Raw genomic sequence first — 57,671 nt, 5'->3', positions numbered from 1 at the left:
TGCCGGTATCCAGGGTGACGCCGTCGCCGGCTACCACGCCCTGCAGCGCGGCTCCGCCGAAGCCGAGCAAGTCGATGGTGGTCGCGTCGTAGTTGCGACTGGTCGCGGTCACGCCGGCGATGGTCAGCGCCTTGGGCGTGATGCTGGCCGTCAGGCTGCCCGGCAGCACCAGGTTGTAATCATTGGCCTTGCCGCCGACCAGCGAGAAGCCGGTGAGCGATACCGCCATGTTGTTGCCGACATTGGCCGACCCGAAGCTGCCGGTGCCTTGTGTCAGCGATACATTGCCGATGTCGCCGGCGATGATGCCGAAGAGGTTCTGGTTGCTGGTGTCAAGGCCTGCCAGCGTGTTGCCGTCATACACCTTGCTGTCGGCCAGGATGCCCGACAGCACCACGTTGGCTTTGTTGATCATGCCGTTGCCGGTGGCGGCGGTCGGCAGGATGTAGTTGGACAGCAGCGTGCCGATGCCGGCGATGAAGTTGGTGTCCTTGAAGCCGGCGTTGACCGTCTCAGCGCCCGCTTCGGCGCTGACATAGCCGACCGTATTGGGCTGGTTGACGGTAATCGTCTGCCCGCCGACCAGGCCGTCGATCTGGTAATTGCCGCTACCAAGCGTGGCGGTGGTGGTGCCGTCGTAGGTCTTGGTCGGTGTGCCGGTAATGCTGGCGGTCAGCTGTGCCGGCGTGATCTGGCCGACAGCCGCAGTCACCGGCCCGGTACCCAGCGTATAGCCCAACACCGGAATGTTGCCGCTGCTGTCGGTGAGGACGAAGTTGCCGATGGCACCGGGCGAGGTCACCGAAATACCGTTGGCCGCATTGACCGAGGCATAGGTGCCGCCGGTGGCCGAAGCGATCTTGTCGCCGTTGAGCAGGCCGCCAGCGACGAAATTGCCGCCGGCGAAACTGGCCGCGTTGGTATTGTCGTAGACCTTGCTCACCGTACCGGTGAGGCCGCTGATCTGCAGCGAGGCAGCGGTGCTGTAGATCAGGCCGTTGCCGGTGCCCAGCAGGCTGCCGCCCAGGCTGGTGCCGTACTGGATGAAGTTCGGGGTGACGCCGCCGAGTACATTGCCCGACGGATTGGCGGTGTACAGGCTCCACTTCGCGCCCAGCGCATTCACGCCGGCATTGTTGGTGAACTTGCTGGCGTTGAGGGTAGCGCCGGTGCCGGCCGACAGGCCCCCGGCATTGCCGATGGTCAAGGTGCCGCCGGTGGCGTTCATCACGATGCCACCGGTACCGCTGATGGCCTTGTTGACGTTGATGTCGTGGAACGCGTCCAGTTCCAGCGTGGCGACGGCATTGTTCCAGGTGATCGCCGCATTGACGTTGATGTCGCCGTTACCCGTCGACTGCACGCCAGTGCCACTGGCGCCACCCGCCGTGGTCTGCTCCACGACACTGGTGCCGCCATTGAGCGTGCTGGAGATCGTCGTGGCCGCCGCGTCGTCGATGGTCAGGTCGGTCGGGTCGACCAGCCAGGTGCCAGCCTTGCCGGCCGGCGCCGACGCGGTGATCTTCGCGTCCTTGGCCAGGTTGAAATGAGCCGCCGAGGTTTCGATCTGGCCGCCGTTGCCGCCGTTCGGGGCGCTGGCATCGAGCGTGCCGCCGACGTTGACGGTGCCGGCTTCCATGCCGCCGAGCAGGGTGATCACGCCGTCGTGATCCTCCACGCTGCGCGCCTGTACCGTGCCGGTGTTGTTGACGGCACTAGCCAGCAGCGAATCACGTGCGCCGGCGGACATCAGTACCTGGCCGCCATCGGCGACGATCAGCTGGCGGTTCTCCGCCAGGTTATTGAGCGTGCTCTTGTCCACCTGCAAGTGCAGCAGGTGATTGTCGCTGAAGGTCAGGGTGACGGCGCTGCCGCCACCGAGCGCCACCGTGCCCAGTTGGGCGCGGATCGTGCCCTGGTTGGACACCTGGTTGCCGACCAGGGCCACATAGCCACCCTTGGCGGCATTGATGCTGCCCTGGTTGACCACCTTACCCTTGCCGTCACCGGCAAAGCGAACGCTACCCGAGCCGAGCGTGCCGTCGTCGAGGTCCAGGGTAGAGGCGACGATGCCGCCGACATTCACTTGCGCGCCCTGGCCGAACAGCACGCCGTTCGGGTTGATCAGCCACACCTGGCCGTTGGCGTTGAGGTTACCGAGGATGTCGCTGGCGGTATTGCCCAGCACGCGGTTGACCGCGATGGAGCTGGCGCCCGGCTGCACGAAGTTGACGGTCTGGTTGGCGCCGATGTCGAAGTTCTGCCAGTTCAGCGACAGCACCTGGCTGTTCTGCTGGATGGTGGTGGTATTGGCCGATTGTTGAATCTGTCCCGAGCCGCCGACGATCTGGCCGCCGGTCGGTGCGTTGCCCGCGTGCGCGAGGCCCGTCATGCCCAGTGATGCCGACAGCAGTGAAAGCATCATCACCCGGTGGCCAACCACATGCCGGCGCGTTGGGCCGCCGTGCTTGCTATGGGCCAGTTCCGAGGCAGGAACCCACTGGGAGAGAGTGCGGTTCCAGCACAAGCGATAGATGTGATTCATGGCTCAACCCGTCCGTAAATTTTAAAAGTCGATAGCGGCACGCATGGGTGCACCGCTCGTTCCGTTCGACATGAGCAGATGGATGGCCTTGGAGGGTTGAACAGCACGCGCGAAGCGCGAGCAAAAACACCGTGTACTTATTTCGGCATCGCCGGACCGCACTCAAACCCGCACTTTGCGTGCGCGCATGCCTATCCGGTGATCATCTGTTCTGATGCGCTGATGCGCATCCCCCCATAAAAGCTTCCTGTCAACAGCCCCTGTCGCTGTGATTCAGCACAAATTGACGCATTAACCTCGCTGCGTAGGCACAACGAGATCACTAAAAATGATAACTGCTTCTCGCTTAAGAATCGATTCTTTAAAAAAAAATTCATGTTCGGTCCGCTAGGGACCCGTGATTGCGATCGCCGAAGTTGCATGCCAGTTGCATGCCAGCTTGGAGTGGGATGAGCATGCCCGGCGATGTAAACGAAGTAACTCACTGATTCAACAAAGTCCTGCTTTGCGAAAACACGCGCAAGACAACTCGCCCGACGACACGGCGAGCGAAGTTGACTTGCGAATCGTCAAAATATTGACGGCTCTGTCGGCGTACGAGTGACCAAAGTTGCCTGGCGGCACTTCGTGCGGCGCCGGCTTCCTATCCCGGGGAATTTTTAGCCGCGCACTGCCAGATGGAGTTGCCGGTAGGCATCGACGAGCTGGTTAAGCGTAAAGGCACGATTCCGTCCGCTCGGGTTGGGCAGTACCCAAATGGCGGAGCCCTCGATCGTTGCCGTTTGCAATCCCCAGGCGACACGTCGCTGCCCCGATAGCCCGGAGTAGGCCATCTTGCCGAGGAAGGCGACGAAACGAGGCGAGTAGCGCCTGATCTTCTGCTTGAATCGGGTAGCGGCAGAAGTGAAATCCTCGAGCAACAGCTCGTCGGCCCCGGCGGTCGGCCGCTCAACCACCGTGGTCAGGCCGAAATCGTATTGAAGTATCCGCTGGTCATCTTCAGGCCGGATCTCCTCCGGGGTGAAGCCGGCCAGGTGGACAACGCGCCAGAAACGATTTGCCCGACCAGCAAAATGATGTCCCGTAGCCGCTGCCAGCAATCCGGGGTTGATGCCGCAGAACAGTACCGAAAGCTTCGGGGCAATGATGTCATCCACAGATCACGCCCACGGCCTTCTTCGCGAGCTTCCGCAGGTCCTTCCGGGACGCACCGGCGCGGGCGCGCATGGCTATGGTGTGCATGGTCGCCGTGCAGAGCAACGCGAGCGCGGCAATGTCGGCGTCCTTCTTCAGTTCCCCTGCGTCGCGCGCCACTCGCAGGCGCGCTTCGAAATCCGCGTCCAGCGTATGGAAGCCGTCGATGATGATGCGTTGGATCTCAGGATCTTCGACAGCCTCGGTGATGGCCGTCCCCACCACGAAACATCCGCGTGCGGGGCCATCGCCTGAAAAATAGATCGACAGCGATGCGTCATAGACACGGACAAGAGAGTCTTTCAGGCGCAGGTCACCGGCGAGAGCCTTGCGCATCGCGGTGAACTGGAGATCCCAATAATCGGCCAGTGCCTTGAGGTAAATCGTGTGCTTGTCACCGAATGCCGCGCGCAGGCTCGGTCGGTTCATGCCCGTCGCCGCCGTGATGTCATCAAGCGACGTCCCTGAATAACCGGCCTTCCAGAAGGCATCGCCCGCCCGTCGCAGGGCGATCCCGGGCTCATAGGCGCGTGGGCGTCCTCGCGGTTTACTGGCCGCCTTGTCTTCTTTCGTGCCATCGCGCATAAAAACTTGACCCCGCGTTTTTGCCAGAATATTATCCGAACCGGTACAAAATCAAGTGCCGTGAAGGCCGCCTGCAGCGCTTGATAAATAGCCGTCCAATGCCCGGCAAGCGTCGACTTGTCGCCCGGAGTACATTCGGTGGTTGACTCTGGCCCCCACGGAGTACTTCCGATGAATCCTTCCCGCGCGCTCAATGACACCACCATTCCGCTTGCCGGAGGGAAGGGAAGCATTCCGGCGGTTGGCTTCGGCACGTTGATTGCCGATCCCGTCGCCGCCAGGAGGGCCATCAAGGTGGCCTTGGAGGTGGGCTACCGGCACATCGATGCGGCCGAAGCCTATCGCAATGAAGAGGTGGTCGGGGCCGCGTTGCAGGAGTCCTTTGCCGAAGGCATTGTGCGGCGTGAAGAGATGTTCGTGACCACGAAGTTGTGGAACAACAACCATCGTCCGGAGCGGGTCGGGCCGGCGCTTGAGGCGAGCCTCCGCCGCTTGCAACTCGATGACGTCGATGGCTACCTGATCCATACACCCTTTGCCTTCCAGCCTGGCGACGAACAGTATCCGCGGGGCGAAGACGGCCAGCCGCTCTACGACCCGGGGGTAACCTTGCTGCAGACATGGCAGGCGATGGAGCGCTTGGTCGATGAGGGGAAGTGCAGGTACATCGGCCTTTCCGATGTGCGCCTTGACAGGGTGAAGGAAATCTATGCGGCGGCGCGCATCAAGCCGGCCGTGGTGCAGGTGGAATGCCATCCGTACCTGCCCGAGTGGGATTTGCTGGACTTCTGTGCCCAGCATGACATTGTGTTTTTGGCGTTTGCGCCACTGGGCCACGGCATGCAACCGAGCGTATTGAACGACCCGGTGATCACCGATATTGCGCAGCGCGTGGGCAAGACACCGGCACAGGTTGCACTTGCCTGGGCCCTGCAGCGGGGCTCGGCCTTCCTGACCACGTCCACCAACCCTGGACGCATCCGGGAAAACTTCGACATAACCGACCTTCCCGCCGACGCCTTGCAGGACATACGGCACGCGATTACCACCCGGGTCCGCTTCAACGACGTGGTCGAAACCGGCCTGCCCGGATTCATCCTGCGGGCCTAGGGCCCGTGGGCCGATGGCGCCTTCACGCCGCGTGGGATTTCATCCCCAGCCCGCCGATACACAGGTACTTGGTGTCGAGATAGTCCTCGATACCCTGGTGGGAGCCTTCGCGGCCCAGGCCCGACTCCTTCACACCGCCGAACGGCGCGACTTCGGTCGTGATCAGTCCCTCGTTGATACCGACCATGCCGTATTCGAGCGCGGACGACACTCGGAAGATGCGACCCAGGTCCTGGGTATAGAGATAGCTGGCGAGGCCAGACTCCGTGCTATTGGCCATCTGGATCGCCTGTGCTTCGTCTTTGAATCGAAACAGGGGTGCGATCGGTCCAAACGTTTCCTCGCGGGCCACCGCCATCTCCGGAGTGACGTCGAGCAACACCGTGGGTTCGAAGAATGTACCGCCCAGAGCGTGCCGCTTCCCACCCGCGATAACCCTTGCACCCCGGGACGAGGCATCACGAAGATGTTCCTCGACCTTGTCGATGGCGGCTGTATCGATCAACGGGCCATTGTCGACATCCGCTTCAAAGCCATCGCCCACTTTGAGCTCGCCGACCACTTCAGCCAGCCGGCGGGCGAATGCGTCGTAAATTCCTTCCTGCACGAGAAATCGATTGGTGCAAACGCAGGTCTGGCCCGAGTTGCGGTACTTCGAAGCCACCGCACCCTGCACCGCGCTTTCCAGGTCCGCATCATCAAAGACGATAAAAGGCGCATTCCCTCCCAGTTCCATCGATACCTTCTTTACCGTGCGGGCCGCCTGGGCGAGCAGGAGCTTGCCGACGGCGGTTGAGCCGGTGAAGGTAATCTTCCTGACCTTGGGGCTGCCGGTAAGCTCGCCGCCGATGGCGATGGCATCACCGGTGATGATATTGACCACGCCCGCGGGAATGCCCGCCTCTTCGCATAGCACACCCCATGCGAGCGCCGACAGCGGCGTTTGCGGTGCGGGCTTGATCACCAGGGTGCATCCGGCCGCCAGTGCTGGCCCAAGCTTCCGGGCAATCATCGACGAAGGGAAGTTCCAGGGCGTGATGGCCGCCACCACGCCCACCGGCTCTTTGGTGACCAGTATCCGGTGGTCTTTCCATGGCGAGGGAATGATGTCGCCGTAAGTGCGGCGCCCTTCTTCAGCAAACCACAGGATGTAGGCTGCCGACATGCCGATTTCGCCTCGGGCTTCGCGCAGCGACTTGCCCTGTTCGCTGGTGAGGATGCGCGCCAGGTCTTCGGTGTTTTCGGTGATCAGGGCAGCCAGGCGGCGCAGGAGCGTTGAGCGCTCGCTCGCCGTCGTGGCGCGCCAGGCAGGAAAAGCATCATGCGCGGCGTCAATGGCGGCGCGAGCTTCGTCGGCACCGGCGTAAGGGACCTTGCCGATGACCTGGCCAGTGGACGGATCGGTGACTTCCGTTCCCGTGGGCCCGGCAGCTATCCACCGGCCGCCGATGTAGTTGGCCTGGGCCAGGAGGGCCGGGTTTTGCAGCGACAGCCGCTGGTTCATGATGGTGCTCGATGTGGATGTTGGGGACGGCATGCCGTCAATGCGATTCGATGTGCCGTGGCTGGTTGCCCAGTTCCTCAATGAATACGCGGGTGTTTTCGCGGTAGTCCACCGGCACCGTGATCAGGTGCACGCCGCCGGCGTCGAGCGCGGACTTGAGCGTCGGCAACAGCGCATCGACAGACTCAATGCGATGTCCGTGCGCACCATAGGCCCTGGCATACAGTTCGAAGTCGGGATTGCCGAAGGCCATGCCGAAGTCCGGGAAACTATCCACCGCCTGCTTCCAGCGAATCATGCCGTAGGCGTGGTCTTCAATGATGAGAACCACCAGGTCGAGACCCAGGCGCACGGCTGTCTCCAGTTCCTGGCTGTTCATCATGAAGCCGCCGTCGCCGCAGACCGCCATGACCTTTCGATGCGGATTGAGTATCTTCGCCGCCATGGCCGAGGGAAGGCCCGCACCCATCGTGGCCAGTGCGTTGTCCAGCAGCAGGGTATTGGCGACATGCGTGCGATAGCTTCGCGCGAACCAGATCTTGTACATGCCGTTATCCAGGCAGACGATGCCATCTTCGGGCATCGCCTGGCGGACATCGCGCACGATGCGCTGCGGAACGACCGGAAACGAGGCAATGTCGCCCCCTTCGTTGATGCGTTCGAGGATGCGCTTGCGCAGGGCGAGCATGTCTGGTTCGGCTTTCACCTGGCCGGCAAGGCGATCGGCCAGTGCGGTGACATTGGCGCCGATATCGCCGATGAGCTCGGCATCGGGATAGAACACCTGCTCCACATGGGCGGGTTGGTAGCCGATATGGATGACTTTCGGGCCGCCGGTAATTCTGCCCATCAGGAACGGCGGCTTCTCCACGGTGTCGTGCCCGATGGCGATCACCAGGTCCGCCCGCTCGATCGCGTCGTGGATGTAATCGTGCTCGGAAAGCGCCGCCGTACCCAGGTAGAGGTTCGACCCGCCGGTGACGGCGCCCTTGCCCATTTGTGTATTGAAGAACGGGATCTGCAAGCGACCCACGAAATCCGAGAGCGGCTCCACAAGCCGCGGCCGGTTACCCGCGGCGCCGATCATGATGATGGGGCAGGCGGCCTTCGCGATCATCGCGGCGGCCCGCTCCATGGCAGCCGGGCCCGCGATGGGGTTATCCACCGGATGCGGCGGCACCAGCGGTGCCTCGGCTTCTTCCACGGCAATGTCTTCGGGCAGCTCCAGATGCACCGGCCCGGGCCGTTCTTCGCTTGCCACGCGGAAGGCATCCCGGACCAGCGCAGGGATCGACGCTGCCGATACGATCTGCCGCGTCATCTTGGTCAGCGGGCGCATGGCCGCCACGACATCGACGATCTGGAAGCGGGCCTGCCGCGCGCTCTTGATCGGTTTTTGCCCCGTGATGATCAGCATGGGCATCGCGCCCAGATGCGCGTAGGCCGCACCGGTGGTGAAATTCAGCGCGCCCGGTCCAAGCGTGGAAAGGCACACGCCGGGATGACCGGTAAGCCGGCCTTCCGTGGCAGCCATGAAAGCCGCGGCTTGCTCATGGCGGGTGAGCACCAGCTCGATCTTCGACGCCCGCAGCGACTCGACGAAGTCCAGGTTCTCCTCACCGGGAATTCCATAGATGCGCTCGACACCTTCGTTCTCGAGCGCGGCAACCAGTAAGTCGGAACCTTTTGCCATGACGGGCTACCTCAAGTGGCATCGGCCACTGCAGTTGAATGTGGTCGGGCCAATGCGCTCAGTAGCGCAGGTTCAGTTCCGGCACCTGGGGCCGGCTGACCTCGTAGAGATGCTGGAATTCTTCTTCGGATAGTTCGTCCGGCGCGTACACCGCGATGCAGTCCCAGACGCGGTCGGTCGCCTTCGGCTGCCGTGGCCCGCCGCGAAGGGAGAACGCCACGCCCTTGCGCTCAAGGAACTCCGGCGCTTCCTCTACCTGCTCTATCGTTACAACACGGGGCGCGATCAGGAAAATGGCAGAAATCATGGCTGACACCTCATCCGGCACATGGCTCAACCCATCCGTTGGAGACTACTCATTCCGTGTCTGCGGCGCACGCCGGTTCAGTCGCAGGTTTTGTACCGAGTCGGATATTATTCTCGAAGGAGAGGGTCGTCAAGGTTTTTGTTCGAATCAGTACAAAAATGGTAACGCCTCAGAACCTGTCCACGTCGATCACGGCTTTGGCGAATGCCTCGGGAGCTTCCTGCGGCAGGTTGTGGCCGATGCCACCCGGGATCAAGCGATGTTCATACCTTCCGGTAAACCGCTTGGCGTAGCTTGCCGGTTCCGGGTGCGGCGCACCGTTGGCGTCGCCTTCCATGGTGATCGTTGGCACGCCGATGGAGGGGAGCGCGGCCAATTTCTTTTCCAGTTCGTCGTATTTCGACTCTCCCTTGGCCAGGCCCAGCCGCCATCGATAGTTGTGGATCGCCACGGCCACGTGGTCGGGGTTGTCCAGGGATACCGCGGAACGGTCGAAGGTGGCGTCGTCGAACGCCCATTTGGGTGATGCAAGCTGCCAGATCAGGCGGGCGAAATCGTGCGTGTACTTCGCATAGCCGGCCTCGCCGCGCTCAGTGGCGAAATAGAACTGGTACCACCACTGCAGCTCGGCCTTCGGTGGCAGCGGGGCACGGTTAAGTTCCTGGCTGCCGATCAGGTAGCCGCTGACCGAAACCAGCGCCTTGCATCGTTCCGGCCATACCGCGGCCATGATGTCGGCGGTACGGGCGCCCCAGTCGTAACCGGCGATCACGGCCTTCTTGATCTTCAGCGCGTCCAGCAGGGCCAGTCCGTCCGCGGCCAGCGCGGCCTGCTGGCCATTGCGGAGCGTGTCGGCCGACAGGAAACGCGTCTTGCCGTAGCCGCGCAACGAGGGAACGATTACCCGGTACCCCGCCGCAGCCAGGATGGGAGCGACGTCGACATAGCTGTGGATGTCGTAAGGCCAGCCGTGCAGCAACAACACAGGCGGCCCGTCCGGAGGACCGTCCTCGGCATAGGACACATCAAGCTCGCCAGCCTGGATCTGTTTTTCCCTGGCAAAGGATGTGTGTGTACCAGCGCCCGTGTGCTTGCCTGGCGCGGGTGGCGTCTTGGCCGGTTGCGCCTGGGCGAGGGTTTCCCATCCCAGGTTTGCCGCCGCCATTCCCAAGGCTGTCGCCCCAAGGACCTTCCGCCGCTGCCGGTCGACTTGATCGGACATGTCTACTCTCCGTAAAGGCCCCCGCCGCGCAGGAAACTTTACACCTTTCATTGCCTCGTCGGACGGCCGGATCGGCCGCCGGTTCAACCGGCGGCTCCGGCAGCGCCTACTTGCCGACGACGCGCAACAACGAGGCAACATCCACCTTCATCCCGCCGCGGGCTGTGAGTTTCTGTTTACTCTCATCCCAGTGCAGGTGGGTGCTTATGCCGGCGCCGTGCTCATAGGCGTTGCTGACGCCGTCGTCGTCATAAAGGGTGAAGTCGGCATCCTTGCCGGGGAAGACACGGATCTGGGCCAGGTCCTGCTTTGTGGCGGTGCTGGGGATGGGCTTGCCCAGCGGCACGATGGAGCCGGCGCGCACAAACACCGGGATGGTGTCGATCGGCGCGGGCACGTCGATGGTCTGGCCGCCTGCGAATTTCTCGTTCGTCCACCAGTTGTACCAGTCGCCCCCCGCGGGCAGGTACACCGGGCGATGTTCCACGCCCTGTTCGGTGACCGGCGCCACCAGGAAGGCCGGGCCGAACATGTATTCGTCACCCAGGTTCGCCACGTTCGGATCGGCGGGAAAATCCATGAACAGCGCGCGCATGAACGGCGCACCCGTCTCAAAGGTATGCCGGCCCATGGCATAGAGGTAGGGCATCAGCGCATAACGCAGCTTCAGGTATTTCACCATCACGCTTTCCGCGCCCTTGCCGTATTCCCACACTTCCACCTTCTTGCGCAGCCCGTGCACGCGAAGGGTGGGGGTGAAGGCGCCGTACTGGAACCAGCGGGCCAGGAGCTCGGGATAATCATCGTAACCACCGACCACCTCGCGTGCATCGGAGGGATCGAGCAGCGGTTTGCGTTCGGGTACATGCCGGGCCGGCAGTGACTGCCAACCGCCGATGTCGTTGCCCCAGAAGGCCAGGCCCGAGGCCGTGAAATCCAGGCCCGTAGGTATCTGTCGCTTGAGCGCCTCCCAGGTGGGCTGGATATCGGACGACCAGAACAAGGCGCCGTTCCGCTGCGCACCAATGTACGCCGCCCGCGACAGGATCAAATTCCTCTTGTTGGGACGGTCGCGCCTCGAACCATCGGCTACGCCTTGCGTGTGCAACAGCGGAAACACATTGTGGAAGCGATCCCCCGAGCCGATGGAGTAGAAATAACCATCGGGCACCAGGTCGGGCTCGGTTTCGTCCAGCCAGAACCAGTCGAAGCCCTTCGATGCGATGTTGTCGCGGATCTTGCCCCAGAACCACGCCCGGGCATCGGGATTGGTGCTGTCGATCAGGGCGCCTGCGCGGTCGCTGCGAAAGGGCAGGCCGTCCACCGGCGTGCCGTCGGCATGTTTGAGCAGCCAGCCCCTGGTAGCCAGTTCATTGAAGTAGCGCGAGGTTTTCTCGAACCGCGGCCACACGCTGATGATGCTTTGCATGCCCATGGCATGGAGCTTGGCGTTCATCGCGGCGGGATCGGGAAAGGCCACCGGGTCGAAGTCGAGCTGGCCCATCTTCGTCCAGTAGAACCAGTCGAGCACCATGATGTCGATGGGGTAGCCGCGCTGGCGATAGCCCTCGGCGGCCGTGAGCAACTGCTGCTGCGACTCGTAGCGAGCCTTGCTCTGGATAAAGCCGAAGGCGGCCTTGGGCGGCAAGGGGGTGACGCCGGTAAGCGTGCGGTAGCCAGCGTAGATGTCGTCCACGCGCGCACCGGTGATGATGAAGAAAGACACCCGTTCACCCACGTTCGACTGCCACAAGGTTCGGCCGTTGATGCCGGCAGAAATGCGCGTGGCCGATGGGTTATCCCATAGGACGGCATAGCCCTTGTTGGTGACCAGCATCGGCACGCACACGCTTTCGCCGGTCGGCGCGTCGTAGTCGTGCTTGCAGTCGATCGTACGGCCGCGGTAGTCGAGGATGCCTTCCTGGTTCTGGCCCAGGCCGTAGTAATGCTCATCCCCAGGCGCGGTGAAGCTGGCGCCCACGCGAAAAGTCTTCTCGCCAGCCACCACGTGCGGAGACATTTCCCAGCCGGTCATCTGAAGAAGCACGTCGCCGTTCGGACCGAGGACTTTCAACGCGACGGGAGGAAGCTCAGGCGCGAAGTAGCGCGCCATGGTGTCCATCGCGCCCGGTTTCGGCTGGGCAGGAATATCCAGCGTGAGCGCGGCCGAGGTGAACTCATCTCCCCGGGCCGTGGCCGTGTGCTTCCAGCCATGGTCGTCGGCCTTGCCATTGATGCCGTATCCGGGTGCGGCGAGGGCGCGGGATGCGTCCGTGCTGATGGTGACCCGCACCACATTTGGCGCGTAGGTCTCCAGTGCCACGTGGGCGCCGTTGCGGTCCAGTTGGGTGAGCGGTGCGGCATGGCAGGCTGCTACGGCCAGGGCCATCGCCATGAAGGCCATGGCTTGCCGCCGTCGGTGATGGGGCGGTTGACCCTCATGGCCTGCCCGCAAGAATTCCAATCCGTCGATGTCTTTTGAACCAGCCATACGTTGTGTTCCCCCACGAGGACGCCGAAGTATCGCCGAGGCGTGGGGTCGCGAAAGCCGGGTGGTAAAAATGACAAACGGCGGCGGTCGATTTCTTAGCAGGCAAGAATTTGGCCATCAGATGGCGCTTCCGGGCATCGCGGCAGAGACCCCCCAATCTCACGGGCGGTTTAGATCGAGGCATGAATTTGGGATGAAAGGTTCGTTTCCGGGCTTTTCGCAAAGTCGCGCCGGGGAAGAATGAGCGACGCGGCCCTGGCTGTCGGTAAGGCGCCCCTCGCGCAAAATATATGCTGCAACGCAGCGTAGAACAAATGTAGGTCGTAAAGCAGGTTACGTTAAAGAACAGAGAATATTGCTGCGGTACGGTTGATGACAAAATCTTTAGTTTGGCCGCCCAGACGGCCACTGACTCGGCCATGAAGCACGCTGGACATCAGCTTGTAACTTGTGTAAACCTCTGCCAGGTACGATTTAGATCGAAATAAATCGACGAGTCTTTTACTTGGCAGCCGCACGTGGCGAAGGGACGACCACGTGCATCGGCATGCCGTTCTGGGGCGCTCACGAAGATGGGGAAGGCACAGGCATGAACACAAAGATCCACACGCGCAGGAAAGTACTTGCGCTGGCGCTGCTTGCAGGTATGGGAGCCACGTCGGGGGCATTCGCACAGTCCACCGTTGGCACGATTTACGGCTCGGCACCCATCGGCGGCAACGAAACGGTGCTGCTGGAAAGCAATAGCGGCATTCGTCGCGAGATCGCCGTCGACGCAAAAGGTCGCTATGTCGCTTCCCAGTTGCCGGTGGGCACCTATGCGGTGACCCTGCGCCGAGACGGCGCGGCGATCGACTCGCGCAAGAATATCCAGCTTACTGTCGGTGGCTCAGCCGACGTTTCGTTCGCCGCTGCTGCCGCGGCATCTGCCGAGAACGCGCAGAACCTCAGTGCAGTCTCGGTCACCGCCGCGGCACTGCCGGCGATCGATGTCACCACGGTGGATTCGCGCACGGTCATTACCTCCGAGCAGCTGGCCAAGTTGCCGCTGGGCCGCAATGCCGAGGCCATCGCCAAGCTGGCACCGGGTGTCAATACCAATACCGGTAACTTCACCGGCCCGACCGGCAAGCAGCTTGTCTCCTTCGGAGGCGCGTCGGCCACCGAGAATGCTTATTACATCAACGGTTTCAACACCACCGATCCGCTGTTCGGTGCCGGTGGCCTGACGCTGCCGTACGGTGCGATCGACCAGCAGGAGGTCTATACGGGTGGCTATAGCGCCCAGTACGGCCGTTCCGACGGTGGCGTGATCAACCAGGTGGGCAAGCGCGGCACCAATGAATGGCATTTCGGTGCCCAGGTGTTGTGGGAGCCCCAGTTCGCCAGGGCCGACCAACGCAACGTCTATTATGGCAACGGCTATCCCGGCCTGTACGACACGGTGCCCAAGGCGCCGCCTCCCTCCGGCACGCTTTATATTCCTCGTGCAGAGGACAACTCCTGGGTCGAGACCGTCAGCGCCTATGCCGGCGGCCCGCTGATCAAGGACAAGTTGTACCTGTTCATCGCCGCCGAATACGAGCGCGATCAGGCCCGTTCAGTGACCCAGATCGGCGCAACAAATCCGGCGCAGACCCAGCAGTACAACAATCCGCGCTGGTACGCCAAGGTCGACTGGAATATCACCGACAACAACATCATCGAGGTCACCGGCGCCTCGGACAAGCGGGAGGGTTCGGGTACGTACTACGCGTTCGACTACGTCAACCGCCAGCGTGGCGCGGCGACGGGCCCGATGGATACCACCAAGCAAGGCGGCACGCTCGGTATCATCAAGTACACCGGCTATATCACCGATGACCTGACCATCGATGCCTTGTACGGCAAGTACAAGACGCACGATTACGACGTTCCCGGTGCATATAATCCTGACCTGGTCTACATCACCAATCCACTGAAGCAGAACCCGGCTCTGAACGGCGGTGTCCCGCGCTTCACCAACCAGTTATCGTCGCTGGCTGATCCCGGTCGTGGCAACGAGATGAACAATCTCCGCGTCAACATTACTTATCACTGGGGCGACCACACCATCGTGGCGGGTATCGACAACCAGAATTCCCGCGCGAACAACATCGGTACGGTCAACACAGGACCAGGTTACAGCTACAACTACGGGTCCGTGTCGGATCCGTCGCTTTCACCGGCCGGCGGCGTACCGCCGCTGGCAGGCTTCCCGGATGGCCAGAGCGGCTACTACGTGTCGCGCAACGTTGCCAACAGTACCGTCAGCGTTCGTTCCACGCAGCGCGCCCAGTACCTGGAAGACACCTGGCAGGTCAGCGACCGCTGGATGGTCAAGGCGGGCATCCGTAACGACCAGTTCACCATCTACAACCCGTCGGGTGATGCGTTCATTACCGAGACCAAGCCTCAGTGGTCCCCCCGCCTGGGCTTCAGCTGGGACGTCAATGGCGACTCCAGCTTCAAGGTGTTCGGCAATGCAGGTCGTTATTACCTGTCACTGCCGTTGAATCCGGCGACCGGCGCTGCGGCGGGTTACATTGCTACGCAGACGTACTTCACCTACAGCGGCATCGATGCGCAAGGTGTGCCGACTGGCCTGACCCAGATGGCCCCCGCCGTCTCGGCCAACAACAGCTTCGGCCAGCAGCCTGATCCGCGTACCGTCACGGGCAAGAACATTGGTGCGGAAAACCAGGATGAGTACATCCTGGGCTTCAACAAGCAGTTGACCGACAAGTACGTTTGGGGCGTGAAGGCAACCTACCGCAAGCTCAACAATGCGATCGACGACTTCTGTGATGTCAACCTGGTCACTGCCAAGGCTGCGGCCCAGGGTATCGATGTCGGTTCCACGAACAGCTGCTACCTGATCAATCCCGGTCGAGCCAATACCTTCGTGCTGATTGATACCGCCGGCAACCCACAGGATGTGAAGCTGAGCAACAAGGAGATGGGCTTCCAGGGTCTGAAGCGCCGTTATTACGGCCTGGATTTCTTCATGGAGCATCCGTTCGACGGCACCTGGTACGGCAAGATCAATTACACCTTCTCGCGCAGCTATGGCAACACGGAGGGCCAGGTGCGTTCGGACCTCCTGCAGCTCGGCGGTTCGGCGTCGGAAGACTGGGACAACGGTACGATCATGGAGTATGCCAATGGTCGCCAGAACAACGATCACACGCATGTACTGAAGTTCTTCGGGTACTACCAGGTGAGCCCTGAGTGGCAGGTTTCGGGCAATATCTCGATGAGCACTGGCCAGCCGAAGATCTGCCTTGGTGCTTATGGTCCCGATTACACCGATCCGGTGGACTACGGCAACGCCTATCACTGGTGCAACGGTCAGCCGTCACCTCCGGGTAGCCACGGGAGCCTGCCCTGGACCCACCCGTTGGACCTTGGTGTGACCTACCGTCCGGCATGGGGTGATAGCAAGCTCGCGTTCGCTGCCAATGTGTTCAACGTGTTCAACGAACAGAGGCCGACCTTCCTGAGCGTGAACAGCACCGACGGCGGTAACAGCACGCCGTTGTACACATACAACTCGAAGTACCTGAGCGAAACTCCGCGTTACGCGCGCTTCAGCGTTAGCTACGACTTCTGATCCCCTCCAGATAAGTCGTGCGGCCGAAGGGCCTGTCCTCCCCGACAGGCCCTTCTTTTTTGCCACGAAAAAAACGACATGGCCTGAATTGTCTGGGCTGCAATAAGACTAGGGTGCGGTTTATTCGTTATGCATAGAAATTATGAGTGCGCAGTTTCGGCAAATTAAATGGTAAAACCTGCTTCAACTCTCAAAATTAAAACCACGCCTATCTTTCGGGTTCCTCGGAAACATAATAAATATTATTGTGACCGTGGCAATCCCGCCACCAGGATGAGCGCCATGAAAATCTTGCAATTGTTTCGACTAGCTAAGCTATTGCAGATGGCTCCCGCGGCTGCGGTCGCGATTTTGATCATGTTTTTTGCGACGCCCGTGTGTGCGACCACCGCAAATGCCCAAAGCTTTATTTATTTCGATAGCCAGAACAACATTATCGGTCAACAAATAATCGACTGCCATAATTGGACGGCCCACGCTGGAAATACTGATCCATCAAATCCGTACAAAATTGAGGAGATTTGGCATTGCTACACAGCATTGGATGTTCAATGCACGAGCGGAGCTGGGCCCGCTCCCCCAACGTGTACAGTTCTTGGGGACCCTGGCCCTTCACATGAAGCATATTATTTTTTAAGCGCTACTGGAGCGACATATTCTGATTACTGCGCCGCAGGTCCTGGCGATGGATTTAATGGTCACCCCACGTGTGGCGAGTTGCAGCCCGTCTACTTCTTGGGAACGTTTCTACCCGGGTGGAATTGACGGTATTCTAGCTCCTTCAGAAGGGGCCTGCTTAGCAGGCCCTTCTTTTTTGCCCGGAGGAAATAGTCCGGAAAAATTCTTGCGACACCGTGTCGATTTCCGCTAGCGTCCTTCGACGCAAGGACGAAGAGGGCCCATAACGCGCCCCCAAGGAGAGAGCGACATGCGTTTCATGATCCTGGTGAAGGCCAATGAGGAAACCGAGGCGGGGGTCATGCCCAGCCACGAGCTGCTCGAGGCCATGGGCAAGTTCAACGATGAAATGATCAAGGCTGGGGTGATGCTTGCCGGCGACGGCCTGCATCCAAGCTCCCGGGGTGCGCGGGTGCGCTTCGATGGCAGCAAGCGCAGCGTGATCGACGGCCCCTTTGCCGAGACCAAGGAATTGCTGGCCGGTTTCTGGTTGATCCAGGTGCGCTCGCTCGACGAAGCCATCGAGTGGGTGAAGCGGGCGCCGATGGGGAACGGCACGGAACTGGAAATCCGCCGGGTGTTCGAGATGGAAGATTTTGGCGAGGCCATGACCGACGGGCAGCGCCAGCAGGAAGATCGCCAGCGCGCCGAACTTGCCGCGCGCCACTGATTCCCACTCCCTTCTATCAAGGACCAAACCATGAAGCTTGATCCGTACGTCTTCTTCAGCGGCACCTGCGAAGCCGCCATCAACGACTACCAGCGCATCCTCGGTGGCGACATCGTGATGATGTCGCGCTACTCCGAAGCCCCGGACGCCGGGGAGATGGCTCCGGAAGCGAAGAATTTGATCATGCATGCGCGCCTGGTGGTAGACGGCCAGACGTTGATGGCCTCCGATGCGCATCCGTCGATGCCGAACAATGGTAACCACGGGTTTTCGCTTGCGCTCACCTTCGCCGAGATCGACAAGGCCGAGCGCGTCTTCAATGCCCTGGCCGACGGCGGCAATGTCATCATGCCGCTTCAGAAAACCTTTTGGTCCGAGCGTTTCGGCATGTTGACCGACCGCTATGGCATCGAATGGATGATCAACGGCGGCGAGGCACCTTGACCGATGAAGATCCTTCTCTTCCGGCGTGGCGATGCCGACTCCGAAACCGGTGTCAAACCATGGCCTGAGTTGGTCCAGGCCATGGGCGACCACTTCGCCGCGTTGGAGGCGGAGGGCAGGGTGTATGCCGGCGAGGGCTTGAAGCCCAGCAGCCAGGGTGTGCGGGTGGCCTTCAAGGACGGCAAGACGGTGGTTACCGACGGGCCGTTCGCCGAGGCGCGCGAGGTGATCGCCGGCATCAGCCTGATCGACATGCCGGACATCGAAGCGGCTACCGAATGGCTTAAGCAGTGGCCCACCGAAGACGCCCATGGCAACGCCGAGATCGAAGTGCGTGACCTCGGCTGCCCGGGCGGCCTGCCTGGTTTCGGCGATCCGGCAGCGCCGGGTGAGGGACGGCGCTACGCGGTGATGCTTCTTTCCACCGAAGCCGCCGAGGCGGACTTCGTGCCGCCTGGGGAGGTGCTGGCGAAGATGGCCGAGGCCAACCGCCGCGGCCAGGAAGCAGGGCATCTGATGGCAGGCGAAGGGCTGAAATCCAGCCGGAGCGGCAAACGCGTGAAGTTCACCGGCGGGAAGCCGCAGGTGATCGACGGGCCGTTCGCTGAAGTGAAGGAACTGGTGGCCGGCTTCTGGATTGTCCGCGCAGCATCCATCGCCGGCGCGATCGCCTGGGCCGAAAGCTACCCGTTCCCGGGCAAGGAACAAGCCGTCGTGGAAATCCGCCAGCTGTACGAGCCGGAAGAACTTTTTGGCCCGTGATGTCCACGCCACGATCGATGCCGTATGGCGCATGGAAGCGCCACGCATCATCGCGGCGTTGGCGCGTGTATTGCGCGATGTCGGAACCGCCGAGGAACTGGCCCAGGACGCCCTGGTAGCGGCGCTTGAGCAGTGGCCGCGCGACGGCGTACCGGATAAACCCGGCGCATGGCTGATGACCACCGCGCGGAACCGCGCCATCGACCGTATTCGTCACCGTGTACTGGCGGAGAAAAAGCACGAGGCCATCAGCCACGACCTGGAAGACGTTTACGACGAGCAACAGGCGCGCATGTTTGCGGCGCTCGACGACGACATCGGCGACGACCTGCTGCGGCTGGTCTTCACCGCCTGCCATCCTGTGCTCTCACCCGAGGCCCAGGTGGCGCTGACCTTGCGGCTGCTGGGCGGGCTTTCCACCGACGAGATCGCCCGCGCTTTCCTGGTGCCCGAGGCCACCATCGCGCAGCGCATCGTGCGCGCCAAACGAGCGCTGGCGGATCCTGAGATCATCTACGAAGTACCTCGCGGTGAGGCCTTGCAGTCGCGCCTGGCCGCGGTACTGCGTGTGGTCTACCTGGTGTTCAACGAAGGCTACGCGGCCACCGCCGGCGGTGACTGGATGCGGCCGGCGTTGTGCGACGAGGCCTTGCGCCTGGGCCGTGTGCTGGCCGGCCTGATGCCGCTGGAAAGCGAAGTCCATGGTCTGGTCGCGTTGATGGAGTTGCAGGCGTCCCGCGTGTCGGCGCGCACGGCGGCCGATGGCACGCCGATCCTGCTGCTCGACCAGGATCGCTCGCGCTGGGACCGTCTGCTGATCCAGCGCGGGTTGTCGGCCCTGGGCATGGCCGAGCGCCTGGGTGGCGCCGCTGGCCCTTACGCCTTGCAGGCTGCACTGGCCGCTTGCCACGCCCGCGCCGTGCGTCCGGAAGACACCGACTGGAACCGTATCCACGCGCTCTACCAGGTGCTGTTGCGGCAGACACCCTCACCGGTGATCGAGTTGAACCGTGCCGTGGCGCTGTCGATGGCGCAGGGACCGGCGGCGGCGCTTGAAGTGGTCGATCGTCTGAAGGACGACCCGGCTCTCAGCGGTTATCACTTGCTGCCCAGCGTCCGTGGTGATCTTTTGTCCAAGCTTGGCCGCCATGCCGAGGCGGCAGCGGAGTTCCATCGTGCCGCGGCGATGACGCGTAATGATCGCGAACGGGACTTGCTGAATGAGCGCGCGGTGGCGGCGGAAAGTCAATCGTAGATCCCACCCGGTGAAACACGGACGGACCGGGCGAATGAACCACCCAGGCATTGCTGCCTGTCGACCCCAGTCACGTCATGGTGTTCATGACCGGTTAGCCAGCCGTGGATCACATCCATGCGATCCGATGGTTCATCCGTCCTGCGCTGACTCGAGGCGGACTCCGTCACTCCACTTTTCGAGACTGGGGTGGCGGGCGAGCCAGGGTAGAAAACCGCACGACGTCGGCCGGACCGAAGTCCGCCTGGCTGCCCACCAAAAGAGACGGGAAAGCCCCGGGTACCGCAGGAATGCGCCTGCGGTACCCGGTGTCGTGACGGGTTTCTACACCCGACCGCCAAGGTTGCCCCGGCGGCAAACGAATGATCCCGGATACCGCACGCCACATCCATAGTAAGCGTCGCAAAGTTCCCGCTGACATCACATCGGACAAAACTCAAACCGTCACGTCACCGTGGCAGGTCGTGTCCAACTAGCTGCAAGCGTTGCGGGAGTCCGGAAGAAGCGACGTCTTCATCCCGCTGCTGCTTCCATGCTTAGTACCCGGACTTACTGGTCGGCAGGGCCGACTTCGTCTGTTGTTGCTGTTGCTGCTGTTGCTGCGAACTGTTCTGGCGCATCTGCTGTTGCTGCAGCTGCAGATCCTGCGCGGTCTGCGACTTCTGTTGCTGTTGGCGAAGGATCTGCTGGTTTTCCAGCTGCGCTCGCTGCTGCATCTGCTGTTGCTGGGCAATGGACGCTGCCTGCGGGTTCACGGTGCGCACCGGGGCCGGGCGTGGAGCCGGGGCCGGTGTCGACGTCGATTTCGTGGTGGTCTGGGCGGGAACGCCGACACCCAGGCCAAGCAATACCAGGCCGGCGGCAAGGGGAATGAGCTTCTTCATGGGGTTCTCCTTCTTGATGGGCCTAGATTCGCGCTTCGATGGCGGATAAAGAGTGAAATTCCCGCTAAGTGGGAACTTGCGTTCAGGCACATGCACAACGTCCACGCCGGGCGCGGCAGGCTAGGCTTCCTTCTGCCCGCGAGCGCAACGCCATGGCCCGTCCCATCTGGAGTGGCACCCTGTCCTTCGGCCTGCTCAATGTACCGATCCGCCTGATGTCCGGCGAACGGCACAACGATCTGCATTTCCGCCTGCTCGACCAGCGTGACAACAAGCCGGTGCGTTACGAGCGGGTGAATGCCGAATCCGGCGAGGAAGTGCCGTGGAAAGATATCGTCAAGGCGTTCGAGTACCGCAAGGGAAGCTACGTGGTGCTGGAAGAATCCGATATCCGCGGCGCCGCCAGCGAAGCCCATGAGGTGGTGGAGATCGATACGTTCATCGATGCCGGCGAGATCGGCCCGTCGTACTTCGAAAAGCCCTACATCCTGGTGCCGGCGAAGAAGGCCGAGAAAGGCTACGTGCTGTTGCGCGAAACGCTGAAAAAAACCAATCGCGTAGGCATCGCCCGCGTGGTGATCCGCACCCGGGAATACCTCGCCGCTGTGATGGCCCAGGACAACGCACTGGTGATGAACCTGCTGCGCTACCCGGCCGACATCATCGACCCGGAGGACTACGGCCTGCCCGGTAAGGCTGCGAAGGATTACCGCATCACGCCGAAAGAGATGGAGATGGCAAAATCGCTGATTGACTCCATGGCCGGCACGTGGAAACCCTCCGACTACCGCGATGAGTTCCGCGAAAAGCTGCGCAAGGTGATCGAAAAGCGCCTGGCGAAGAAAGGCGTTACCGCGGACATCGAGGAGGAACACGAAGCTCCGGAGGACGCCACCACCAATGTGGTGGATTTCATGGCGCTGCTGAAGAAGAGCATTGCCGGCAACAAGCGCACGCCGGCGGCAAAACGCGGCGGCACGAAATCAGCGTCGAAGTCGGCCAGAAAGACGGCGAAGTCCGCGGGCAAGAAAGCGACAGCGAAGAAGGCAACTCGCAAGACGGCAGCCAAGAAGGTCGCCAAGAACGCGACAAAGAAGGCCCCCGCGAAACGCGCGCGCGCCTGATCCGATGCCGCCGCTGCGATCTGTGGGCATCGGAGTCGACTCCGATGCCCACATGGCTTACTTCCAGCCGCGGCGCATCGCCGCGATCACTTCGTAAGCTGCGCCCATGGTGTGGTAGTCGGTCTTGCCGGCGGGGCTTTTCTCGTCGTCGTACTTGCGGTTGTCGCGGGTGAGGATGCGGAACCACGCGCCGTATTCGTGATCGACCAGGTGCTCCCACGAGTAGGCCCAGATCTTGTCGTACCACATGGCATACGAAGGATCGCCGCTGCGCTCGGACAAGAGCGCCGCGGCAGCGAGCGATTCGGCCTGCACCCAGAAATACTTGTCGTCATCGCATACCGGGCCATCGGGTGCGAACCCGTAGGCGATGCCGCCGAACTCAGGGTCCCAGGCATGCTTGAGGGCTTCGTCGAACAGGTGGCGTGCGGTCGGCAACAACCACGCCGGCGCCTTGCCTTCGCCGCCCAGGAACCGGTCCAGGATCATCAGCAGCTTGGCCCACTCCGTCTGGTGGCCAGGCTGGAAACCCCAGGGGCGGAACAGATGCTTGGGGTTGTCCTTGTTGTATTCCCAGTCGACATTCCAGTGGATGTCGTAGTGTTCCCATACCAGGCCATTGGCCTTGGTTGCCTGGCGTCGGGTCATGTGGTCGGCCAGCAACAGCGCGCGGTCGAGGTAGCGGCGGTCCTGGCTGGCCTCGTACGCGGCCAGCATCGCCTCGCACATGTGCATGTTGGCGTTCTGGCCACGGTAGCTGGAGAAGTTCCAGTTCGCGTCGGCTTCGTCGCGGTACAGGCCGGGACCTGCTTCGAAGAAGTGTTTCTCCAGGAGGTCCCAGGTTTCGTCCATCCATGGCAGCGCTTCGACGATGCCGGCCTTCACCGCCGTGGAATATGCCAGCAGCACGAAGGCCACGCCATAGCAGTGGTTGGTGGTGTCGTCGGGCTTGCCGTCGCTCAAGGTCCACGCGTAGCCGCCGGTCTGCGGGTTGCGGTGCACGTCGCGCAGGTACGAAAGGCCATGTCGGGCAGCCTCGATGTACTGCGGGTCGTCGAACTCGATGGCCGCCATCGCGTTGTTGAAGACGAAGCGCGTGCTGCTTACCAGATGGCGGTGGCTGCGGTCGTAAACCGTGCCGTCGTCCTTGTAATAGTGGTAGAAGCCGCCGGCCGGATCGAGCGAGCGCGGATCGTAGAACGCCATGGTGGTGGCGATGTGTTCGCGCAACACGGTTTCGTCGTGGAAGTCGGGCAGGGTGGTCACGGGTTGTTCTCCAGGAAGGCTTCGACTTCACCGGCGTCGGGGATCGCGGTGAAGGAGCCCTTGCGGGTGACGGTGATGGCGCCGCAGGCGGCCGCGTAGCGCAGCAATCCCTGCAGGCGGGGAATATCGGCGACAAGCGCAGGCAGGGTAGCGGCGGTGACGCCTTCAACGCTTAGTTTCGACAGCAGGCCGCCGACGAAGGCATCGCCTGCAGCGGTGGTGTCCACTGCGCGTACGGCGAAGCCGGCGAACACGCCCTGGCGATCTTTCGAGAACCAGCGCATCGGGGCATCGCCGTCGGTCACCACCACCAGCTGCGCGGTACCGGTCCAGATTCGCGCCAATACGGATGCTTCGCTGTCGTCCTGGCACAGGAAGGTGAGTTCCTCGGCGCTCAGCTTCACCACGTCGGCCGCCAGCAGGGCATCCCACATCCGCGGCCGTGGGTCGAACCCGCGCGGCCACAGCGCCGGCCGCAGGTTCATGTCGAAGCTCACCAGAGCACCCTCGTCGCGCGCACGGCGCATGAGGGCCACGGTGGTGGCGGCGATCGCGCCCTCGGTCATCGAATTGGAGCACACGTGGAACACGGCAACGTCGCTGAAGCCATCGGCCTGGAAATGCTCCGGCCGGAACAACAGGTCCGCCGACGGCGGCCGGTAGAAACTGAAGCTGCGCTCGCCATTGGAGGCCAAAGACACGAAGGCAAGCGCGGTATGCGCCTCGTCGGTGCGCACCACGCTACGCGTGTCCACACCGGCGTCGTGCAGGCTCTTCAGCAGGAAATCGCCGAACATGTCCTTGCCTAGCATGCCGGCAAAACGAGCCGGCTGGCCCAGGCGCGCGACGGCCACCGCGACGTTCGCCGGCGCGCCGCCGGCGAAGGGAATATAGGCGTCCGGCGCACCGGGCGTGGCTTGCGGCTGGGGATGGAAATCGATCAGCGCTTCGCCGAAACAGAGGATGAAAGGCATGGGAAACCGTGGGGAAACAAAAAGGGAAAGCGGTGTGGCGGGTCAGGCGATATTGCGCACCTTCGACCCGGACACGCCGTAGAACACGATGTAGGCGTAGCAGATCAGTGGCAGGAAGAACGCATGCTGCAGGCCGATATGGTCGGCCAGCACGCCTTGAAGCCAGGGAATCAGCGCGCCGCCCACGATCGCCATGATCAGCAGGCTCGAGGCTTTGCTGGTGAGTGGGCCCAGGCGTTCGATGCCCAGGGCGAAGATGGTGGGGAACATGATCGAATTGAACAGGCCGATGGCAACGATGCTGTACACCGCTACGCTGCCAGAGGTGCTCATGGTGGTGATCACCAGCAGCATGTTGACGCCGGCGAAGGCCGCCAGGAGTTTCCGCGGCGACATGATCGCCAGCAGCGTTGAACCAATGAACCGGCCGATCATCGCACCCAGCCAGTAGAACGACACAAAATGACTGGCACGCTGTTCGCTCATGTTGCCGATGTCCGGCAGCGACAGGTAGTTCACCATGAAACTGCCGATCGACACCTCGCCGCCGACATAGAAGAAGATCGCCAGCACGCCGAAGAACACGTGCGGCGTACGCAGCGCGTCCATCAGGGTGTGATGCGACGTGTCGGCCTGCTCGGTGGTTTCCTGAAGCTTCGGCAGGTTGAACAGATAGACAAACACCGCCAGCAGCACCAGCACCACGGCCAGGCCGATGTATGGGCCCTGCACGGCATGGGCTTCGTGCGTGCGATAAGCCAGCTGCTCGGCCGCCGGCATGGCATTGATGTCGGCCGCCGTGCGCACCTGGTTGGACAGGATCAGGAAGCCGCCGAACAACGGGGCCAGCGCGGTACCGAACGAGTTCAGCGCCTGGGCCAGGGTAAGGCGGCTGGAACTGGTTTTTTCAGGGCCCAGCAGCGCCACGTACGGGTTGGCGGCCACCTGGAGCACCGTGATGCCCGTGGCCAACACAAACAACGCCCCCAGGAACGCCGGGTACGAATGGGCCGCGGCCGCCGGCCAGAAGATCGCAGCACCGATGCCGGCGATCACAAGGCCGGCGACGATGCCAAGCTTGTAACCCAGGTGCGCCACCAGGCGTCCTGCCGGGAGGGACATCACGAAGTACGCGCCGAAGAAGGTGAACTGGACCAGCAGCGCCTGGGCGTAGCTCAGTTCGAACACGGCCTTCAGATGCGGAATCAGGATGTCATTCAGGCAGGTAAGAAAACCCCACATGAAGAAGATGGTCGTCATCACCCCGAGCGCGAGGGGAAAATAGGTATAGCGGTGGTCCTCACCCGAAGACGGGGTGGAACCGGGGCGCGGGGATGAGGCAAAGGCCATCGTGTACTCCTTGGCTTGTTGTTCTTAGGGCGACGCGGGACGGCAGGATGAATCGCGCACCACCAGGCGCACGGGCGCGGTGGTGTGGGTGGCTTCCATGTCGGGATGGCCGATGCGGGCCAGCACGAGCTCGGCGGCCTGGCGGCCCCTGTCGCGCGGGTCCACGGCGATGGTGGTGAGCGGGGGAACGCTCACGCTGGATTCGGCAATGTCGTCGAAGCCGACGATGGCGAAGTCTTCACCAGGACGGCGGCCGCGCGAGGTAAGGCCAAGCATCAAGCCCAGGGCCACCGCGTCGTTGTAGCAAACCGCGGCCGTGGGCGCGGGATCCCGGTTGAACAGCGCACCGGCCTGGCGTGCCGCTTCAAGGCGGGTGGGCGCGCTTTCCACCAGCCAGCCCGGGGCCACGGCAAGATTCGCCGCCTTCATGGCGTCGAGATAACCCTGTCGGCGCTGCCGGCATGAGCTGGAATCGCGGTGGCCGCCAAAAAAGGCGATGCGCTTGTGGCCCAGTGCAATCAGATGCTCGGTGGCAAGGTGGGTGCCGCGTTCGTTGTCCAGCACCAGGGTGTCCCAGGGCGCGTCGTCCGCCGAGGCTTCGCCAAGGGAACGGTTGAATACCAAAAGCGGGGTGTGCCGCCCCACCGCGGCAATCACCCGGGCATCGTCGCTACCTTCGGCCGGCGACAGGATGATGCCCGCCGGGCCGTGCTCGATCAGCGAGGACAGCACCGCCTGCTGGCGCTCGGGGGATTCGCCGGTATTGCCCAGCAGGGTGACGTAGCTGGCCGACCCCAGGGCTTCGTCCACACCCGCTGCGAATTCGGCGAAGAACGGATTGCCCAGGTCGTTGATCACCAGCGCGATGGAACTGGACGTGCGGCGGCGCAGGTTCGCCGCGGCGCGGTTGTATACGTAGCCCTGGCGTTTGAGCTCCGCCTCGACCTTGGCGCGGGTACGCTTGTTCACCAGCGGGCTGCCGCGCAGCACCAGCGAGACGGTGGCGCGCGACACATCGCAGCCGGCGGCGATATCGGCAAGGGTGACCTTGCGTCGTGTAGGCGGCTTGCTATGCATGGGCATCGCGGACGGTCCTTTTCGCAGCGGTGTCAGGCATGCCGAGGGTCCCCTGGCGCAAAGTGAACAGACAGGCGGCCAAAAAAATCGCGGCAACCGAGGCGGAAGCATACTTGTAACGATCTAAACAAGGCCATCATCGCCTGTTCAGGGAGCGAATTGCATCACGCGGCGCAGCATGCACGAAAGTCCCGAAAGTGATAGTTTTTTCAACTTTAGAACGATCCAAGCCGGTTTTTCCACTACCAACCCGCCCCTGGCGGCCCCCGGAGCCCGCATGACCGCACGATCCCCGCTTCCCCTTGTCGCTTCCCTTGCCATGGCGCTGGGGCTGGTCTCGCCGCTGGCCCATGCGGCCGACACCGGGGCCCATTCGGCCTGGGCGGCCGTCGATCCGATGATCGGCACCGGCGGTGACGGCCACACCTTCCCCGGTGCCACCGTACCCTTCGGCATGATCCAGCTAAGCCCGGATACGGCCATGCCGGACTTCAAGCATTCCTATAAATACGCCGCGGGTTACCAGTTCGCCGATACTAGCCTTCTGGGTTTTTCGCATACGCACTTCTCCGGCAGCGGCCACTCGGACCTGGGCGACTTCCTGGTAATGCCGATCGCGGGTGACGTAAAGCTTGACCCGGGCTCGCCGGAGCAGCCAGGTTCGGGCTATCGCTCGCGTTTCTCACACGACACTGAGAAAGCGCAGGCAGGGTACTACGCGGTCACGCTCAGCGACTACGGCATACGCGCCGAGCTCACCGCCAACCAGCGCGTGGGTTTCCACCGCTATACCTTTCCCAAGGGCAAGCCTGCGCATGTGCTGCTTGACCTTCGCCCGAGCATCTACGACTACGACGGCAAGGTGCTGTGGGCATCGTTGCGCGTGCGGTCCGATGGCACCGTCACCGGCGGCCGCACCACCCGCGGCTGGGCACCGGGGCGCCAGCTGTTTTTCGCCATGCGCTTCTCCCAGCCGATGGCCTCGCGCGAGCTGTACGACAAGGAAACGGACGTGCCCTACAAGGGCTTCGCCGGGCCCGGCCAGAAGGGCTACAACACCGACGCTGAAACCGGTCGTGGCCTGCTGGGCGTCTTCGACTTCGGCGAACTGAAAGCGCCGCTTACGGTGAAGATGGCGATCTCCTCGGTGAGCGAGGACAACGCCGTGGCCAACCTCGATGCCGATGGCAAGAACATCGACTTCGACGCTGCCCGCGCCGATGCGCGTCAGGCCTGGGAGAAGGCCCTCTCCACCGTGGACGTCACCGCACCCGACGCCACCCGTCGCATGTTCTATACCGCGCTGTACCACGCGATGATCGCGCCGAGCCTGGCCCAGGATGTCAACGGTGAATACCGTGGCCCGGACAACCAGGTGCACAAGGCAGACAAGTTCACCTTCTACTCCACGTGGTCGTTGTGGGATGTCTACCGCGCTCAACAGCCACTGATGACCTTGCTCGAGCCCGACCGCAGCAACGATTTCGTCAGTTCGCTCATCGCCGCCCAGCAGTCCAGTCCCTTCGGCATCCTGCCCGTATGGGCGTACCAGGGCCTGGAAACCTGGTGCATGATCGGCTACCACGCGGTGCCTGTGATCGCCGATGCCTACGTCAAGGGTATCCGCGGCTACGACGCGAATGCAGCCCTGAAGGCGATGGTGGCCAGCGCTACCTACGGCCCTTATGGCGGCCTGGACGGCTACATGAAGAACGGTTACGTGGCGATCGACAAGAGCCCGGAAGCTGCCTCCAAGACGGTCGAGTATGCGTTCGACGACTGGACTCTGGCCCAGGCGGCCAAGGCCATGGGCAAGGACGACATCGCTGCCACCTTCTACAAGCGCGCTGCCAACTGGCGTAATACCTATGACGAAAAAACCGGCTTTGCCCGTGCCCGCAAGTCAGATGGCTCTTTCCGGGAGCCGTTCGACCCGGCATCGGCCGGTTACGGCAGCGACTACACCGAAGGCAACGCCTATCAGTATTCCTGGTACGTCCCGCAGGACGTGGCCGGCTTGATCACCTTCCTGGGCGGCGATGCAAAGTTCATCGACCGCCTGGACCAGGTGTTCGAGGCGAAGGTGAATCCTAAATCCTTCGCCCATGTGGAGGACATCACCGGCCTGATCGGCTGGTACGCGCACGGTAACGAACCCAGCCACCACCTTGCCTACCTCTACGACTTCGCAGGTGCACCCTGGAAAACCCAGGGGCGGCTGAAGCAGATCATGGACACCCAGTACAAGCCCACACCCGAAGGCCTCGTGGGCAATGACGACCTGGGCCAGATGTCCGCCTGGTATGTGTTTACCTCGCTGGGCTTCTACCCGGTGGCCCCGGCCAGCAACCAGTACGTGATCGGCCGGCCGTTCGTGTCCAAAGCCACCGTGAACCTGCCTTCGGGCAAGCACTTCACCGTGACTGCCGATCATCTGGACGACGCCCATCCGTACGTGGCCAGTGTCACCCTCGACGGCAAGCCGCTGGAACGCACCTGGATCAGCCACGAGCAGATTCTTGCTGGCGGGGAATTGCATTTCGTGATGTCGGCCACCCCGCAGAAGGCATGGGGCAGTTCCATCGCCTCCCGGCCCCTTGCGATGAGCCCGTACGGTGGTGCCCCGTAAGCAGTCGTCACGTCCGGTTCACGGCTTGACGGGCATTTAGAGCAACCAAAAATGCGCCCCGGTGCTTAGGCACCGGGGCGCTGGCGTACAACCATGCAAGAATAGACAGGATTCGGCGCGACGCCGACGACGGATGAGCGGGGGGACATGAAAGAACGTATGGTCTTGCGCTGGCGGCTGGCGGGGCTTTTGATCGCCGTGCTGGTCATCGTGGCGCTGCCTTATGTACTCACCCGTAGCAGCGCCGCCGATGCCACGCGCGCCCGCGATTGGGTCACCCATACCGCCGAGGTGCGCGCACGCGCGTTCGGCCTGGAGGCGACGCTTCGCGACAGCGAGGCGGCGATCTACACCATGCTGGCAGGGTCCAGCAGCCCGGCGCTCGATGAACGTGCCCAAAGCGCTCACAACCGGGCCCCGGAGCTGGTACGCCAGCTGCGAGAGCTTACCGCCGACAACAACACGCAACAGGTGCGCGTGGGCTCGCTCGAATCCACGACCATTGGCCGCATCACCCTGATGGATCAGGCCGTGGGGCGCATGGCGGCGGGCGACAAGGCCGGCGCCTACGCCTCGATGGCCGATGCCGCCCGGCTGTTTGCCTTCCGCGACGCCCTGGGCGCGATCATTGCCGACGAAGACAAGCTGCTTGCCGAGCGCCGGGTCGAAGCCCGGCGCCTGGACCGCGACAACCAGTGGATCCTGTTCGGCACGTCGGCGGCGCAGATCATCCTGCTGGTGACCCTGGTGGTGCTGTCCGAGCGGCAGATCGCCCAGCGCCTGCAGGCGGAGACCGTGGCGCGGTTTGCCGTACAGCGCTCCGGACTGATCGTCCAGGCCGTGCGCGAACCCATCGCCATGCTCGACGCCAAACTCAATACCCTCCTGGTGAACGAAGCTTTTGCCGAGCTCTACGGGGTGGAAGACCTCACCGTATCGGTGGGGCTGGCTTCCGTGGGAAATGGTGCATGGAGCGCCCCGGCGTTGCTGCAGCGCCTGTCCGATGTCGTGGCCCGCGATCGCGAGCTTTGGGATTTCGAGATGAACCAGCGCACCGTCGACGGCATGGACCGCACGGTGGTGATCAATGCCCGGCGGCTGGAGGAACCGGGCACCGAGCATCCGGCGGTGCTGCTGACGGTCAGCGATATCACCGCTCGCGCGCTGGTGGAGCAGCGCGTCAACGAACTGAACCGCCAGCTCGAGGGCAAGGTGGAACAGGTGTCCGACGTCAACCGTGAACTGGAAGCTTTCAGTTATTCGGTGTCCCACGACTTGCGCGCGCCATTGCGCCACATCTCCGGCTTCTCCAGCAAGCTGGAATCCCATCTGGCTGAACTTGCCGATGAGCGCACACGTCACTACATCGAAGTGATCGGCACTTCGGCGCGGCGCATGGCGCAGCTGATCGACGACCTGCTGGTGTTCTCGCGCCTGGGCCGCGGCGCGCTGCGACTGCAGCCGGTGGACATGCAGTCGCTGGTCGAGCAGGCCCGTGCGTTGGTTGAAACCGAGGCGGACGACCGCAAGATCGAATGGGTCATCGCGCCATTGCCGATCGTGGTGGGCGATGAAAACATGCTGCGCACGGTGTGGCAGAACCTGCTCGGCAATGCCGTCAAGTACACCGCCCACCATGAGCGCGCGCGCATCGAAGTCAAGGGCGAGCGCGGCCGTTCGGGCGACTGGGAATTTACCGTGGCCGACAATGGCGCGGGGTTCGATATGCAATATGCAGCCAAATTGTTCGGCGTATTCCAGCGGCTGCACCGCGCGTCGGAATTCCCGGGCAACGGCATCGGGCTTGCCAACGTCCGGCGCATCGTCGCCCGGCATGGTGGGCGTACCTGGGCCGAGGGCGAGGTCGACCACGGTGCCACATTCCATTTTTCCCTGCCTGCCAGCGACTTGGGCAAGGCTTCCAGCACAGGTGAGGCAGCATGAACCAACGTGATCTCCGTACCATTCTCCTCGTCGAGGACAGCGCCGCCGATGCTGAAATGGCCATCGACGCCTTGCGCGAGGCGAAACTTGCCAACCCCATCGTGCACGTGGAAGACGGCGTGGATTGCATGGATTTCCTGTACTCACGCGGTCGGTTCGCCAATCGGTCACCGGAGGCTCCCGCGGTAGTGCTGCTGGACATCAAGATGCCGCGGATGGACGGTCTGGAAGTGCTCACGCAGATGCGCGCGGACGACGCGTTCAAACGGACCCCGGTGGTGATACTGTCCTCGTCACGGGAAGAAAGCGACCTGGCGCGCAGTTGGGACCTCGGGGTCAATGCCTATGTCCTGAAACCCGTCGACGTGCAGCAGTTCTTCACCGCGGTGCAGACCCTTGGCCATTTCTGGGCAGTGCTGAACCAGCGCCCGGAAAGCGAATAGGCCAGGGGCATCGATGGACTGGAGGGGCGATCCCATGGCACCGCTGCGCGAAGCCGCACATGGCGTAGTGCGCATCCTGCAAGTTGAGGACAATTCCCTCGACGCAGAGCTCATATTGGCTGAACTCGAGGCGGACGGCATGGCCTACGAAGCGCGGCTGGTGGAAGAGGAAGAAGCCTTCGTCACGTGCCTGGATGAGTTCCGTCCGGACATCGTGCTTTCGGACCTGAGCCTTCCCGGTTTCAGTGGCCAGCGCGCACTGGAGATTTTGCGGGCGCGCAGCTCGGACATACCGTTCATTTTCGTCTCCGCCACCCTGGGCGAGGAAGCGGCCATCGAGGCGCTGCGCAATGGCGCCACCGATTACATCCTCAAGCAACACCAGGCACGGCTGGCCAGCGCCGTGCGCCGCGCGCTGCGCGAGGCCGACGAGCAGCGTGCCCGCGTCCGTGCGGAAATGGAACTGATCCGCGCACAGCGCTTCGAGAGCCTGGCGCTGTTGGCGGGGGGATTGAGCCACGACCTGCGCAACCTGCTGCAGCCGTTGTTGCTGGCCGGCGATACGCTTGAAGACTACGCCGACGACCCACGCCTGGCCCGCCTTGGCGCACTCGTGCGTGATTGCGGCAGGCGCGGCCTTGAGATGGTGTCCTCGATGCTTTCCTTCGCGCGAGGCGCGCGCCGCGCCGAGCAGGTCCGCCTGGGCGCGTTGCTCGATGCACTGGGATTGCTGCTGCAAGGCAGCGTGCCGCGAAGCATCGACATGAGCGTGGATGTCTTCGACGCGGATGTCACCTTCGAGGGCAACCACACCGAGTTGCAGCAGTGCCTGTTGAACCTGTGCCTGAATGCCATACAGGCCATGCCTGATGGCGGCACGCTGAAGGTGGAGACCGCCGGTGAAGTGCTCGATGCCGATTTCCTTGAAGCGGGAGAATCCGCGGCTTCCGGCCGTTACCTGCGCCTGTCGGTGATCGACGACGGGCAGGGCATGGCGCCGGAAGTGTTGCGCCGGCTGTTCGAACCGTTCTTCACCACCAAGGAGACCGGCACCGGCCTGGGCCTGCTTTCGTGCAAGCGCATCGTGGCCAGCCACGGCGGCGTGATGCGCGTGCACAGCGTCGCCGGCGAAGGCACCGCCTTCCACCTGTACCTGCCGCTCACCGAAAGCGGGGATACGGAAGATGCTTCCCACGAGGAAACCCTGCAGGGCGAGGCCGAGCGCGTATTGGTGGTGGTGGAGGAAGCCATGCAGCTGTCGCTTCTTACCGACACGCTCAATGCCTATGGCTACCAGGCCGGCGCCAGCCAGAGCGGTACGGCGGCGTTGCAGTGGATCGAGGCCCACGGCATCCCCGACCTCGTCGTGCTCGATGCCGACATGAACCTTTTCACCGGTGTGCGCACCCTGGCCGCCCTGCTCGAGCACGGCTACGACGGCGCCGTGTTGCTGCTCTCACGGCCAGGCTCGCCGCCCGACCTGGAAGGCCTGCCGCCGCTCGAGCGCCTTTACGTGCTGGACAAGCCGATCGAGGTGAGGGCGCTATTGCGGGTGGTGCGCGAGGCCCTGGGCAAAGCCTGATCCAGGGCCCGCGGCATCAGTCGATGCCGAGCTTCTTGAGTTTGTAGCGCAGGGCGCGGAAGGTGATGCCTAGCTTCTTCGCCGCGGCTGTCTTGTTGTAGCGGGACTCTTCCAGTGCCTTGACGATGGCGTCGCGCTCGATGTTCGAGATGTAATCTTCCAGGCCGCCCGGATTCTGCGCCGCGGCCACGGGCACCGCTTCCACGGCGGGCGCGGGTGCACCGCCGGGCGCTGCGCGCGCCAGCCGCTGGGGCAACATGAGGTCGGCCGCCTCGATGGTCTCGCCATCGCTCATGGCCATGGCTCGCTCCAGGATGTTCTCAAGCTCGCGCACATTACCGGGGAATTCGTATTCCTCCAGTGCTGCCAGTGCGGCCGGCTGCAGGCGCCCGACGATACCGCCGCTTTCCGCAGCCAGCTGGGCCAGGATGAATTGTGCCAGCGCCGGGACATCGCCGCGGCGCTCGCGCAGGGGCGGTACGCGCAGCTCGATCACGTTGATGCGGTAGAACAGATCCTGCCGGAACTGGCCTTCGTCGACCAGGGCGGCCAGGTTCTTGTGCGTGGCGGAGAGCAAACGCACGTCGACCGGGATCTCATCGCGGCCACCGATCGGGCGAACAGCTTTTTCCTGGATGGCGCGGAGCAGTTTCACTTGCATGTGCAAGGGCAGTTCCGCCACTTCGTCCAGGAAAAGCGTGCCGCCCTGGGCGGCCTGGAACAGGCCCTCCTTGTCGGCGTGGGCGCCGGTGAAGCTGCCTTTGCGGTGGCCGAAGAATTCACTTTCCATCAGTTCGGACGGGATGGCGCCGCAGTTGACCGGCACGAACGGACCGGTGGCGCGGGGACCTAAGTCGTGGATAAGGCGGGCCACCAGTTCCTTGCCCACGCCCGATTCGCCGCCGATATACACCGGTGCCTGGTTGCGCGCGAGCTTGGCGATGGTGGCGCGCACCTGCTGCATCGCGGGCGACGCACCGATCAGCCGGTTTGAAGGATCACCTGCGGCGGCGCTGGCGCTGGCGCCGGCCTTTCGCTCTTCGGACAGCTTCAGCGCCGTGCGCACCAGGCGCCGTAGCAGCTGGATGTCCACCGGTTTGGAGACAAAGTCGAAGGCGCCGGCCTTGAGTGCGTTGACCGCCGCGTCCACGTTGCCGTAGGCGGTGATCATGGCCACCGGGGTCTCCGGGAAGCGCTCGGCGATCAGCTCGATCAGCTCCTGGCCGCTGCCGTCGGGCAGGCGCATGTCGGTGAAGCAGAGGTCGTAGCGGCGCCCGTCGAGGGCGGCGCGGGCTTCCCCGACGCTTCCCACCGCGTCCACCTCAAGTTCCATGCGGCCCAGCGTGATCGTCAACAGTTCACGGATATCCCGTTCGTCATCGACGACCAGTACGGTCTGTTTGCTCATGAGTACGTCAGCATGCCGGTAGCTATCCCCCCCGGCAAAGATACCCGTGCCGGGAGATAACGCAAGGCTTCCCTCACGTGCGGGCGGCCACCGCAGCCGGTACCGGGTGCCGCGCAGGCGGGGTCAGGGTGATGCGAAAACAGCTGCCACCACCGGCCACGCGTACGTATTCCAGTGCTGCCTGGTTCGCTTCGCTCATCTGCCGGGCCAGGTACAAACCCAGCCCCGTGCCGTATTCGTGCGTGGTGAAGAACGGTTCGAAGATCTGTGCGGCCACTTTGGGCGGTATGCCCGGCCCACGGTCGATCACCTCGATGATCGGCAATCCGTGTTCGGCGTTGCGCGCTACCAGCATCACTCGCGCCGGTTCGTTGGGCATCCGGCCGTAGCGCAGGGCGTTCTGCACCAGGTTCCAGATCACCTGCTGCAGGTGTTGCGGGTCGGCCACGGCGGTGACGGGGTCGGCGGACGTGACCGCGCGCAATACGTCGTTGCCCAGGTCGTTGCCCTGGCGGTACTCCACCACGAAATTCTGCGCCCATTGTCCCAGGTCGAGGGTTTCCGGTCGCGAGCGCTCGCGGCGGGACAACTGCAGGATGTTCTCGATGATCTCGTTCAACCGCACGCAGTGATTGTTGATGATCTCCACCATGCGCAGGTCCGTGTCATTCAGATCCGTCGACTCGGCCAGGAGCTGCGCCGAATAACGGATGGCCGCCAGCGGGTTGCGGATCTCGTGCGCGATCGAGGCAGACAACCGGCCCAGTGATGAGAGCGTGAGTTCCTCGGCGCGCCGCGATAGCAACGAAGTGTCGTCCAGGAAGATCAGTACGTGCGAGTCATCGTGCGGGGCAAGGCGTGTGAAGCGCGGAACGACCTCCGGTACGCCGTCAGCCAGCGCCGTGGCCGATTCATCGAGTTTGCCCGAAGTGCGCCAGTGGTACAGGCGCCGTGACAACTCCGGCGCCACCGTCCCCAGGTCTCGCTGTTCGGCCGTGGGGTTGCCCATCAACATCCAGGCCGACTCGTTCAACTGGTGGATGCGGTTGGCCTCGTCCACCACCAGCACGCCGGTTTTCATCCGGCGGATGATCAACTCGTTCACCTGGGAGAGGTTGGCAAGGTCAATGCCGCGCTGTTCGGCCAGGGCCTCGGAGGCCCGCATCTGCCGGCCGAGTACATAACACAGGGACGCAGTGGCGAAGTAGGCCAGCCCGAACAGCCCCGATTCGAGCAGTTCCCGGTCGGATTCCACCGTGGTCGACAGGGCCACGAAGGTCTGGCCGAGCATGCCGATGGTGGCCAGGGCTGCGAAGAACATCGACAACCGCAGGGGCAGCATCAAGGCGCTGACGGCGATATTGACCACCAGCATCATGGCGATGCCGATGCGCACATCGTGCATGGCGGCCACCTGCACCACGGCAGCCAGGATGTCCACGGTGACGGCCAGCGCCACATTCAGGGTCAACCGGTGCATCCAGGCCCGCGTTCGCCACAGGGCGAACAGGGCGAAGGTCAGGAAGGCCAGGGCGACGAAGCGGCTGAGCGTGGGCTGGGGCAGGGCCGGCCAGTCCATCGATCCGGGGCGGAAGGCAAGTCCCGTGTAGACCAGGGCCTGCGCGACGCGGAAAACATGGGCAAACCACAGTTCGTGGCGGGTGCTGTCCGGGCGATTAATCGGCCCGGCCGCGGGGTGGGCGGCGGTGCTGGACACAGGCGTTCGGCTTCCGGCGGCATGCCCCCCCAGTGGGGCCGTGGCAAGTATAGGCTACCCCGGCCCTTTCCATTGGGGCCCCATTGAAGGAAAATAGCTGGCTGTATGGCGTGGATCGCGGCCGATTCGTCGTTGCGGGCCATCGCACTGCATCTGGGCGACACAATCCCGCCCTAAGCTCCCCCCGTCATGGCGTCGGGCCAGCCCCCTTCGGGCTCGTCGCACCTGCACGCTTCCTTTTGTTCGCTCGAGGTATCGAATGAATTTCCACGAGTACCAGGCCAAAGAACTCTTTGCCAAGTACGGTATCGCCGTGCCCCCGGGCAAGGTCGCCAACTCTCCCGACGCCGCTGTTGACGCCGCCAAGCACCTTGGTGGTTCGCAGTGGATGGTCAAGGCCCAGATCCACGCCGGCGGCCGCGGCAAGGCCGGTGGCGTCAAGTTCTGCAAATCCTTCGACGACGTCCGCGCCGCCGCCAAGGGCATGCTGGGCACCAACATGGAAACCTACCAGTCCGCCGGCCGTGCGCTGCCGGTGAACCTGGTGCTGGTCACCGATGCCACGGACATCGCCAGGGAACTGTACCTGTCGATCCTCACCGACCGCGATTCCAAATCCATCAGCTTCATCGCCTCCAAGCACGGCGGCGTGGACATCGAGCAGGTGGCCAAGGACACCCCGGAAGACATCCACACCATCGTGGTCGACTTCGTCGAAGGCCTGCAGCCCTACCAGTGCCGCCAGCTCGGCTTCGCGATGGATCTGAACGCCAAGCAGGTAGGTCAGCTCACCAAGGTCATGCTGGGCCTGTACAAGCTGTTCAATGAAAAAGACCTCGCCCTGGTGGAATTGAACCCGCTGGCGATCCTGGCCGACGGCAACCTCGCCGCGCTCGATGGCAAGGTCAATTCCGATGACAACGCCGAGTTCCGCCATGCGGACCTGGTTTCCATGCGCGACCTCACGCAGGAAGACGCCGCCGAAGCCGCGGCCATCACCCACAACCTCAATTACGTCACCATGGACGGCACCATTGGCTGCATGGTCAATGGCGCGGGCCTTGCCATGGCCACCATGGACGTCATCCAGCTGGCCGGCGGTGAGCCCGCCAACTTCCTGGACGTCGGCGGCGGCGCCACCAAGGAGCGCGTCACCGAGGCCTTCAAGCTGATCCTGTCCTCCGACAAGGTGAAGGCCATCCTGGTGAACATCTTCGGCGGTATCGTTCGCTGCGACCTGATCGCCGAGGGCATCATTGCCGCGGTCAAGGAAGTGGGCCTGAAGATTCCCGTCGTGGTGCGCCTGCAGGGCACCAATGTCGAGAAGGGGCGCGAGCTCCTGGCCAACTCCGGCCTGGCGATCACGCCGGCCGACGATCTCAACGACGCGGCGCAGAAAGCCGTGGCTGCGGCCAAGGGCTGAGGAGCACTAACAATGAGCGTCCTGATCAACAAGAACACCAAGGTCCTCGTGCAGGGTTTCACCGGCCAGCAGGGCACTTTCCACGCCGAGCAGGCGATCGACTACGGCACCAAGGTGGTCGGCGGCGTAACGCCGGGCAAAGGCGGTACCGAGCACATCGGCCTGCCTGTCTTCAATTCGGTAAAGGAAGCGGTGGACGACACCGGCGCCGATGCGTCGGTGATCTTCGTGCCGCCGCCGTTTGCGGCCGATTCCATCCTGGAAGCCATTGAAGCCGGCATCAGGGTGATCGTCACCATCACCGAGGGCATCCCGGTGCTCGACATGCTGCGCGTGAAGAACGTGCTGAAGTCGCACCCCGATACCGTGCTGATCGGCCCGAACTGTCCCGGCGTGATCACCCCGGGTGAGTGCAAGATCGGCATCATGCCCGGCCACATCCATATGCCCGGCAAGGTCGGCATCGTGTCCCGTTCGGGCACGCTTACCTACGAAGCTGTGTTCCAGACCACCAACGAAGGCCTGGGGCAGAGCACCTGCATCGGCATCGGTGGCGATCCGATCAACGGCCTGAGCTTCATCGACTGCCTGAAGCTGTTCCAGGACGACCCGCAGACCGAGGGCATCATCATGGTCGGCGAGATCGGTGGCTCGGCCGAAGAAGACGCCGCTGAGTTCATTGGCGAATATGTGAAGAAGCCGGTGGTGTCCTTCATTGCCGGCGCTTCGGCGCCTCCGGGCAAGCGCATGGGCCATGCCGGTGCCATCATCTCCGGCGGCAAGGGCACGGCCGCGGCGAAGTTCGCTGCGCTGGAAAAAGCCGGCGTCACCACGGTGAAGTCGCCGGCGGACCTGGGCAAGACGCTCGCCGGGCTGATGAAGTAACGGCATTTTCTCGCTGGATAAAAAAAGGCCGCCATTGAACTGACCCCCAAAGGGTGGACGGGCGTCCAACTTCTGGGGGTCAGTTCACATGCGGCTCTTTTTTTCAGCAGATTTACGCCGGCGCAAGCGCGCATCCTACGCGGCGTTTTTCTGCCCGCGCATGGCACTGTCCGCCGTGCGTGCCTGCATGAGCGCGGCGTTTTCCGCAGCGTGCGCCCGCATGTCGGCCCAGAGCTTCTCGATGTGCTGCCATTGGGTACCCAGCGCGCCAATCGATACCCGCACCATCCATGCGTCGTCAACGCGCGCCGCCGTCAGGTACGCCTTGCCCGACTCGTTGATGGCCTGGGCCCAGGCCCGGGTGTGCGTGTCCAATTCCTCGTCGCCGAAACCCGGTGGTTCATGACGGACGCAGACAGTCTGGAGCGTGATCTTGTTCGTTACCCGCCATTCCGGTTCGGCCTCCACGAGCTGTGCCAGCCGGCGCGCATTGACCATGTCGCGTCGAATACGTTTGCTCAGGCCCTCCACGCCCTGTTCGCGAATCAGGAACCAGAGCTTCAAGGCCCGGAAGCGCCGGCCCAGCGGTATGCTCCAGTCCCGCAATTGCGTCACCTGCCCATCCGTCTGCGTGCGTAGATAGCTCGGACGCGTGCTCATTACCCGGGTAAGGTGCTCGTGGTCGCGCACGAACATCACCGAACTGTCGAACGCCGCTCCTAGCCATTTGTTGGGACTGACCACGATGGAGTCGGCACGCTCGATGCCTTCCCACTCGGACCTGCATTCGGGCAGAAGCATCGCAGCGCCGCCCATGGCGGCGTCGACGTGCAGCCACATGCCCCACTCTTCGGCAACGTCGGCCAGGGCGGCGATATCGTCCATCGCCGTATTGGCGGTTGCCCCCGTCGTGGCGACAATGGCGGCAGGACGCGCGCCGCTCGCGATGTCCTGGTCGATCATCGCGCGCAGGACCTGGGCATCGAGGCTTCCACCGGGCTGCGTCGGTACGGTGCGGATGTGATCCATGCCGAAGCCGGCAATCATCGCGGCCTTGCCCACCGAACTGTGGGCGCGGGCGGACGTATAGATCATCCCCGGCTGCGCGGGTTGCCGGATGCCGCCCTGGGTATACGCGCAGCCGGAATATCGCTCGCGTGCGCAAATGATGGCGATGAGCGTGGAGATCGACGCCGATTCCTGGATCGCGCCACGCCACGCCGGGCGCAGGCCGAGCATCTGGCGCAACCAGTCGATGCAGGTCTCTTCCAGTTCCGTCAGCGCCGGGCCTGCTTCCCACGATACGCCCACCACGCCCAGGCCCGTGCTCAGCAGATCGCCCAACACGGACGACAGTTCCACGTTGGACGGAAAAAACCCAAAGAAGGACGGATGCTGCCAGTGCAGTACACCAGGGAGGAGAATGGACTCGAAGTCGGCCATGATGTCGGACACCGGTTCGGCGTGCCGGGGCGGTGCCTTGGGCAGGGCGGCGCGGATAGCGCCAGGTTCGATGGGACGCGATACGGCACGTTCTTCGATCTTCTCGCGGTAGGTTGCGATCCAGTCGATGACGGCATGGCCGTGTTCTCGAAATTCATTGGGGGTCAAGACGTGATGCTCCGGTCGGTCATTTCTGACGGTGCGGGCTATCATCCGGTCATGCCTGGATCGCAGCTATCGGTCGGGCGGCGGCTGGCCCTGGCAACGCGGCTGACATCATCGTGCGTTGTGGACTACCCGACAGTAAGCGCCGGCAAGAAAAATGCCGACGGCCGGCACATGGCGATCGGTCATCGTGCCGATGCACCGGCAGGCATTATCATGAGGGCCTTGCCCAAGGAGCGCCCCCATGAACGCGTTACGCATCGCCCTGGCCCAGCATGATTTTCCCGTCGGTGCCGTCGAGCCGAATGCGCAGCGCGTGCGTGACCTCACGGCCTCCGCCATGGTCGCCGGGGCACGCCTTGTCGCATTCCCCGAGCTCACCCTTTCCGGCTATCCGCCGGAAGACCTGCTGCTTCGTCCGAGCTTCCTGGAGGCTTGTGACAAGGCCCTTGATGCGCTGGCGCGTGAAAGCGCCAACGTCACCACCATTGTCGGCCACCCGCTATTGGTGGGCGAGGTATTCAACGCCGCCAGCGTGCTGCGCCAGGGCGCGATTGAAATCACCTACAGCAAGCAGGCTCTGCCGAACTACACCGTGTTCGACGAGAAACGCTACTTCCGATCGGGTAGCGCGCCGTGCGTGATCGAAGTCGAAGGCGTGCGGGTAGGCTTGTTGATCTGCGAGGATATCTGGGAGCCCCAGCCCGCAGCGCGCGTGGCCCAGGCAGGGGCCGAGATGATCGTGGTGATCAATGCCTCGCCATACGACATCCACCAGGCCGCCACGCGCGAGGCGCTATTGGCCAAGCGTGCGAAGGATAACGACCTTCCCATCGCCTACGTCAACCAGATCGGCGGCCAGGACGACCTGCTGTTCGACGGCGCCTCGCTGCTGGTCAATCGCGACGGCAGCATCGCCGCGCGTGCGCCGTCGTTCGTCGAGGCGCTGCTGATGGTCGACTTCGACCGCACCTCGCGTACGCTCAGTGCCATCGACTGGCCCGCCTATGAAGCGCTTCCCGAGGAAGCCATCGTCTATGCGGGATTGGTGCGCGGCATCCGCGACTACATCGGCAAGAACCGTTTCCCCGGGGTGTTGCTCGGCCTTTCCGGGGGTATCGATTCGGCGCTCACCCTTGCCCTGGCGGTGGACGCGCTCGGCGCGGACAAGGTCACTGCGGTGATGATGCCTACGCGCTACACGTCCGATCTTTCCCTGCGCGAGGCCAAGGCCCAGGCCGACCATCTTGGCGTCGAGTACCACGTGCTGCCCATCGGCGGGATATTCGACAGTTTCATCGGTACGCTCGATCCCGTCTTCGCCGGCCGCGCGCCCGACACGACGGAGGAGAACCTGCAGTCGCGCACACGCGGCGTATTGCTGATGGCCATGTCCAACAAGACGGGCAAGCTGCTGCTGTCCACCGGCAACAAGAGTGAGATGGCGGTGGGCTATGCCACGCTGTACGGCGACATGTGCGGTGCCTATGCGCCGCTGAAAGACGTTTATAAAACCCTCGTTTTCCGCCTGTCGCGCTGGCGCACGGCGATCGATGGCGCCATCCCCTTGGCCGTGATCGAACGCCCGCCGTCGGCGGAGTTGCGCGAAGACCAGAAAGACGAAGACTCCCTGCCGCCTTACGACGACCTCGACGCCATCCTAGAACTCTTTATCGAGGGCGAGAAATCCGCTGATGACATCGCCGCCGCGGGTTTTGACCGTGATGTCGTGGCACGGGTGATTCGCCTGGTCTACATCAACGAGTTCAAGCGCCGCCAGGCGGCGCCGGGGCCGCGCGTCACAGAAAAAGCGTTCGGTCGCGAGCGGCGTTACCCGATAACGTCCGGGTGGCGTTGAACCCGCAGGCGCCTTGTCCGGCGAAAAAAAAGGCCCGGTGATCGCTCACCGGGCCTCTTCATGATGCGGGGTATCAGTGGTGACCGGAGAACGGAATCGTGCGGCGCCACACTGACGGGTGGTGCGGCCAGTTCGGATCCGTCAGGTACGGGTGATTCGGGTAGTTCAGTGCCAGCACCTTCTTCGTCTGCTCGGCGAGGTCCGGCTGCTCGAGCATGACGTAGCTGCGGCTAAGGATGGCTAGCGCATCGCCCGTCTGCGGGGACTGCTGGTAATGCTCGATCACGTACTGCGAGCGATTGGCCGAGGCCACATAGGCCTTGTTGCGCAGGTAGAATTCCGCCACGTTGATCTCGAACTGGGCCAGTTCGTTGCGAAGGAAGATCATGCGCTGCCGGGCGTCGGCCGCGTAGTCGGAGTTCGGATAGCGGCGGGAGAGCTCGCTGAAATCGTCGAAAGCCTGCAGGTTGAAGCCCTGGTCGCGGCGTGTCTGGGCGCCATCGCGCTGGATGAAACGCTCGATCAGGCCGCCGGTGCGGTCAAAATTGATCAGGCCGCGCAGGTAGTAGGCATAATCGGCGTGCTTATGCGTAGGGAAGGTCTTGAGGAACCGGTTGACTGTGGAATATGCGTCGTCCGGCTTGTTGTCCTTGTATTGTGAATAGGCCAGGTCCAGCTGGGCCTGCTCGTTGTACTCACCGGACGGGAATCGGGCGATCAGGCGCTGATAGGCCTTTTCAGCGGCCGCATAGTCGGAATTTTCCAGCGAATCGTGGGCCGTGGAGTACAGCTTTTCCACCGGCATCGTGTCGATGGTGTCGCCCTTGTGGCGGAACATCGAGCAGCCGCCCGCCAAGAGGGCGAGGCAGAGCATAATTAGCAGCTTGGTTGCACGCATTTAAAGGGTTCGGATGCTGGATCGAATGAGCATGATAGCCGAAACCGGCCAAAAGCCGGGGAGCGGCCGATGAGTACCATACGGCATGACGCCCGGGTGCCGATGGGGGCCGCGGGACGCCGTTTCGACCAGACTTTGGCCGAGATGTTCCCGCAGTATTCCCGCTCCCGGCTCACCGCCTGGGTCAAGGCGGGGTCCGTGCTGCTTGACGGCCGGGTGGCGGTGCCCCGGCAGCTGCTGGTGGGCAATGAGGCGGTAGTCATCGAGGCTGAGGTCATGGTGGAAACCCACGCCGAGCCCGAGGCGATGGACCTGGATATCCGCCACGAGGACGACCACCTGCTGGTGCTGAACAAGCCGGCGGGCCTGGTGGTCCATCCCGGCGCGGGCAATCCGGCAGGTACCCTCTTGAATGCCTTGCTGCACCACGCCCCATCCCTGAACGAGCTGGCCCGGGCCGGCATCGTGCACCGGCTGGACAAGGAAACCTCGGGCCTGATGGTGGTGGCCAAGTCCGTGCCTGCGCAGACGGGCCTTGTGGCCATGCTGTCCCGGCACGAGGTGGTTCGCCAGTACGAGGCGGTCGTGCTGGGCACCATGGTGGCCGGTGGCACGGTGGATGAACCCATCGGCCGTCATCATCACGACCGCCTGCGCCAGGCCGTGCGCGACGAGGAAGACGGCAAGCATGCCGTCACCCACTACCGTCTGCGCGAGCGCTTCCGTGCCCACACGGCGCTGCAGTGCAACCTGGAAACAGGCCGCACCCATCAGATACGCGTGCACCTGGCCCATATCGGTCATCCGCTGGTGGGAGATCCCCTGTACGGCAACGGCCTGCGCCTGCCCAAGGGGGCGACGCCGGAACTTATCGCTGCCCTGCGTGGCTTCCGCCGCCAGGCGCTGCATGCCGAGCGCCTGGCCTTCGTGCATCCCGTGACCGGCGAAGACCTCGCCTTCGAGGCCGCGCGTCCACCGGACATGGAAGATCTCCAGGTCATGCTGCGCGAGGACACACGGCGGGTCGGCTTTGACGACTGAAGGATTCGTCCTTCCCCAGTGGCTGCTGCCGCCGGGCATTGGAGCGGCGGTGAGCACACGGTGGGTGCCCGGTAAGTCCCTCGCACCTTATGACGCCTTCAATGTCGGCAGCCGCTGCGGGGATGACCTCTCCGCCGTGACGGAGAACCGCGCTTCGCTAGCCGGCCGCCTTGGCTTGCCCACCCAACCGTGCTGGTTGCGGCAGGTGCACGGCGCCCGCGTGGTCACTGTCCCGCCCAGTCCGGAGCCCGGGTCAGGCGCCGAGCCTGAAGCCGATGCGGCCGTCGCCGAGCGCGGTGTGCTTGCCATCCAGACCGCCGACTGCCTGCCGGTACTGTTCTGCCTGCCCGACGGCAGCCGGATCGGCGCGGCGCATGCCGGATGGCGGGGCCTGGCGGCCGGCGTACTCGAAGCCACGGTTGTGGCCATGCGTGGTACGCCCCTGGCGTGGATGGGTCCATGCATCGGTGCGAAGTCATATGAAGTGGGCGAAGAAGTGCGCGCCGCATTCGTCGATGGCGACAGGCGCGCCGCCGGGGCGTTCACGACGACGCGGCCCGGGCACTGGCAGTGCGACCTGTACGCTCTGGCGCGCCTGCGGCTGGCTGATGCCGGGGTGACGGCTATCCGCGGCGGGGGCTTCGATACGTTCACCGACGATCGATTTTATTCCTATCGACGCGATGCAGGCTCCAGCGGTCGCTTCGTCTCGCTGATCTGGCGGTAAGGCGATACCCACTTATTTTTCAGGAAATGGTTTCGGCGGGAGCCGTCGACACCAGGTCGCTGGCGTTGCGCGCCGGATGCATCAGCGCCTCCAGGAAGGCGTTGCGCCATCGCGTGATGTCATTGTGTTCGAGTACTTCCATCGATGCGTCCCAGCGCTGGCGGCGCTCTTTCAGTGACATGTCCAGGGCGCGCTTGAGTGCCTCGGCCACATCGTCCAGATCGTTGGGATTCACCAGCAGCGCGGCGCCAAGTTCCTGCGCCGCACCTGCGAAACGCGAAAGTACCAGTACGCCGGGATCCTTCGGATCCTGGCAGGCGATGTATTCCTTGGCCACCAGGTTCATGCCGTCGCGCAGGGGCGTAACAAGGCCCACTCGCGCGACGCGGAAATAGCCGGCGAGCATTTTCTGCGGGTAGGACTTGTTCACATAGCGGATCGGCACCCAGTCGGGCTCGGCGTACTGGCCGTTGATGTGCCCGGCGCCGCGTTCGAGGTCGCGGCGGATCTGCCGGTATTCGGGCACTTGCGAGCGCGAGGGCGGGGCGATCTGCAGGAAGGAGACGCGCCGGCGCATGTCTTCGTTGTCGCGGAGCAGGCGGGCGAAGGCATCGAAGCGTTGCGGCAGGCCCTTGGAATAATCCAGGCGGTCCACCCCGATGATCAGCTCGCGACCGTCAAGGCTGTGGCGCAGACGCGCGACGTCGCCGGTGTCTTCGGTGCGATGGGCCAGTTCCACCACTTCGGCTGTGTCGATGCTGATGGGGAATACGCCGGCGCGGAACAGGCGGCCATTGGCCGCGCGGATACGGCCGCCGGTGCGCATCGCCGCGCCCAGTTCGTGCAGGAAGTAGTCTTCCAGCGAGCGCAGGTCGCGATGGGTGTGCAGCCCCACCAGGTCGTATGAGGCCAGCGATTCGAACAGCTCGCGATGGCGCGGCAGGGTGATCATCAGGCCGGCCGCGGGCAGCGGGGTGTGCAGGAAGAAGCCGATGCGGTTGCGCACGCCACGCTCGCGCAGCTTCTGGGCCAGCGGGATCAGGTGGTAGTCCTGTACCCAGATGGTGTCGGTGGGCTGGAGCAACCGGGCGACGTTATCGGCGAACACCGCGTTGACGCGGAAATAGCCTTCCATGTGGTCGCGACGGTAGTCGACCAGGTCGCCGCGATAGTGAAACAACGGCCAAAGGGCGCGGTTGGCGAAACCTGCGTAGTACTCATCGTGGTCTTTGCGGGAAAGGTCGATGGTGGCGTAGCTGATGTTGCGTTCGGTTACTTCGTGCAGTTCCGCGCCGCTTTCCTTGCCGATGTTGCCGCTCCAGCCAAACCACAGGCCGCCGCGTTCCTGCAGGGCGGCATTCATGGCGGAGGCCAGGCCTCCCGTCTGGGTTTGCTTGGGCAGGGCCACCCGGTTGGAGATGACAACCAGGCGGCTCATGCGGCCAGCTCCTTCAGCCATGCATGGACCGAGGCGACATCGGCCAGCGTGCTGGTGGCCTGGCTGGGCTCGCGGTCGCCCACCCGTACAGAGAACCCGCCGTGGGCATTGGCCGCCTGGAAGCCGTGCTCATCCGTCAGGTCATCGCCGACATAGACAGGCAGGCGGCCCTTGAACGGAGGTGTATCCAGCAGGCCCGCCACGGCCAAGCCCTTGTCCATGCCCCGGGGCTTGAACTCCACCACATGGTTGCCCGGCTGTAGCTCGAAATCGGGCAGTTCATCGGCCAGCGCGGCGGCGGCGAGCTTGAGGGCATCGCCTTGTTGCGGTGCCTCGCGATAGTGCAGGGCCACCGCCACGCCCTTGTCCTCGACACGGATGCCCGGCAATTGGCGGGCCAGCGCGGCAGCGTTGCGCCGGAGTTCGTCCACCTGGGCTGGATGCACCTGCAACCGTTCGATCGTGCCGTGGCTGTTACGTCGCTCGAATCCGTGCAGTCCCGCAGCTGCCCACGATGGGCGCTGGAACAGGCGGTCGAGGTCGGCGATGGTGCGGCCGCTGATCAGGGCCAGTGCACCGCGCAGGCGCGCGTGCAGGGCATCGAGTGAATGTGCCAATGTTGACGGGACCCGCACGGCGGCAGGGTCATCGACGAAGTCGAGCAGGGTGCCGTCGACATCGAGGAAGAGCGCCCAGGGGTGGCTGCGTTCGGGTTTGGGTGGCGGCGGCAATCCAGCGCGGCGGGCGTTCACCTTGCATCGATCTCCATCTGCGGATAACGGAAGTGTGAAGCTGTCCATGTGAACGCCGCGCGGACGGGGGGCGTCGTCGGCACGAATGCTGCTTGAAGCGGCGGGCGCCGGGCCGCATTTGTAGACCAGTGACGGCGGCCAGGTCGCCGGCAAAGCCCGTCAAACCTACGAATTGGGGTTTATATCGTTATGCGCATGGACAAACTTACCTCGCGCTTTCAGCAGGCGCTGGCCGATGCCCAGTCGCTTGCCGTTGGCCGCGACCACAACCTGCTTGAGCCGGCACATGTGATGGCGGCGTTGATCGACCAGCAGGGCGGATCCACGGCGCCCCTGCTGACCCAGGCCCACGTCAACGTGCCGGCCCTGCGCCAGCGGATCGGCGAGATGCTCGACCGGCTGCCGAAGGTTACCGGGCAGGAAGGGTCGTTGAGCATCGGCAACGAGCTCACGCGATTGTTGAACCTCACCGACAGGCTGGCCCAGCAGCGTGGTGACCAGTTCATCGCCAGCGAGTTGTTCGTCTTGGCAGCGTTGGAGGATCGCGGTGAACTCGGCGCGGCGCTGAAAGCCGCTGGAGCCGTCAAGCCCGGGCTCGAGGCCGCGATCGAAAAGCTTCGCGGCGGTGAAAAAGTGCAGTCGGAGAACGCCGAGGAACAGCGCCAGGCGCTGGAGAAATACACCATCGATCTCACCGAGCGCGCCGAAAGCGGCAAGCTTGATCCGGTTATTGGCCGCGACGAGGAAATCCGCCGCACCATCCAGGTGCTGCAGAGGCGCACCAAGAACAATCCGGTGCTGATCGGCGAGCCCGGCGTGGGCAAGACGGCCATCGTCGAAGGGCTGGCCCAGCGCATCGTCAACGATGAAGTACCCGAAGGGCTGCGCAATCGTCGCGTGCTGTCGCTGGACCTGGGCGCGCTGATCGCCGGTGCGAAGTTCCGCGGCGAATTCGAAGAGCGCCTCAAGGCCGTGCTGAACGACCTGTCCAGGCAGGAAGGGCGGGTGATCCTGTTCATCGACGAATTGCACACCATGGTCGGCGCCGGAAAGGCCGATGGCGCCATGGACGCAGGCAACATGCTCAAACCTGCGCTGGCGCGTGGCGAGTTGCACTGCATCGGCGCCACCACGCTCGACGAATACCGCAAGTACGTCGAGAAGGATGCAGCGTTGGAGCGCCGCTTCCAGAAGGTATTCGTCGGCGAGCCCACGGTGGAGGACACCATCGCCATCCTGCGCGGCCTGAAGGAACGCTACGCCGTGCATCACGGCGTGGAGATCACCGACCCTGCCATCGTCGCCGCGGCAACGCTGTCCCATCGTTACATCGCCGACCGCCAGCTGCCCGACAAGGCGATCGACCTGATGGACGAGGCGGCCTCGCGCATCCGCATGGAAATTGATTCGAAGCCCGAGGAACTGGACCGACTGGAGCGCAGGCTGATCCAGCTGAAGATCCAGCGCGAAATGCTGCGCAAGGAAAAAGATGAAGAGTCGCGCCAGCGCCTGGCGGACCTTGAAGCCGACATCGATACCCTGGAGAGGGAGTTTTCCGACCTCAACGAAGTGTGGAAGTCGGAGAAGGCAGCCCTGCAGGGCGCCACGCGCATCAAGGAACAGATCGAAGAGGCCCGGCTGGAACTGGAAGCCGCGCAGCGCCGGCAGGACTACGGCCGCATGAGCGAGATCCAGTACGGCGCCCTGCCAGAGCTCGAAAAACAGCTTGAGGCGGCGCAGCAGGCCGAGCAGCAGAATTTCAAGCTGGTGCAGGATCGCGTGACCGCCGAGGAAATCGCCCAGGTGGTCAGCCGCTGGACGGGTATTCCGGTGTCCAAGATGCTCGAGGGCGAGCGCGAGAAACTGCTGCAGATGGAAACCGTGCTGCACGAACGCGTGGTGGGCCAGGACGAGGCTGTCAAGGCCGTAGCCGACGCCATCCGCCGCGCCCGCGCCGGGTTGTCGGACCCGAACCGCCCCTATGGATCATTCCTGTTCCTCGGGCCCACGGGCGTGGGCAAGACCGAACTGTGCAAGGCACTGGCCAACTTCCTCTTCGACGCGCCCGATGCCATGGTGCGCATCGACATGAGCGAATTCATGGAAAAGCACTCGGTGAGCCGCCTGGTTGGCGCACCTCCGGGTTATGTCGGCTATGAGGAGGGTGGTTACCTTACCGAGGCCGTGCGCCGCCGGCCCTATAGCGTGATCCTGCTCGACGAGGTGGAAAAAGCCCATCCGGATGTCTTCAACATCCTGTTGCAGGTGCTCGACGATGGCCGCCTTACCGACGGCCAGGGCCGCACGGTGGACTTCCGCAATACGGTCGTTGTGATGACCTCGAACCTGGGCTCGAACCTGATCCAGGAACAGGCCGGCGACAGCGAGGCCGACTATATGCAGATGAAGGCCTCGGTGCTGGCAGTGGTGCAGTCGCACTTCCGGCCCGAGTTCATCAACCGGCTGGATGAACTGGTGGTATTCCGCCCGCTGGGAAAGGCTCAGATCCGTTCGATTGCCCGCATCCAGCTGGATTACCTGGGCAAGCGGCTGGCCGAGCGGCAGCTGAAGATCGACATTTCCGATGCGGCCCTGGACATACTGGCCAACATTGGCTTCGACCCGGTGTATGGCGCGCGGCCACTCAAGCGCGCGGTACAGCAGCAACTGGAGAACCCGCTGGCGCAGCAGTTGCTGTCGGGCGTGTACGCCAGCGGCGACACCATCGAAGTTGGCGCCGAGGGTGGCCACCTGGTGTTTTCCAGGGGCGCGGCGTCTTGATGACCGGTGCGTCCCGCCGAGGTGCCGGTCCGGCGCTTCGGCGGGACACGCCGCTATAATCAGCGGCTGCGACCAGGTAACCATGCCCCATGCCCATCTACGAATTTCAGTGCCAGGCCTGCGGCCACCGCTTCGAGCGCCTGCAGAAGCTCTCCGACGCCGACCCCACCGTGTGTCCCACCTGCGGCGAGCCGCGCGTGGGGAGAATGCTTAGCGCCCCGGGTTTTCGCCTGGCCGGCAGCGGCTGGTATGAAACCGACTTCAAGAAAGACGGGGACAAAAAGCGCAATCTGGCCGGTGAAGGCAAGGTTGATGCGCCCAAGGCCGATGCCCCCAAAGCGGACGCTCCGAAGGTAGACGCCCCAAAGCCTGCCGCCGTCCCTCCGAAGGCCGCCAGCGCCGACTGACCCGCTGGTGGCTGAATCAATCTTGCGCCTGCCGTCGGTCGCGTATTCCTTCGTTCATGCGGAACGTGCAAGATCTTGCTCCACGGGCGCAGCCGCGCCGGCATGGCAAGGAGTTAGGACGATGAAAGCGCGTGCATGGGGCCTTGCGGCCACCTTGGGTTTGGTGGCGGGATCGATGTTCATGGCAGCGCCGGCCCAGGCGCAACACCGGGGCGGCGCGGTTACCTGCGGCAGCGTCGACGGCAAATACGCCCGCTGCAGCGTGCCCTGGCGCGACGCCCAGCTGGTGAAGCAGGACTCCGACACCCGCTGTGACCGGGGCCGCACCTGGGGCTTCGAGCGCGGAGCCATCTGGGTCGACCGAGGTTGCCGGGGTCAGTTCGCCGAGGCCGGCGGCCGACCGGGCGGTCCCGGGTGGGGTGGCGGTCGTCCCCCCGCACGCGACCAGGTCGTGGTCTGCGGTAGCGAGGACAACCGCTACAAGGTCTGTCCGATCGATCTTCGCGGTGCACGCGTGGCCATCGTCAACAACGATTCGGACACCCGTTGCATCCAGGGCCGTAACTGGGGCACCAATCGCGATGGCATCTGGGTCAATGGCGGCTGCCGAGGCCGCTTCGCGATCCAGCGCGGCCGCTGATCGCGGCCGGCTTCGGGCCGCATGCTAGAATTCGGGGTCTTTTCCACCCGAATCATGGCCATCGGCGGCCCGGAGCCAGCAGCGCATGCGTACGCACTTTTGTGGTCTCATCGACGAGACCCTCGTAGGCCAGGAAGTCACCCTGTGTGGCTGGGTCAATACGCTTCGCCTGCAAAGCCACGTGGCCTTCGTGGACCTGCGCGATCACGAGGGCATCGCCCAGGTGGTGATCGAGCGGAACAACGAGGCCGGATTCAAAGTAGCCGGTGAACTGGGCTACGAATACTGCATCCGTGTTACCGGCTCCGTGCGCAAGCGCATCGCCGCGAACGACAAGCTGCGCACCGGCACGGTAGAGCTCGTGGCCGATACCGTCGAGGTGCTCAATGCAGCGAAGGATCTCCCCTTCGCCCTGCATGAGAGCCCCAACGAAGACATGCGCATGACTTACCGCTACCTGGACCTTCGCCGGCCCGAGATGCAGAAGATCATGCGCACGCGCATCGCGCTGGTGCGCTCGCTGCGCCGCTACCTTGACGATGCCGGTTTCCAGGACATCGAAACGCCGATCCTGACCAAGGCCACGCCCGAGGGTGCGCGCGATTACCTGGTGCCCAGCCGTGTGCATCCGGGCCAGTTCTACGCGCTGCCGCAGTCGCCACAGTTGTTCAAGCAGATCCTGATGATGGCCGGATTCGATCGGTACTATCAGATCGCCCGCTGCTTTCGCGACGAAGACCTCCGCGCCGACCGCCAGCCGGAATTTACCCAGCTTGACCTTGAATTTGCCTTCGTCGAAGAACGCGACGTGCAGGATTTCGTCGAGGCGCTCATCCGCCACGTGTTCATGGACGTCATCAACGTTGAACTGGATGCGTCGTTCCCGCGCATGACCTGGGCCGAGGCCATGCAGCGCTTCGGTTCGGACAAACCAGACCTGCGCAACCCGCTGGAACTCATCGACGTTGCCAGCGCGGTGAAGCACGTGGAGTTCCAGGTGTTTGCAGGCCCCGCGAACGATCCGCAAGGCCGCGTCGCCGCCTTCCGCGTGCCCGGCGGTGCCACCATGACCCGCAAGGACATCGACCAGCTCACCGAGCACGCCGGCAAGTACGGCGCCAAGGGCCTGGCCTGGCTGCGCGTGGAAGACAAATCCAAAGGCCGCGAAGGCATCGCCTCGCCGGTGGCCAAGTTCCTCGACGACACCGCGCTCTCATCGCTGTTCGAACTCACCGGCGCCGACACCGGCGACATGCTGTTCTTCGGCGCAGGCTCCTGGAAGACGGTCACCGACTTCATGGGCCAGGTACGCCTGAAAGTCGGCCGTGACCGTGGCTTCGTCGCCGAAGGCTGGAAGCCGCTTTGGGTCACCGATTTCCCGATGTTCGAATACGACGCGGAGGAACAGCGCTTCGTGGCGCTGCATCATCCGTTCACCGCACCGAAGGTCGATGACATCGAAGACCTCCGCGCCAACGCCGCCACCGCGGTCAGCCGCGGCTACGACATGGTCATGAACGGCAACGAGATCGGCGGCGGTTCGATCCGTATTCATCGTCCGGAGATGCAGAGCGCCGTGTTTGGCCTGTTGGGCATCAGTGCCGAAGAAGCGGAGGCCAAGTTTGGTTTCCTGCTCAAGGCACTGAAGTTCGGTGCGCCTCCCCACGGTGGCCTGGCCTTCGGCATCGACCGCATCGCCGCGCTGATGGGCGGTACCGAATCGATCCGCGATGTCATCGCCTTCCCGAAGACCACCAGCGCCCAGGACCTCATGACCGATGCCCCGTCGCCGGTGGCCCTGGCCCAGCTGAAGGAACTGCACGTGCGTGTGGCTGACGCACCGGGCAAGGGATAGCGGCTGGTGGCGACCGAGCACGTCATCCTGCTGCATGGACTGTGGATGCGTGCCTTCGCCATGGGCCTGTTGCGCCGCCGCCTGATCGAGCAAGGCTTCCAGGTCCATCGCTTCGAATACATGAGCGTGGCCGGCACACCCGGGCGAGCCATCGTCCGTTTGCAGCGGAAGATGCGCGAACTGGCGCCGGGCCCGGTGCATCTGGTAGGGCACAGCCTTGGCGGCATGCTGGCGCTGCTGGCCTGCATGGATACCGACCTGCCGGACGGGCGCATCGTCTGCCTGGGATCGCCGCTCGCCGGCAGCGCCGCCGCGCGTGGCCTGATCAGCCATTGGGGCGGCGACCGCCTGCTGGGCAATGCCCGCGAATTGCTCGAGCACGGCTTTGAGAGCTGGGACGGGCCGCGCGCGGTCGGCATGGTGGCCGGCTATCTGCCCATGGGCCTGGGTTCGGTGGTGGGCGAACTCGCCGACGAACATGACGGTTCCGTGGCGGTGGCCGAAACCCGCCTGCCAGGCCTGGCCGACCATTGCCTGGTGGAAACCACCCATACCGGGCTACTCATGTCCGCCGAGGTGGCACGGCAGGCCGCGGCCTTCCTGCGCGACGGCCGTTTCATGGCCGCCCCCGCTGCGGCGGGGTAGGCCGGGGCGCCGGATGCACGTTTTGGAGTAAAATCCCCGCCTTCGCCACCTTGCAGCACGCAGGAACATCCCATGGGTAGAGGCCCGTCCATCGAAGGTCGCAAGAACGCCGAAGACGCCAAGCGCGCCAAGGTGTTCACCAAGCTGATCCGCGAAATCACCGTCGCGGCACGCTCGGGTGTGACCGACCCCGCCGGTAATCCGCGCCTGCGTTCGGCCGTGGACAAGGCGTTGTCGGCCAACATGACCAGGGACACCATCGAGCGCGCGATCAAGCGCGGCTCGGGTGCCGACGGCGGCGCCGATATGCAGGAAGTGCGCTACGAGGGCTACGGCCCCGGCGGCGTGGCCATCATCATCGACTGCGTCACCGACAACACCACGCGCGCGGTGGCCGATGTGCGCCACGCGCTCACCAAGCACGGCGGCAACCTCGGCACCAACGGCTCGGTGTCCTTCCAGTTCGCCCGCACCGGCGAAATCGTCTTTGCCACGGGTGGGGATGCCGCGCAGGAAGAGAAGATCCTCGAGGCCGCGCTCGAGGCCGGCGCGGATGACGTGGTGAACGAAGGCGGCATGAGCACCGTGCTGTGCGCCGGGGAGCACTACCATGCTGTCGAGGAAGGCCTGAAAGCTGCGGGCCTGAAGGCGGAAAGCTCGGACCTGGTCATGCGTCCGGCCAATCGCGTGGCCGTTCCTGCGGAAGTGGAAGAAACCCTGCGAGACCTCATCGATTGGCTCGAAGAACTCGACGATGTCCATGAGATCTATCACAACGCCGCGCTCTCAGCGCCGGTCGAAGGCTGAAGCGTCGCGGGTGGCCCACCCACCCGCATCGACCGCCAACACCATGACGCGCATCATCGGCATCGACCCGGGCAGCCAACGCACGGGCGTGGGGATAATTGACGTCACCGACGACGGCAGCCTTCGCCATGTGTTCCATGGCGCCTTGGCCGTGGCCGGCGAAGCCACCTTTCCACTGCGGCTGAAACGAATTTTCGACGAACTGCAAGCTATCGTGGGCACGCACCAGCCTACCGAGGCCTCGATCGAGCGTGTCTTCATGGCCCGCAATCCCGATTCGGCACTTAAACTGGGCCAGGCGCGCGGCGCTGCCATTTGCGCACTGGTCAACCAGGGGATCGTCGTGCACGAATATGCGGCCAGTGAAGTAAAGCAGGCAGTCGTCGGCGGTGGACGCGCCGACAAAAGCCAGGTGCAACACATGATCGGCATCCTGTTGTCGATCAAGGGGCCCATCCAGGCGGACGCCGCCGATGCCCTGGCGATCGCCGTGACCCACGCCCACACCCGCTCGAGCATCGAGCGGCTGGGTATTCCCCGCACCGCATGGAGGCGGCGCCGATGATCGGACGTTTACGCGGCATCCTGGTAACCAAACAGCCGCCCAGCCTGCTGATCGATGTCGGCGGCGTGGGATACGAGGTGGACGCTCCGATGTCCACCATCTACGAGCTTCCGGCCACGGGCAAGGAAGTGACACTCCTTACCCATCATGCGGTGAAGGAAGACTCCGTCGCGTTGTACGGCTTCATGCACGAGCACGAGCGCGCGTTGTTCCGGAACCTGCTTAAAGTGTCCGGCATCGGCGCCAAGATCGCGCTGGCGGTACTTTCGGGCGTATCCACCGACCAGTTCTCCCGCCTAGTGCTTGCCGGCGACGTGGTAGCGCTGACAAAAATCCCTGGCATCGGCAAGAAGACTGCCGAACGCATCGTGGTGGAACTGCGCGATCGCGTGGACGCCAACGGTATGACCCTTCCAGCCAACGGCTCAATGCCATCCGGCGCACCGCTCGATGCCGCCGGCGAAGCCACCGTGGCTCTACTGCAACTGGGCTACAAGCCAGTGGAAGTATCGCGCCTGGTGCAGAAAACCGCTGCCGACGGCGATGACGCCGAGGCTATCATCCGCAAGGCGCTACGCGCCGCGCTGGGGAATTGATCGTGCAAACCAACGAAACCCAACGCCATTCGCTGGCCGTGCTCGCGGCGGGTGCCGTTGGTGTCGTCTTCGGCGATATCGGCACCAGCCCGCTGTACGCGATGAAGGAAACCCTCGGCATGCATGGCATGCAGCCGGAACCTGTCGCGGTACTGGGCGTGCTTTCGCTGATTTTCTGGTCGCTGATCATGGTGGTGTCACTGAAGTACGTGACCTTCGTGATGCGTGCGGACAACAAGGGCGAAGGCGGCATCATGGCACTGATGGCGCTGGCCCAGCGCAGCATGGTGGGTCATTCGCGGGCCCGCTGGGTACTGGCGGCGATCGGTATTTTCGGAGCTTCGCTGTTCTACGGTGATGGCGTGATCACCCCGGCGATGTCGGTGCTCTCGGCGGTGGAGGGCCTGGAAATCGCAGCGCCCGGGCTCAGTACCTACATCATCCCGATCTGCGTGGGGATCATCCTGTTGCTGTTCGGCATCCAGCGCCACGGCACGCACCTGGTGGGCCGGGCCTTCGCGCCGGTGATGATCACCTGGTTCATCGTGCTGGCCGTACTGGGCGCGCGGCAGATCATCGCCCATCCCCAGGTGCTGTTGGCACTGAACCCGTGGTATGCGGTGGAATTCTTCCAGTCGCATGGCCGCGGCGCCTTCATCGCGCTGGGCGGCGTGGTGCTGGCGCTCACCGGCGCCGAGGCGCTCTATGCCGACATGGGCCATTTCGGCAAGCGTTCGATCCGCGTGTCGTGGTTCTTCTTCGTGCTGCCGTCGCTGCTGATCAACTACTTCGGCCAGGGTGCGTTGCTGCTGCACGACCAGAGGGCCATCGAAAACCCGTTCTACAAGCTGGTGCCGGAAAGCCTGTTGTACCCAATGGTGGTGTTGTCCTCCATGGCGGCGCTGATCGCCTCACAGGCGGTGATCTCCGGCGCATTTTCGATGACCCGCGAGGCCATGCAGCTGGGGTATTCCCCGCGCATGGCGGTCAAGCACACCTCACGCGAGATGTCCGGGCAGATCTTCCTGCCGTGGATCAACCGGCTGTTGCTGGTGCTGGTATTGCTGGCGGTGGTGGGTTTCCGCTCATCCAGCAACCTGGGCGCGGCCTATGGCATTGCCGTCACCGGCACCATGACCATGACCACCATGCTGGCCCTGGTGGTGGCGCGCAAGCGCTGGAACTGGAACTGGGCCGCTGTGATTTCCGTCGGCATCATCTTCCTCATCACCGACCTTTCCTTCTTCGGCGCCAATGCGCTGAAGATCGCCCATGGCGGCTGGTTCCCGCTGGTGCTGGGCGTGGTTATCTTCACCATGATGACCACCTGGCGCCGTGGCCGAGACCTGGTAGTACGCGAGATCAAGCAGTCCGGCCTGGCCCTGGCGCCCTTTATCGAGAATATTGCCGAGCACCCGCCGCTGCGCGTGCCGGGCACGGCGGTATTCCTCACCGCCAACCAGAATTCCGTACCGCACGCCATGCTGCATAACCTCAAGCACAACAAGGTGCTGCACGAGCGCAACGTGATGCTCACCGTCGACGTGCTGGAAACACCGGTGGCCGACAACGACGAGCGCCTGGACATCGTGGACATGGGCGGTGGCTTCTACGGCCTGCAGGTGCGCTTCGGTTTTGCCGAGGATCCGAACATCCCGCTCGCCCTGCAGCGCTGCCAGGCCAAGGGCCTGGGCTTCGACCTGATGGACACCACCTTCTTCCTGTCCCGCGAGACCATCGTCGCCGATGTCCGTCGGCCTGGCATGGCGTTGTGGCGCGACAAGCTATTTGCATTCATGGCGCGCAATGCGCTTCCTGCGACGGCGTTTTTCCAGATCCCCGGCAACCGGTTGATCGAATTGGGTGCGCAGGTGGAGATCTAGTCAGGTCGGGTTTTTCCTGGACCCACGGGCTCGACAGCCGTGTAGGGGAGCCTTTACAGCATGACCCGATATTGAAAGTCTTTCCCGGAGGGCATGGCTAAGATGGCCACGTCATCGCCGTTCGCCGGTGGCAACCGTACAGCCATTGGACAGGACATAAACATGAATCTGGGTAGCTTGCTTCCGAATGCCGCTTTGCAATGGGATGTGCTTGGTCATCAGTGCCAAATAAAAGCTTTTGAAGAGAACCTGAAGCCGCAAAGCAACGCCAATAAAAGTTTTTTGAGCAATCTTTTCACCGTGTCCCAGGGTGCGGTGGCCAGCATGGCCAGCGCGGCTGCCAGGAATCCAGCGTCGACGCTGGTTTTCGCCC

45 protein-coding genes (2 of these 45 running past the window's edge) are annotated in these 57,671 nt (G+C 63.5%); 26 read left to right on the top strand and 19 right to left on the bottom strand.

The window, feature by feature from the left end:
- From VGM61_RS12755 to VGM61_RS12745, 3 genes are all read right to left on the bottom strand, one after another.
- Nucleotides 1-2,545, bottom strand: part of the annotated coding region (locus VGM61_RS12755; protein WP_331523204.1) for a YDG domain-containing protein (this coding region is incomplete at its 3' end). 812 nt of the annotated region lie to the left of the window's left edge; 2,545 of its 3,357 annotated nt are in view.
- A 659-nt stretch (nt 2,546-3,204) separates the two neighbouring features.
- Nucleotides 3,205-3,702: a G/U mismatch-specific DNA glycosylase gene (gene mug, locus VGM61_RS12750; RefSeq protein WP_331523203.1), complete on the bottom strand. Its 498-nt coding sequence runs from the start codon at nt 3,700-3,702 to the stop codon at nt 3,205-3,207.
- Nucleotides 3,695-4,168 (bottom strand): TetR family transcriptional regulator C-terminal domain-containing protein, encoded by a 474-nt coding sequence (locus tag VGM61_RS12745; RefSeq protein ID WP_331523202.1) that lies wholly within the window; start codon nt 4,166-4,168, stop codon nt 3,695-3,697. The genes mug and VGM61_RS12745 overlap by 8 nt, the downstream gene beginning before the upstream one ends.
- Nucleotides 4,169-4,495: 327 nt before the next feature.
- Between VGM61_RS12745 and VGM61_RS12740 the strand changes: the two genes are divergently transcribed.
- Nucleotides 4,496-5,434, top strand: coding sequence for an aldo/keto reductase (locus VGM61_RS12740; RefSeq protein ID WP_331523201.1), 939 nt, complete (start codon nt 4,496-4,498; stop codon nt 5,432-5,434).
- A 22-nt stretch (nt 5,435-5,456) separates the two neighbouring features.
- On the opposite strand, the gene VGM61_RS12735 is transcribed toward VGM61_RS12740, so the two are convergent.
- The 5 genes from VGM61_RS12735 to VGM61_RS12715 form a co-directional block, all read right to left on the bottom strand.
- Complete coding sequence (locus VGM61_RS12735; protein WP_331523200.1) at nt 5,457-6,938, bottom strand: NAD-dependent succinate-semialdehyde dehydrogenase; 1,482 nt, start codon at nt 6,936-6,938, stop codon at nt 5,457-5,459.
- 37 nt (nt 6,939-6,975) lie between these two features.
- A complete protein-coding gene (locus tag VGM61_RS12730) occupies nt 6,976-8,631 on the bottom strand; it encodes an acetolactate synthase large subunit (RefSeq protein WP_331523199.1) in 1,656 nt (551 codons plus the stop codon).
- Between the two features lie 58 nt (nt 8,632-8,689).
- Nucleotides 8,690-8,938, bottom strand: coding sequence for a hypothetical protein (locus tag VGM61_RS12725; protein ID WP_331523198.1), 249 nt, complete (start codon nt 8,936-8,938; stop codon nt 8,690-8,692).
- A gap of 169 nt (nt 8,939-9,107) precedes the next feature.
- A complete protein-coding gene (locus tag VGM61_RS12720; protein ID WP_331523197.1) occupies nt 9,108-10,160 on the bottom strand; it encodes an alpha/beta hydrolase in 1,053 nt (350 codons plus the stop codon).
- 106 nt (nt 10,161-10,266) lie between these two features.
- Nucleotides 10,267-12,564 carry a glycoside hydrolase family 31 protein gene (locus tag VGM61_RS12715; protein WP_331523196.1) on the bottom strand — a complete coding sequence of 766 codons (2,298 nt, stop codon included), beginning with the start codon at nt 12,562-12,564 and terminating at the stop codon, nt 10,267-10,269.
- Nucleotides 12,565-13,240: 676 nt separating this feature from the next.
- On the opposite strand from VGM61_RS12715, the gene VGM61_RS12710 reads away from it, so the two are divergent.
- From VGM61_RS12710 to VGM61_RS12690, 5 genes are all read left to right on the top strand, one after another.
- Nucleotides 13,241-16,282, top strand: coding sequence for a TonB-dependent receptor (locus VGM61_RS12710; RefSeq protein ID WP_331523195.1), 3,042 nt, complete (start codon nt 13,241-13,243; stop codon nt 16,280-16,282).
- A gap of 928 nt (nt 16,283-17,210) precedes the next feature.
- Complete coding sequence (locus VGM61_RS12705) at nt 17,211-17,630, top strand: YciI family protein (protein ID WP_331523194.1); 420 nt, start codon at nt 17,211-17,213, stop codon at nt 17,628-17,630.
- Between the two features lie 30 nt (nt 17,631-17,660).
- Nucleotides 17,661-18,074 carry a VOC family protein gene (locus VGM61_RS12700; protein WP_331523193.1) on the top strand — a complete coding sequence of 138 codons (414 nt, stop codon included), beginning with the start codon at nt 17,661-17,663 and terminating at the stop codon, nt 18,072-18,074.
- Between the two features lie 3 nt (nt 18,075-18,077).
- The gene (locus tag VGM61_RS12695; protein ID WP_331523192.1) at nt 18,078-18,836 is read left to right on the top strand and encodes a YciI family protein; all 759 of its coding nucleotides are present in this window, start codon (nt 18,078-18,080) and stop codon (nt 18,834-18,836) included.
- Nucleotides 18,837-18,867: 31 nt separating this feature from the next.
- Complete coding sequence (locus VGM61_RS12690) at nt 18,868-20,091, top strand: RNA polymerase sigma factor (RefSeq protein ID WP_331523208.1); 1,224 nt, start codon at nt 18,868-18,870, stop codon at nt 20,089-20,091.
- Between the two features lie 536 nt (nt 20,092-20,627).
- On the opposite strand, the gene VGM61_RS12685 is transcribed toward VGM61_RS12690, so the two are convergent.
- Entirely contained in the window at nt 20,628-20,975 is a 348-nt protein-coding gene (locus tag VGM61_RS12685) for a hypothetical protein (RefSeq protein WP_331523191.1), read from the bottom strand.
- Nucleotides 20,976-21,127: 152 nt separating this feature from the next.
- Between VGM61_RS12685 and VGM61_RS12680 the strand changes: the two genes are divergently transcribed.
- Complete coding sequence (locus VGM61_RS12680) at nt 21,128-22,099, top strand: Ku protein (protein ID WP_331523190.1); 972 nt, start codon at nt 21,128-21,130, stop codon at nt 22,097-22,099.
- Between the two features lie 57 nt (nt 22,100-22,156).
- Here VGM61_RS12680 and VGM61_RS12675 read toward each other — a convergent pair whose 3' ends face one another.
- From VGM61_RS12675 to VGM61_RS12660, 4 genes are all read right to left on the bottom strand, one after another.
- Nucleotides 22,157-23,365 (bottom strand): AGE family epimerase/isomerase, encoded by a 1,209-nt coding sequence (locus VGM61_RS12675; protein WP_414694870.1) that lies wholly within the window; start codon nt 23,363-23,365, stop codon nt 22,157-22,159.
- Nucleotides 23,362-24,339, bottom strand: a complete 978-nt coding sequence (locus VGM61_RS12670) for a carbohydrate kinase (RefSeq protein ID WP_331523189.1) — start codon at nt 24,337-24,339, stop codon at nt 23,362-23,364. Before VGM61_RS12670 ends, VGM61_RS12675 begins: the two co-directional genes overlap by 4 nt.
- 42 nt (nt 24,340-24,381) lie before the next feature.
- Nucleotides 24,382-25,599 (bottom strand): L-fucose:H+ symporter permease, encoded by a 1,218-nt coding sequence (gene fucP / locus VGM61_RS12665; RefSeq protein WP_331523206.1) that lies wholly within the window; start codon nt 25,597-25,599, stop codon nt 24,382-24,384.
- Between the two features lie 114 nt (nt 25,600-25,713).
- The gene (locus tag VGM61_RS12660) at nt 25,714-26,766 is read right to left on the bottom strand and encodes a LacI family DNA-binding transcriptional regulator (RefSeq protein ID WP_414694872.1); all 1,053 of its coding nucleotides are present in this window, start codon (nt 26,764-26,766) and stop codon (nt 25,714-25,716) included.
- A 277-nt stretch (nt 26,767-27,043) separates the two neighbouring features.
- Between VGM61_RS12660 and VGM61_RS12655 the strand changes: the two genes are divergently transcribed.
- The 4 genes from VGM61_RS12655 to VGM61_RS12640 all read left to right on the top strand — a co-directional run bounded on the left by VGM61_RS12655 (nt 27,044) and on the right by VGM61_RS12640 (nt 33,364).
- Complete coding sequence (locus VGM61_RS12655; protein WP_331523187.1) at nt 27,044-29,395, top strand: GH92 family glycosyl hydrolase; 2,352 nt, start codon at nt 27,044-27,046, stop codon at nt 29,393-29,395.
- A gap of 147 nt (nt 29,396-29,542) precedes the next feature.
- Nucleotides 29,543-31,339, top strand: coding sequence for a sensor histidine kinase (locus VGM61_RS12650; protein ID WP_331523186.1), 1,797 nt, complete (start codon nt 29,543-29,545; stop codon nt 31,337-31,339).
- On the top strand, nt 31,336-31,782 hold the full coding sequence (locus VGM61_RS12645; protein WP_331523185.1) for a response regulator: 447 nt from the start codon (nt 31,336-31,338) through the stop codon (nt 31,780-31,782). The genes VGM61_RS12650 and VGM61_RS12645 overlap by 4 nt, the downstream gene beginning before the upstream one ends.
- 34 nt (nt 31,783-31,816) lie before the next feature.
- The gene (locus VGM61_RS12640; RefSeq protein ID WP_331523184.1) at nt 31,817-33,364 is read left to right on the top strand and encodes a response regulator; all 1,548 of its coding nucleotides are present in this window, start codon (nt 31,817-31,819) and stop codon (nt 33,362-33,364) included.
- 16 nt (nt 33,365-33,380) lie between these two features.
- Here VGM61_RS12640 and VGM61_RS12635 read toward each other — a convergent pair whose 3' ends face one another.
- Entirely contained in the window at nt 33,381-34,772 is a 1,392-nt protein-coding gene (locus VGM61_RS12635) for a sigma-54 dependent transcriptional regulator (protein WP_331523183.1), read from the bottom strand.
- 73 nt (nt 34,773-34,845) lie between these two features.
- A complete protein-coding gene (locus VGM61_RS12630) occupies nt 34,846-36,489 on the bottom strand; it encodes a sensor histidine kinase (RefSeq protein ID WP_331523182.1) in 1,644 nt (547 codons plus the stop codon).
- A 259-nt stretch (nt 36,490-36,748) separates the two neighbouring features.
- Here VGM61_RS12630 and sucC point away from each other — a divergent pair, with 259 nt between their 5' ends.
- A complete protein-coding gene (gene sucC / locus VGM61_RS12625; RefSeq protein WP_331523181.1) occupies nt 36,749-37,912 on the top strand; it encodes an ADP-forming succinate--CoA ligase subunit beta in 1,164 nt (387 codons plus the stop codon).
- 12 nt (nt 37,913-37,924) lie between these two features.
- The gene (gene sucD / locus VGM61_RS12620) at nt 37,925-38,797 is read left to right on the top strand and encodes a succinate--CoA ligase subunit alpha (protein WP_331523180.1); all 873 of its coding nucleotides are present in this window, start codon (nt 37,925-37,927) and stop codon (nt 38,795-38,797) included.
- A gap of 135 nt (nt 38,798-38,932) precedes the next feature.
- Here sucD and VGM61_RS12615 read toward each other — a convergent pair whose 3' ends face one another.
- Nucleotides 38,933-40,408: a pyridoxal phosphate-dependent decarboxylase family protein gene (locus VGM61_RS12615; protein ID WP_331523179.1), complete on the bottom strand. Its 1,476-nt coding sequence runs from the start codon at nt 40,406-40,408 to the stop codon at nt 38,933-38,935.
- A 241-nt stretch (nt 40,409-40,649) separates the two neighbouring features.
- Between VGM61_RS12615 and VGM61_RS12610 the strand changes: the two genes are divergently transcribed.
- Nucleotides 40,650-42,263, top strand: a complete 1,614-nt coding sequence (locus VGM61_RS12610; protein WP_331523178.1) for an NAD+ synthase — start codon at nt 40,650-40,652, stop codon at nt 42,261-42,263.
- 73 nt (nt 42,264-42,336) lie between these two features.
- Here VGM61_RS12610 and VGM61_RS12605 read toward each other — a convergent pair whose 3' ends face one another.
- Nucleotides 42,337-43,161, bottom strand: coding sequence for an outer membrane protein assembly factor BamD (locus VGM61_RS12605; protein ID WP_331523177.1), 825 nt, complete (start codon nt 43,159-43,161; stop codon nt 42,337-42,339).
- A gap of 69 nt (nt 43,162-43,230) precedes the next feature.
- Here VGM61_RS12605 and rluD point away from each other — a divergent pair, with 69 nt between their 5' ends.
- Both rluD and pgeF read left to right on the top strand, forming a co-directional pair.
- Nucleotides 43,231-44,202 carry a 23S rRNA pseudouridine(1911/1915/1917) synthase RluD gene (rluD, locus tag VGM61_RS12600; RefSeq protein WP_331523176.1) on the top strand — a complete coding sequence of 324 codons (972 nt, stop codon included), beginning with the start codon at nt 43,231-43,233 and terminating at the stop codon, nt 44,200-44,202.
- Nucleotides 44,203-44,251: 49 nt separating this feature from the next.
- Nucleotides 44,252-44,929, top strand: a complete 678-nt coding sequence (gene pgeF / locus VGM61_RS12595) for a peptidoglycan editing factor PgeF (RefSeq protein ID WP_331523175.1) — start codon at nt 44,252-44,254, stop codon at nt 44,927-44,929.
- 19 nt (nt 44,930-44,948) lie between these two features.
- On the opposite strand, the gene otsA is transcribed toward pgeF, so the two are convergent.
- Both otsA and otsB read right to left on the bottom strand, forming a co-directional pair.
- The gene (gene otsA, locus VGM61_RS12590; protein WP_331523174.1) at nt 44,949-46,367 is read right to left on the bottom strand and encodes an alpha,alpha-trehalose-phosphate synthase (UDP-forming); all 1,419 of its coding nucleotides are present in this window, start codon (nt 46,365-46,367) and stop codon (nt 44,949-44,951) included.
- The gene (otsB, locus tag VGM61_RS12585; protein WP_331523173.1) at nt 46,364-47,119 is read right to left on the bottom strand and encodes a trehalose-phosphatase; all 756 of its coding nucleotides are present in this window, start codon (nt 47,117-47,119) and stop codon (nt 46,364-46,366) included. The genes otsA and otsB overlap by 4 nt, the downstream gene beginning before the upstream one ends.
- A 189-nt stretch (nt 47,120-47,308) precedes the next feature.
- Here otsB and clpB point away from each other — a divergent pair, with 189 nt between their 5' ends.
- The 10 genes from clpB to VGM61_RS12535 form a co-directional block, all read left to right on the top strand.
- Nucleotides 47,309-49,900, top strand: a complete 2,592-nt coding sequence (gene clpB, locus VGM61_RS12580) for an ATP-dependent chaperone ClpB (RefSeq protein WP_331523172.1) — start codon at nt 47,309-47,311, stop codon at nt 49,898-49,900.
- Between the two features lie 89 nt (nt 49,901-49,989).
- On the top strand, nt 49,990-50,307 hold the full coding sequence (locus VGM61_RS12575; protein ID WP_331523171.1) for a zinc ribbon domain-containing protein: 318 nt from the start codon (nt 49,990-49,992) through the stop codon (nt 50,305-50,307).
- Between the two features lie 121 nt (nt 50,308-50,428).
- On the top strand, nt 50,429-50,947 hold the full coding sequence (locus VGM61_RS12570) for a DUF3011 domain-containing protein (protein WP_331523170.1): 519 nt from the start codon (nt 50,429-50,431) through the stop codon (nt 50,945-50,947).
- A gap of 85 nt (nt 50,948-51,032) precedes the next feature.
- On the top strand, nt 51,033-52,802 hold the full coding sequence (gene aspS / locus VGM61_RS12565; RefSeq protein ID WP_331523169.1) for an aspartate--tRNA ligase: 1,770 nt from the start codon (nt 51,033-51,035) through the stop codon (nt 52,800-52,802).
- 6 nt (nt 52,803-52,808) lie between these two features.
- A complete protein-coding gene (locus VGM61_RS12560) occupies nt 52,809-53,447 on the top strand; it encodes an esterase/lipase family protein (protein WP_331523168.1) in 639 nt (212 codons plus the stop codon).
- 72 nt (nt 53,448-53,519) lie between these two features.
- Nucleotides 53,520-54,254, top strand: coding sequence for a YebC/PmpR family DNA-binding transcriptional regulator (locus tag VGM61_RS12555; protein WP_331523167.1), 735 nt, complete (start codon nt 53,520-53,522; stop codon nt 54,252-54,254).
- Between the two features lie 43 nt (nt 54,255-54,297).
- Entirely contained in the window at nt 54,298-54,819 is a 522-nt protein-coding gene (ruvC, locus tag VGM61_RS12550; RefSeq protein WP_331523166.1) for a crossover junction endodeoxyribonuclease RuvC, read from the top strand.
- Nucleotides 54,816-55,415, top strand: a complete 600-nt coding sequence (ruvA, locus tag VGM61_RS12545) for a Holliday junction branch migration protein RuvA (protein WP_331523165.1) — start codon at nt 54,816-54,818, stop codon at nt 55,413-55,415. The genes ruvC and ruvA overlap by 4 nt, the downstream gene beginning before the upstream one ends.
- Before the next feature lie 2 nt (nt 55,416-55,417).
- A complete protein-coding gene (locus VGM61_RS12540; RefSeq protein WP_331523164.1) occupies nt 55,418-57,298 on the top strand; it encodes a potassium transporter Kup in 1,881 nt (626 codons plus the stop codon).
- 162 nt (nt 57,299-57,460) lie between these two features.
- On the top strand, nt 57,461-57,671 hold the 5' portion of the coding sequence (locus VGM61_RS12535) for a hypothetical protein (protein WP_331523163.1). 695 nt of this gene lie beyond the right edge of the window; only the first 211 of its 906 coding nucleotides appear in the window; its start codon is at nt 57,461-57,463; its stop codon lies beyond the right edge, outside the window.

This window comes from Pinirhizobacter sp., assembly GCF_036499745.1.
In the GTDB taxonomy this organism is placed as follows: domain Bacteria; phylum Pseudomonadota; class Gammaproteobacteria; order Xanthomonadales; family Rhodanobacteraceae; genus Pinirhizobacter.
This window is presented reverse-complemented; position numbering and strand designations above follow the sequence as displayed.

Bases quoted from the DNA above. Each gene is read 5' to 3' on its own strand.
- VGM61_RS12745 (WP_331523202.1), bottom strand. From the start codon at position 4,168: ATGAACCGACCGAGCCTGCGCGCGGCATTCGGTGACAAGCACACGATT.
- VGM61_RS12740 (WP_331523201.1), top strand. From the start codon at position 4,496: ATGAATCCTTCCCGCGCGCTCAATGACACCACCATTCCGCTTGCCGGA.
- VGM61_RS12735 (WP_331523200.1), bottom strand. From the start codon at position 6,938: ATGAACCAGCGGCTGTCGCTGCAAAACCCGGCCCTCCTGGCCCAGGCC.
- VGM61_RS12730 (WP_331523199.1), bottom strand. From the start codon at position 8,631: ATGGCAAAAGGTTCCGACTTACTGGTTGCCGCGCTCGAGAACGAAGGT.
- VGM61_RS12725 (WP_331523198.1), bottom strand. From the start codon at position 8,938: ATGATTTCTGCCATTTTCCTGATCGCGCCCCGTGTTGTAACGATAGAG.
- VGM61_RS12720 (WP_331523197.1), bottom strand. From the start codon at position 10,160: ATGTCCGATCAAGTCGACCGGCAGCGGCGGAAGGTCCTTGGGGCGACA.
- VGM61_RS12715 (WP_331523196.1), bottom strand. From the start codon at position 12,564: ATGGCCTTCATGGCGATGGCCCTGGCCGTAGCAGCCTGCCATGCCGCA.
- VGM61_RS12710 (WP_331523195.1), top strand. From the start codon at position 13,241: ATGAACACAAAGATCCACACGCGCAGGAAAGTACTTGCGCTGGCGCTG.
- VGM61_RS12705 (WP_331523194.1), top strand. From the start codon at position 17,211: ATGCGTTTCATGATCCTGGTGAAGGCCAATGAGGAAACCGAGGCGGGG.
- VGM61_RS12700 (WP_331523193.1), top strand. From the start codon at position 17,661: ATGAAGCTTGATCCGTACGTCTTCTTCAGCGGCACCTGCGAAGCCGCC.
- VGM61_RS12695 (WP_331523192.1), top strand. From the start codon at position 18,078: ATGAAGATCCTTCTCTTCCGGCGTGGCGATGCCGACTCCGAAACCGGT.
- VGM61_RS12690 (WP_331523208.1), top strand. From the start codon at position 18,868: ATGGAAGCGCCACGCATCATCGCGGCGTTGGCGCGTGTATTGCGCGAT.
- VGM61_RS12685 (WP_331523191.1), bottom strand. From the start codon at position 20,975: ATGAAGAAGCTCATTCCCCTTGCCGCCGGCCTGGTATTGCTTGGCCTG.
- VGM61_RS12680 (WP_331523190.1), top strand. From the start codon at position 21,128: ATGGCCCGTCCCATCTGGAGTGGCACCCTGTCCTTCGGCCTGCTCAAT.
- VGM61_RS12670 (WP_331523189.1), bottom strand. From the start codon at position 24,339: ATGCCTTTCATCCTCTGTTTCGGCGAAGCGCTGATCGATTTCCATCCC.
- fucP (WP_331523206.1), bottom strand. From the start codon at position 25,599: ATGACGACCATCTTCTTCATGTGGGGTTTTCTTACCTGCCTGAATGAC.
- VGM61_RS12660 (WP_414694872.1), bottom strand. From the start codon at position 26,766: ATGCATAGCAAGCCGCCTACACGACGCAAGGTCACCCTTGCCGATATC.
- VGM61_RS12655 (WP_331523187.1), top strand. From the start codon at position 27,044: ATGACCGCACGATCCCCGCTTCCCCTTGTCGCTTCCCTTGCCATGGCG.
- VGM61_RS12650 (WP_331523186.1), top strand. From the start codon at position 29,543: ATGAAAGAACGTATGGTCTTGCGCTGGCGGCTGGCGGGGCTTTTGATC.
- VGM61_RS12645 (WP_331523185.1), top strand. From the start codon at position 31,336: ATGAACCAACGTGATCTCCGTACCATTCTCCTCGTCGAGGACAGCGCC.
- VGM61_RS12640 (WP_331523184.1), top strand. From the start codon at position 31,817: ATGGCACCGCTGCGCGAAGCCGCACATGGCGTAGTGCGCATCCTGCAA.
- VGM61_RS12635 (WP_331523183.1), bottom strand. From the start codon at position 34,772: ATGAGCAAACAGACCGTACTGGTCGTCGATGACGAACGGGATATCCGT.
- sucC (WP_331523181.1), top strand. From the start codon at position 36,749: ATGAATTTCCACGAGTACCAGGCCAAAGAACTCTTTGCCAAGTACGGT.
- sucD (WP_331523180.1), top strand. From the start codon at position 37,925: ATGAGCGTCCTGATCAACAAGAACACCAAGGTCCTCGTGCAGGGTTTC.
- VGM61_RS12610 (WP_331523178.1), top strand. From the start codon at position 40,650: ATGAACGCGTTACGCATCGCCCTGGCCCAGCATGATTTTCCCGTCGGT.
- VGM61_RS12605 (WP_331523177.1), bottom strand. From the start codon at position 43,161: ATGCGTGCAACCAAGCTGCTAATTATGCTCTGCCTCGCCCTCTTGGCG.
- rluD (WP_331523176.1), top strand. From the start codon at position 43,231: ATGAGTACCATACGGCATGACGCCCGGGTGCCGATGGGGGCCGCGGGA.
- otsA (WP_331523174.1), bottom strand. From the start codon at position 46,367: ATGAGCCGCCTGGTTGTCATCTCCAACCGGGTGGCCCTGCCCAAGCAA.
- clpB (WP_331523172.1), top strand. From the start codon at position 47,309: ATGCGCATGGACAAACTTACCTCGCGCTTTCAGCAGGCGCTGGCCGAT.
- VGM61_RS12575 (WP_331523171.1), top strand. From the start codon at position 49,990: ATGCCCATCTACGAATTTCAGTGCCAGGCCTGCGGCCACCGCTTCGAG.
- VGM61_RS12570 (WP_331523170.1), top strand. From the start codon at position 50,429: ATGAAAGCGCGTGCATGGGGCCTTGCGGCCACCTTGGGTTTGGTGGCG.
- aspS (WP_331523169.1), top strand. From the start codon at position 51,033: ATGCGTACGCACTTTTGTGGTCTCATCGACGAGACCCTCGTAGGCCAG.
- VGM61_RS12555 (WP_331523167.1), top strand. From the start codon at position 53,520: ATGGGTAGAGGCCCGTCCATCGAAGGTCGCAAGAACGCCGAAGACGCC.
- ruvC (WP_331523166.1), top strand. From the start codon at position 54,298: ATGACGCGCATCATCGGCATCGACCCGGGCAGCCAACGCACGGGCGTG.
- ruvA (WP_331523165.1), top strand. From the start codon at position 54,816: ATGATCGGACGTTTACGCGGCATCCTGGTAACCAAACAGCCGCCCAGC.